Source organism: Bacillus sp. ISL-55 (genome assembly GCF_018613155.1).
GTDB lineage: Bacteria > Bacillota > Bacilli > Bacillales > Cytobacillaceae > Mesobacillus.
Window position 1 is genome coordinate 1 of the sequence record NZ_JAGGQU010000053.1, and the last position, 48536, is coordinate 48536.

Sequence of the window (48536 nt, forward strand, 5' to 3'; positions counted from 1 at the left end):
GGTCAGCCCCGACAAGCGCTGGAGGGCCTGACAGTGAAGTCGTTCTTTGACTTCATTGGGCGGACCGAAATCGAAAAGTATAGCCGACTGCCCAGAAACGCAGAAACTGGAGACTCCGACAAAGAAGCGCTTTTTGCTTCTGCCGGCGGAGTTGAAGTTTCGGAGTTTCTAGGAGGCGAAACTAGACAATTCGAAAAGCGGAGGCGACTGCCCAACTCCGACAAGCGCTGGAGGGCCTGACAGTGAAGTCGTTCTTTGACTTCATTGGCAGGACTGAAGCGTCTCGAGGAGTTAGGAGCCGCAGCTAGACAGGCGTCTCGAGGGGCCAGGTGCTGGAGCTAGATTACTTATCCACCGCTAAATAATTTTATAAACGTTTAAAAGGTTTTGCTTAAAAACTCTCGTGTACGTTCTTCGACAGGATTATCAAAGATTTCATCCGGGTGGCCAACTTCTACAATCCGGCCTCCGTGCATATAGACAACCCAATCAGCTACCTCGCGCGCAAAGCCCATTTCATGTGTCACGACTACCATGGTCATGCCCTCTTCTGCCAGCTCCTTCATTGTTGCCAGTACTTCTCCAACCAGCTCGGGGTCGAGTGCTGATGTCGGTTCATCGAACAGCATGATATCTGGCTTCATCGCCAGCGCTCTCGCAATTGCCACTCGCTGTTTCTGGCCGCCAGAAAGCTTGGATGGATAAACTTTTTCTTTATCCGCCAGGCCAACCTTATCTAGCAGTTCTCTTGCTTCCTTGATCGCCTGTGATTTGCTGATCCCTTTTACATGCATTGGCGCCTCGATAATATTCTCAATCACATTTTTATGAGGAAATAGGTTAAAGTGCTGAAAAACCATACCAATTTTCTGGCGCACTTCGTTCAGGTCATGCGAATCTGCATTTACTTCTTCACCTTCAATGATGATTTGGCCATTATCTTTAATTTCCAGGAAGTTCAGGCATCGCAGCAAAGTACTTTTACCTGAGCCACTTGCTCCTATCAGGCAGACAACGTCACTTTCTTTTACATTTATATCAACGTCCTTCAATACGTGAAGGTCGCCAAATGATTTATTCAGTTTCTTAACATTGATCATATCTCTTCCGTCCAAAACAAATTCCCCCTTAATCACTTACCGAAAGTTTCTTCTCAAGTAGTCCAACCAAAGCAGATATCAAGTAAACAAGGAATAGATAGTACACAGCAACGATGAGCAAGTAAGTCATATTGTCAAAATCGTTTGCCCCTTTTGTTGTCGCGACATTGAATAATTCATACATTCCAATGAATGCTGCTAGTGAAGAATCCTTGAGGCCAATGATGAATTGATTCCCAAGTGGAGGCAAGGCACGACGGAATGCTTGTGGGAGGATAATTCTCCGCATTGTAAGGACCCTGCTCATTCCAAGCGAACGACCAGCTTCCATTTGTCCCTTGTCAATTGATTGGATGGTTCCCCTGAAGATTTCTGCTATATAGGCACCGTTATGAAAGGCCAGCCCAAGGGCTACAGACCAGAAAGCAGAGATGTTTAAATTGGTCATTCCAAAGTAGAATATGAAGATTTGGACGATCAAAGGTGTACCTCTGACCAAATAGATATAGGCATTTGCAATCCATTCCAAAACTTTAATACCTGATATTTTGAGGAAGGCAAAAAATAACCCTATGAAAATAGCAATCAAAATCGAGACTGCTGTAACTTGCAATGTAAGCAGCATGCCTTTGAGGAATATATCATACGTGTCAAAAAAGACTTCTATAACATGCGATAGACTTGGCAAAATTCATTCAACTCCCTGTGGGCTCTTTTATCGTTTATCGTTTTTGGTAAATATCATTTTTAAGCAGAAACGAATGTGCAGTTATACCGCACATTCGCTCCAGATGACAACTTATTACTCCGGTTTAGCCGTTATGTCTTCACCGAAATATTTTTCACTGATTTCCTTCAACGTTCCATTTTCTCTTAAAGTTTCCAATGCCTCGTTGACTTTCTCCAGTAATTCGTCGTTGTCTTGGGCTATGGCAATTGCCTGCTCGCTTCGGCCAAGGAGCTCTTTGCCTTCAATTTCAAGGCCAGCACCAATTGCTTCTTTCCCTGTAATAAAGTCCGTTATAACAGCGTCGTGCCTTCCATTGGCCAACGCTTCTAAAGCAGTTACGTCACTGTCATAAAGCACAATATTATCTGTCACATCTTCAGCAGTCTTTGCATAAGTAGAACCTTTAGAAACTGCAATTTCCAATCCTTCTAAATCAGCAAGTTTCTCTAAATCGCTGTCAGGTCGTACAAAAATTTGCGGTCCTGAATAGTAGTATGGAGTAGAAAAATCTACATGTTTTTTACGATCATCATTAATTGTATGGCTGGCAACAGCTGCATCGAATCTGCCTGACTTGACACCTTCTACGATACTGGCAAACTTAAATTTTTTCTGGTTTGGTTCAAGACCCAATTCCTTTGCCACTGCTTCGGCAACATCGATGTCGAACCCGGTCATCTTGCCTGCTCCATCTGTTACGCTGAATGGTTTGAATTCTCCAGATGATGCAAAAGTGAACTTGCCATCCTCGGCCAATTTCATGCCGCCATCGCCGGATGCTTTTTCATCGCTGCCGCAAGCAGCCAGGAGACCTGTCATGGTCACCATAATAATGAATAATGATAAAATTTTCTTCACTGTTTAAAACTCCCCCTCATAATCTTACTTTCTTTAATATTTATTCTGTTAAACGGTCCTTATAACCCAGTTATAAAAAACCGTAACATTCTACCCAAAGTACTTATACCCGCTTTTCAAGAACGGTAAACTAGTATTGTTAGAATTCATTCAAATTTCCTATTTTACCGAATATTACGCCTAAAATATAAAAATGCGTTATAACAATAATTGTAACAATCTTGTAATATTCAATCAAAATCCAAATAATCTGATAATTTAACAAATCATGTGATATTCTTTGTTCTCGTCCACTGAGCCTGCCGAGCCTCCCTTTTCCCTCTGAATCCTCTAAGATACTCCTGATTCTTCCTTGTGTGACAATGTCCGTGAAAAAAAGACATTATACTAGAAAAAGCCAGAATCCATAAATGGCCCCTGGCTTTTAGTATGTTTGGTCTATTAAACAACTCATGAAATTAATACTAATTATCAAAAATGAAATTTGTTCAATTTATATAGCTTATAACAAAAGGTTTAATCAACAATTCTTTCTGGACAGGAATACACATTAAAAGATTTTCCACGGATAAAACCTACTGCAGTTATATTTAAGTCCTTTGCCAGTTTAATAGCAAGATCTGTAGGCGCTGATTTGGACAGGACGATTCCTACCCCAATTTTCGCCGCTTTCAATAATACTTCTGAAGAAATCCTGCCACTAAATACAATGATTTTATTTCTTACAGGCACCCTATTCAAAATGCTATATCCATATAACTTATCCAGTGCATTATGTCTTCCAATATCCGTGCGAACCGCAATCATTTCATCAGGGGAACAAAGAGCTGCATTATGTACTCCTCCAGTTTCAAGAAACACTTGAGAGCTGTTTTGCATCTGGTTCATCAGGGCAATGCTCTGAGTCGCTGAAATGGTTGTATTGGACATCGAGGTTTTCGCTGTCCGGGCATCATTATGAAAATAAAATTGACGGCTCTTTCCGCAGCAGGAACCAATAAAGCGTTTTGAATAATACTCCTGATTTGTTGTCATGCTCACTTTTAGCATAACGTATGCATAGCCTCTGCTTTCATCGATGCTAAGTGAATGGATGTCATTGTAGGAACGGATTACCCCTTCGGATGCCAGAAAACCGACAACCATTTCCTCAAAATGTGTAGGAGTGCAAACCATTGTGGCAAACTCCATGTCATTTACATAAATGGTCAATGGGAATTCATTTACGATGACATCCTCTACATCCAGGAATTGTCCGTCCTGATATTTCGTTATCGTATATTTATCACTCATGTTTTCTAACATAGTCTTCACCTGAATTTATAAGAATTTGAGAATACTTAAAATCTAAACACAATCTTTTCTTTTTCTCAAGAAAAATTTACAACACACCCATAGTGTAAAATTGATTTAGCAACCTAAAATGTATTGCATCTACAGTTCTAAGATGATAAAATTTTTTCGAAGTTCACTATTCTGTCACATTTTGATTCGAGATAGCGATCCTGTCGTCGGTTAAGGTGTAATAGGAATTGTAAGCGATTAACTGTTGGTCCGTAAGTAGCGAATCCTGCTTAGTACTAACCGTCAATTTTTCTATTAAAGCCCTGATTTTTTAGTTCGGGCTTGGAAAGATTGGCGGTTTTCTGTTTCTCGGGAAAGAACCAGGAACAACAACAGTATACATATCGAGCTTGGAATCAAGATCTTTGAAGTTTAAGAGATTCCATCTACTTCATTGTTGCGGTCATTGGTTATATGGAAAAACAAACAAAGTAAAGGGGTAAAAGCATGAAAAAAACGAAGAATCGATGGCTTATTGCAGCCTCAGCAGTGGGAATCCACATTTCCATTGGGTCTGTATATGCCTGGAGCAACTTTACAAACCCATTAATCGAGGAGTTCGGCTGGACTTCCAAGCAAGTACAGTTTACATTCAGCCTTGCCATTTTATTTTTAGGATTATCAGCAGCCTTCCTCGGGCATTTTGTTGAAAAACATGGTCCAAGAAAAGCAGGACTCCTGGCAGCAGCCTTTTTCGGAGCAGGTATTTTAGGATCAGGACTAGCTGTGAATCTCGGTTCATTGCCATTATTGTATATTACTTATGGTGTTTTAGGCGGAATAGGCCTGGGAGTCGGTTACATAGCCCCGGTTTCCACTTTGGTAAAATGGTTCCCAGACAGACGCGGACTTGCCACAGGACTTGCCATCATGGGGTTCGGTTTTGCGGCAGCGATCAGCAGCCCAATTATGGACACCCTGATTAAATCTGTAGGTACTGCCAATACATTTTACATTCTGGGCGCAGCTTATTTTATTATTATGACACTATCATCCCTGTACCTTGAAAAGCCACCAGTTGATTGGGCTCCAAAAGGATTCAAGGAAAAAACAGAGTCTGGAAAAGTGAAAGTCAAGAAAGATCTTTCCCAGCTGACAGCCAATGAAGCAATAAAGACTTCACGTTTTTACTATTTATGGATCATGCTCTTCATCAACGTTACTTGCGGTATCGCGATCCTCTCAGCTGCAAAACCGTTAGCTGAAGAAAGTATTGGCTTAACTACTGCAGAGGCAGCGGCATTGGTTGGAGTTTTAGGTTTATTCAACGGATTTGGCCGGATCGCCTGGGCTTCGATATCTGACTATATCGGCCGTCCTAACACATATACGATTTTCTTCGCGACACAGATTGTATTATTCATGCTGTTGCCGCATACGAAAGAAGCTTTTCTATTCCAGGTTATGCTTGCGGTAGTTTACACAATGTACGGCGGCGGTTTTGCGGCCATCCCAGCATTCATCGGTGACATATTTGGAACAAAACAGCTCGGTGCGATTCACGGATATATCCTGACTGCATGGGCAGCTGCAGGATTGGCTGGACCAATGTTCGCAGCCTGGATGAAAGACACTACAGGAAGCTACGCAACCAGCTTAACGTTCTTCAGCGGATTGTTCGTTGTTGCGCTGGCGGTGTCCATTTTAATCCGCCGTGACATCAATAAACTGCGAAAACAAAATGAAGCTAATGAAAGACTAGCTGGTTAATGCTTTGTAATTGCCTCTCAATATGGTAAAATACCTATCGTCTTAAAACCTGTATAGATGACAGGAGGATAATATGAATAAATACGAGGCAGAATTCAGCAACCTGGTCCGGTCTTTTCGGAAAAAGCATATGGGCAAAGGACCAAGCAAAATAACCACTACCTTCTGTAAGAAATGGGCCATCTGTGAAATGGAAGGAAACCTTTCACCTGTAGAGAAATTCATTGCTTCCGCCAATGAAGGGAAACAGGCACTTAGGGCAGCTAGAACGGAAATGGTTAAAGAAATGTACCGAAAGAATCCTCCAATGGAAATGGAAGAGTTTCTCGGCTGCAAGTTGGTAGAACTTTTTGTAGATATAGATATCGATCGTGATTTTGGAATGTCCATCTTTGTTTTTGAGGAGGACATTCAAGAAAAATTCTGTAACTTATAAGGTATGGCACTTGGCAGCGAACCTGCTAAAGACTAACCACCGTTAAAACCTGGACCATCGGCTTCAGGTTTACGGTGGTTTTTTTATAGACTTAAAGATTGTTATAAATGGGAGTGTTTAAAATTGGGTAAAACAAAACATCCAGGACCACAGAAAAAAGCGGCAATGCCTGCACCAGAGCACTGGGTAAGCCCGATTCCTTTCGGGCTTGGCAAGGTGAAGCCGAAACATATAAGAGATACGATGAAGACACTTTGGGACAATCGGGATAACTTTGGTTATGCGACCAACATCCTGACCAAAGGAGTATGTGATGGTTGTGCCTTAGGTGTCTCTGGTTTGAAAGACCAGACTTTGACAGGCCCGCATATTTGTACGACAAGATTGAATGTCCTCAGACTGAATACTGCCGGGGCAATAAAGCCTGAAATTCTCCATTCTGATATAGATGAACTACGAAAATATGACAGCACCCAGCTGCGCAAACTGGGACGTATCCCCTATCCAATGATCCGCCGAAAGGGTGAGCGGAAGTTCTCCCGCATTACCTGGGATGATGCAATGGATATGATTGCAGAGAAAGCGAAAAAGCTGGATCCGAAACAGTACGCTTTTTACCTGACTAGCCGCGGGATTACAAACGAATCTTACTATGTAGCCGGAAAAGTCTCCCGCTTTCTTGGTACGAACAATATTGACAATGCAAGCCGGATTTGCCATTCGCCTTCAAAAACAGCTTTAAAACGCTCGATTGGCGTTGGGGCTTCCACTTCAAATTACCAGGACTGGATAGGCACTGATGTCTTGTTGTTCTGGGGCAGCGTAGCATCAAACAGTTCACCGGTTTCGTCGAAATATATGCTGGAAGCAAAGAAAAAGGGAACAAAAATCATCGTCGTCAATCCATATAAGGAACCTGCAATGGATGAATACTGGATTCCTTCTAATCCAGAATCCGCTCTTTTTGGCACAAAAATCGCCGATGATTTTTACCAGGTCAATATTGGCGGTGACATTGCTTTCATGCATGGGATCATGAAGCATTGGTTTGAGATGGAGGAAATCAGGCACGGCTCAGCCATCAATCATGTATTTGTTCAAAAGCATGTGAATGGATTTGAGGAATTGAAAGCGAAGGTCCAGGAGCAAGAATGGGAAGATATTATCGCATCTTCTGGCATTTCTAAAGAACGCATTATCGAGTTGGCGGAACTGCTCGCTAACAGCAAGAATGCCGTTTATGCATGGGCACTTGGTTTGACGATGCATTCGTTCGCAACAGACAATATTTCACAAGTGGCGAACCTTGCCTTGCTTCGGGGACACCTTGGACGAAAGTACGCAGGCCTGATGCCTTTCCGCGGACACTCCTCTGTTCAAGGAAGCGGTGAAATGGGTGCAGATCCTTTCGTTCTTCCTGGCGGAGATTTTTACGGGGAAAATATTAAGCGAATTGAGAATCTTTGGGGGTTCGAACTTCCGGACTGGCAAGGTGACATCGTCGGAGTGACTCTCGAAAATATTCTTCTTCCTGAAGAGCATGAACGCAAAATCAAAATGTATTACTTATCTGGAGGCAATTTCCTTGAAACGATGCCAGACCCACATTTTGTGGAAAAAGCATTGTCTGAACTCGAGATTCGTGTTCATCAGGACATCATCCTGAATACTTCTACCCTTGTTGATGCAAAAGAAGCCGTCATTGTCCTTCCAGCGAAGACTCGTTATGAACAGGAAGGCGGCGGAACATCCACTTCAACTGAGCGTATGGTTTATTTTAGCCCTGAAATCGAAGGCAATAAGAATCAGGTTGAAGAAGCTCGTGCTGAATGGAAAATCTACATTGATTTAGCCAAGCGGATCAAGCCTGAAACTGCGCATTTGGTTGATTTTAAAGATGCACAGGAGATACGGAATGAAATCGCACTGGCGAATCCTAATTATGATGGAATACAACATCTAAAAAAAGCAGGAGATGTGTTCCAGTGGGGCGGAGCCTGGTTATGTGAAGATGGAATCTGCCCTACTTCAGATGGAAAAGGAAAGCTGATAACAGTTGATATCCCTGAACTCGGTAAAAAGGAAGGACAATTCATCGTTACCTCCCGCCGGGGAAAGCAATTCAACTCCATGGTCTACAATGAAGTCGATCCTCTTAACGGCGCTGGACGCTATGATGTGCTGATGAATGCAGAAGACGCACAGGACCTTAGCATTGCCGAAGGTGAAGGAATTGTTCTATACAACGGATTCGGTGTCTTCCAGGGCAGAGCTAAATTCGTAGACATTTCACGCGGCAACGTTCAGGTTCATTTTCCAGAAGGTAACTTCCTGCTTCCAAGGGGACGCTATGAAAAATTCGCAGGTATCCCGGACTACAACATCACAGTCACACTGGAAAAAGCTGATCGCTTCAACGCCAGAAAAGACGTCGAACACCATGAAAAACGAATTGAGGATGATCAACTTGACGCACCAGCATAAGATTGAACAAAAAGCGCAAGCGCCTCGTTCAGCCCCGACAAGCGCTGGAGGGCAACCCAATGAAGTCGTTCTTTGACTTCAATGGGTTGCTCGAAATCGAAATGCATAGCCGACTGTCCAGAAACGCAGAAACTGGAGACTCCGACAAAGAAGCGCTTTTTGCTTCTGCCGGCGGAGTTGAAGTTTCGGAGTTTCTAGGAGGCGACACTAGACAATTCGAAAAGCGGAGGCGACTGCCCAACCAACTCCGACAAGCGTTGGAGGACCTGACAGTGAAGTCGCTCTTTGACTTCATTGGCAGGACCGAAACGTCTCGAGGAGTTAGGAGCCGCAGCTAGACAAGCGACTCGAGGGGTTAGGCGCTGAAGCTGGATTAAGAAAAACACATGCAGTTATCCACACCTAAATAAACTTTATAAATTTCTTTACATATGAAAACAGCTTGCAGATTTTAACCTCTGCAAGCTGTTTGTATTTAATAATGAAGTTTCTGTTGGTAATTAGGTTCAATTTTTTCAAAACAAAGAAACAGGAAAGCCATTTTTAATAGCATTTCCTGAATGAAAGAATAATGAAATTAAACTCTAACGTTTTCTAAAGCCACCTTGGCCCTCTGTGTCTCTCATTCTTTCGCTCATCCGAACTGCTTTCTTCCTCAATGTGTTTGTCTTTCCCAAGTTCATCCCCTGCTCTTCTTCCATGACCAAAGAAATCAAATGGATGTCTTCTGCCCCTCCGGTGATCCCTGCGGCTTTCCTGGATGATCTCAACTTCTTTTGCATGAATTGTCAGCTTATCTACATGAATAACCTTGCCTTTTTCACGCGACATATTTTCCCCTCCTGCCTTTATCTATTCTGTATTATCCTATTCGTTCTTCCAGGAAGGGTATAGGCGGTTTTTCAATTTATTCTTTTGCATTAAGAACAAAAAGCGCAAGCGCCTCGTTCAGCCCCGACAAGCGCTGCCCGCCTGAAACGCCACATCGTGTGGCTGGCGGGTCTAGCACGTCCTGTGCCTCGGAGGGACGACCAATGAAGTCGTTCTTTGACTTCAATGGGCGGCTCGAAATCGAAATGCATAGCCGACTGTCCAGAAACGCAGAAACTGGAGACTCCGACAAAGAAGCGCTTTTTGCTTCTGCCGGCGGAGTTGAAGTTTCGGAGTTTCTAGGAGGCGACACTAGACAAGCGACTCGAGGGGCTAGGCGCTGGAGCTGGAATAAGAAAACCACAGGCAGTTATCCACACCTAAATAACTTTATAATTTCCTTAACATCAACAAAAACGCCGTAACGGCGTTTTTGTACGATTAATTGCTTTGTGACAACACCAGTCCTTTCCAGATTAAAATTTGGGTGACTTGTCTATTTGTGTAAAAAGTTGAAGATAATATGAAAATGTGTAATATATTTCAACTTTTATGTTCGTTTAGATTACTAGCCCATGGGTAAAATCTGTACATTGATTATAAAAAAACTTTTAAGAATAGGAGGTCTCTAATCATGTTCGGCTTTTCAGACTTTATCGGCTTTCTTCTAGCACTGTTATTTATTTATCCAATAGTTTCACTAATTCATGAATTGGGGCATTCCTTCTTCGCATGGATATTTGGAGGGGAATTCAGTTTCTCCCTGGGGCGCGGAAAAAGAATTTTCAAAAAGGGACCATTCAGTTTAAACAGTATGTATTTTCTGGACGCTTTTAGCGAGTATGAGCACCTTAAATGGAATAATCGATTAACTCATTTCCTTGTCCATGCAGGTGGAATCATTTTTAATCTTGGATCAGTGCTCGTGCTTAACATCCTCATCTCACAAGACATTTTAGAGCCCCATACGCTATTTGTACGCTATTCCTATTTTTCTGTCTGGCTGGCAACCTTTTCACTGATTCCAGTTGATTATGGCAACGGAAATTATAGCGACGGGCTGGCTATTTACCACGTTATTCGTTACAATGAATGGCCAAAACTTACCGGATAACTTCTTCATTGAATCGTACCTGTCCTACTGGAACAGGTACTTTTTTCTAATGTCGCTATATCCATAGAAAGAGGCATTCCTATCCAAAGGAATGCCTCTTGCCCTCCAGTTTAGGAAGTCACATACATATCAGTGTTCAATGAATTAGAATCTCTAAAAGTAGTATGGATTTCTTCTCTTCTTTCCTCATCCACTTCGACTAACACAAGGATATTGCCACCCTTTAAGTACCTCTCATATTCCTTAGCGTCATCTTCTGTTACTCCTGCACCTGTCAATGCACCCACAATGCCGCCTCCTGCAGCGCCAATTGCCGCACCGCTTAGTGTTGTTGCAAGCGGACCAGCAGCAGCAAGGACACCAATTCCAGGAATTGAAAGCAGGCCGATTTCGGCAATCAGACCAGCTATTCCTCCAAGAACGCCACCAGTCCCGGCGCCAATTCCGGCACCCTTGCCAGCATTTTTACCGCGATCCGAATCATTTTCAATTACATCGACATCCGTTTGGTCTTCGATGTTTTCCAGCTTATCGTTGTCTTTTGCAAAGATCGATAAGTCGTGCGATTCAAATCCCATTTCCTTAAGTCTTCTAATCGCCCCAACTGCTTCGTCTGTATTTCTGAATACTCCACCTACGATTGTCTTTTCCATAGACTATTACCTCCATTCAAGTTTTTATGCTCATTCAGGATTCAATGATTGAGCGTGATGCTTTTTTGATGCGGCATACAAAATCTCAAAGCTGAGATTCTTAAAATTAAGATTCTTTAAACTAAGACTTGTATACCAAAATGGCAATTTACCATTTAACAATGTGTGTGATTTTGCCTACATACAACCAATACCCGTCACATTTTGGCCTAAACATAGAGTCACGGAAATAGAAAAGATGGCCTGAAAGCCATCTTTTTGCCTATCTATTTACCTTTATTTCCGTTTTCTTCTCTGTACTTATTTTCCGCCTTGACTGCACGAGAAAATTCTCTTGCATAAAGCACTTCCTGAGTATCAGTCAAGCCATTGTTCTGTTCCGTATTCAACCCTTTGTTAGGAGCTTTATTCTTATTCATTTAATGATCCCTCCTGAGTTCGAATTAGATGATCTCCATCTACTATTTTTCTACCCTGAGGATACCGCAGTAAACAAAACCAATTGAAATGGTAACATTTCCGAAGAAAATCCACCCAAAAACGCAGTAATGGTTTGTCCTTGCTTTTCATATGATGGTGAAAAGGAGGCTTGCGATGATTATATTTAATGCTTATATTCTTTTTAGCCTCGCCGTTACAGTTATGCTTTCGATTATGCTTATCCTTCGTAACAGAGATCGATTGACAGGCATGAATGGAATGATTATTTCAATGTTTCTCGCCATGAATATTGGATTGACTAGTGGAGTCTTATTCGGAACTGTTTTTCGCGGTGATTTATTTCTTTCTACCATTATATCAATGCTATTAGGAGCAGCAGTTGGCACCATGACAGGTGCTTTATTCAGTTCTGCTGCAGCAATCGAAGGTCTTATGTCCGGTATTATGGGCGGAATGATGGGGGCAATGCTTGGAGAAATGCTGCTGCCTGAAAAATCCCTGATCTTGATTAACATCTTCTTAACGATTTCAGCAGCCAGCTTATTCCTTTTCAAAATACTCCCAATAACTCAAACATCCATGAAATCAAAAAAATATATCATAAAACCAGTCCTTATTTTTACATTGTTTATCATCTACCTGTATTCTGGAAGTCTTCTTGGGGATGACTGGTTAAATAACTTACATTTAAAGAAAGACCACGGACAGCACTTACATCATCCCTGATTCTGTCAACGGCAATTGCCCTGATATCAACGAAAGGATAGGAGCAGCCTATCCTTTCGTTGATATTATATTTGATAGAAGCTTTTCACCTGGTTGTACAAACTGTTGTACACATCTTCAACCCTGACTTTCTTAATGGCGGCAATTTGCCTGACCACATGGTGCACCATTGAAGGCTGAGTCAGCTTGTCCTGAAAAATCCCTTCAAATGGCCAGGGACCATCCGTTTCCGCCATGATCAAATGCAAAGGATAGAATTCTGCAGCCCCTCTGGTTTCTTCTTCATAAAGAATATCCGGTGTAAACGATATTAAATACCCATTCTGCGCCATTCTTTCCATTGTTTCTTGATTACCTTTAAACCAATGAAAATGCGCCTTACTTATATTGTGCTTTTCCAACAAGTCACAAACAAAAGATGCATCATCATATATTGCATGCAGGATGATTGGTTTATTAAGCCGCTTAGCCAGCAAAATAAACTGCTCCAAAACCTCCACATAACTCTGATAGGCAAACCTGCTGCCTCTTTCATTTTTGCGCAGATAATAGGGCAGCCCAACTTCTCCGACCGCAACCATTTTTTCCTGATTTGCTTCAATCCAATTCAACAGTTCTGCTATTTCATTATCGGTCGGCAAAGGCTGTTCGGGATGGTAGCCAAAGGCAGGATGAATATTTGGATTGTGATCAGCCAACCTCAGATTTTCTTTGCAAGATAAAAGATTCATCGAGACAGTTATTAACCCTTCTACTTGGTTTTCCATTAAACTATTAATAATTTGATTTTGATGACTTTCTTTATATTTATCGAAATGAATATGAGCATCAAACACTTTCATGCAGCCCACCCGCCTTCAAATCGCTGTATATTTCCCTCTTTAGCTCGAGAAACTCACTTTCCAATAGCAAAGTATCTGTTCGCGGCCTCTTAAAAGATACTTCGATCTCCCGAATGATTTTAGCTGGTCTATTAGATAAAAGATAGATCCGGTCAGATAAAAAGATCGCCTCTTCAATATTATGGGTAATAAACAGAACTGACTTCTGCTTCTCTTCCCAAATCGATAACAGCCATTTCTGCATATCAAATCGTGTGAACTCATCCAGTGCAGAAAATGGCTCATCGAGCAGCAAAACTGACTGTGGGCTAAGAAGCGCCCTTAAAAAAGCCACTCTTTGCTTCATCCCTCCAGAAAGCTGGTGTGGATAAACATCCTGATAGTCTGATAAGTTTATTTTCCTTAACCATTTTTGAGCTTCTTGTTTATCAGGCTTATTGAATAGTTCCTGGCCCAGCAAGACATTATCTGTTACCGTCCTCCAGGGCAGAAGCGAATTCTGCTGGGGCATATACGCAATATTTCCTGTTTCTCCGTTAATTTTCCGATGATCCAGGAACAATTCTCCTTTTTCAGGTTGAATCAAGCCGCCAATACATTGAAAAATGGTGCTTTTCCCACTGCCAGAAGGACCAATAATCGAAACAAATTCGCCATCATTCACATGCAATGTAATATCATCAAGCACTAACCCTGTGTCTTTAAAGAATTTGGTGACATTTTCAAGTCTGATTTTTGCTTCCATCATTCCTCACCTTTGACCTTCCATTTAATCACATTCTTTTCAATCATCACAATAATGCTGTAGAGCAGCATACTGAAAAAGATAATAATGAAAATGGCAATAAATACCCGATCTGTCCTGAAGGCTGACGATGCTAGTGTCATGAATACACCAATCCCTTTTTCGGCCCCCAGCCATTCGGAAATAACGGCCCCCATCACACTATACGTCGCTGCTATTTTCAATCCCGAAAACATAGGTGACAGAGCATTAGGGAGCTCCAGCTTCGCAAATGTCTGAAACCTGGTGGCACCTGACATCCTCATGTAATGCATAAGTTCGCGGGGAACATTGCTGAAGCCATCCAATGATGCAATCGTAACTGGGAAAAAACAGACTAAAATAATAATAATCAACTTCGGAAAAAAACCGAAACCAAACCAAATGACTAACAGAGGAGCCAAAACAATGATCGGTACATTTTGCGATAAGATCAGCAAAGGATAGAATGCGTTACGCAAAGAAGGTATTAAGTGAAGGATCATAGCGATCAAAAATCCTGTTGCTGACCCCAGCAATAGCCCCGTAATTGCCAGCTTCAAGGTTGCTCCTATATCTTGCAAAAATAATGGGTAACTGGAAATCGCTTCCTTAAAAATGACAGAAGGAGCAGGCAGCAGCCATGCAGGGATCTCCTGAAAATGAGTAATGCCTTCCCAAAATAAGAAGAAAAGGAGGAGAACCAGAAATGGTCTCCATCCTTTATTCCATAACGTTTTCATCAGCGATATTTCTCCGTCAGTCGGCCCATCGTGATCCCTTCTGGCTGATACAGGATTTTCACCTGAGAGATCACGTTTGGAGATCCGAGCTCAATTATTTTCTTATTCATCTCAGCAATCACAGCCAACAGGTGCTCCAGCTCGCCCTCCATTGTTGTCTCGAGCGGATGGACTTCATAATTTACACCAGACGAATCAATGATTTTGATTGCCTCATCAACCAATCCAATGACCTCCTCGGTAGAAGAAGCCTTAGGAATAATTTGTACACTTACTAACGCTGTTGCCATCATTAATTCCCCCTCTTCGGTAAAAACTCATTTGTAAAAGCTTTGTCAGCTTCTAATTCCTTCTCAAGCAGGCCATTATCGAACATCCATTCACTGTAATTCTCCCAAATCTCCAGCTTTTGCTCTCCCCATCGCTCAGCGTCATCCTGGTACTTAGGGGAAAGCCATTCCTGACTTCTCTTCACCAGCTCTTCATCCAAATCAGGTACCGCCTTAATCAAAATATCCGCACTGTCAGCTGGGTGCTCTATCGTAAATTCATATCCCTCAGTAAGCGCAGCCATGAATGCTTTGACTGTACCCGGGGCATCCTTGATCATTTTTTCATTTGTAGTAATGACTGGTGTGTAGTAGTCCAGTTTCTCTGAGTAATCTGTTAAATACACCATATTGATAGGTTCATTACGAATTTCCGCCTCGACTCCCGTCCACCCATAATAAATCCAGGCAAAATCAATATCACGATTCACGGCTGTGAAAAAGTCTGAGTCTCCCATATTAATTATTTTCACTTTCTCCACATCGGCATTTTCTTGTTTCATTAATGAATTGATTACAGCTTTTTCAATTGGCGACCCCCAGCCGCCATAGGTTTTGCCTTCAAAGTCTTTTGGTGAAACTATATTTTTGGCCTTAGGCGAGGCAAATCCTGAAGTATTATGCTGAATAACAGCCGCCAGTGAAACAAGCGGAATCCCCTGAATTCTCGCCTGCGTGATTCCTTCCTGGTAGCTTACTCCGAATTCCGACTTTCCTGACGCCACTAGCTGGTCAGCTCCTGCTTCTCCCGGAAGTATGATATTTACGTCCAAACCGTGCTTCTTGAAATAACCTTTTTCTTTAGCAACATAGATTCCCGTATGGTTTGTATTCGGCGTCCAATCAAGCACAATTGAAACCTTCTTCAATGCGCCTTCCTTTTCCACGGATGACTGGCTCGAAGCACAAGCAGCCAGACTCCAGACTAATAAAAATGCAGAAAACAAGATTAATAACTTCTTCATTTATTCCCCTCTTCTCTATTTTTTTGACAATGAAGGCGGAAAAGAAGGATAAGTAAGTTTGATAAAATAAAAAATGCGCTCAGGGAATCCCAAGCGCATGAATAAATCCATAATAAACGAAAAAACGTCTATCAGAAGATGTTCCCTACGCTGGTACTAACCAGATCAGGTTAAAGGGTCAGCATCTATGGACACTATCTCAGCCGGCAACACCGGCTCCCCTACATTTCCTATTCTCCAATTGTCATCTCTACTATAATACAATGTTTTATGATTCGTCTAGAAAAATAATCCATTACTTCCTATTGATAAACCTCTCTCTAATCTAAAATAGAAATAATCTTCTTGGCAAAAGCAGCAAGTTCCAGCTTTTCAAGTGTATGACAGTAATCATATTCAATATTGCCAACTGATGGTCCCTCTATGTCTCTAAGATACTCTAATACTATAAAATCACTAAACCACTCGCCCTTTTCAGCTTCCTGGTGTTTAACGTTTTTCCATACATTTTCAAGTGTCGGGCTATAGATTCTTCTTGCTCCAGATTTAAGCTTGCAGGAACTCAATTTCATTTGATATTTAAGCCCAGGCATTCCTTCGTGTACATCATTAAAAATATGCGGCCAGTAATCTTTTCGTGAACCAGTATGTGGGTGGGCCACGGCCCACTCCTCCACTTTTTTCAATACCTCTTTATCAAAAAGAATGGCATACAATCTTTTTCCTAATTGGATTCTTTCATGCATTGATTCAAACTGATTTACTGTCTGTCCGGCCAATTTAGTCAAACCGTAATCATTATAGGGGAAAAGAATTTGATTAAAGGATAATAGATCCTGTAATTCAAACTCCAGGGTACTGAAAACATCTTTGATATATATCTGATTCTGGATGACTCTATTTTCGATATAATTCTGTTCATTGATAATCAGCCCGAATGTGAGTAGAGATGAATTGGAAGAACTCCAGTAATAATCCCAGATCGTCTCGCTAAAGATTGATACATTTAAGTGGGGAAGCAGCCTGAATAGCGGTTCTTTCCTTTTGAGACTTTCTTCGTAAAGCAGCAGCTGTGGATAGGCATCCTGGAAAATCAGCCAATTCCCTCGTTCTAGGAAAGAAAAATAGGAACTTTTTTCCCTTTTAGATAACAGCCTTGCTAAAAGCTCAGCTTTCAAATCCGTCATGCTCCAACCGCCATTGCGCGAGACCATATGGGCCAGGAATGCCCAGTGGATTTCCGGATGTTTTTTATAATAATCCAGATACGCTTTCGTTCTAGTGATATTATTCAGGTTTAGTTCTTTAGTCTTCTGCTGTATCTCGCGAATGATTTTTATCTCTTCCTCTGAGGGGTTATTAGCCAAACTTACTTTTTGCCTTCTTTTCAATGTTTCTTGGATCACTTCAATTGGCGACTTTACTTTTCTATTAAAAAAGAATATCGGTCATCCCCCCTATTTCTTTTTGGATTAGGTATGAAGATTAATGCAAAAATGAAAAGAATGATAAACAGGTCCTTTTCCATTCTATTGCAGTTTTATTCAATAAATGAGCTATTCATTCAAGAATGACAGCCTCAGTGATTCACCATGTCTTTGGCAGGGGCAAGTTACCTAATATTGAATTACCCATATCATAAAAGTGGAGTGCAAAATTGTTTTGGGGAGGCATAAGATGTTTTACCACATAAAAAAATTACAATATCAAGCAAAACCAGAAAGACCAGACCCTGTTTATGCAAAAAAGCTTCAAGAAGTTCTAGGAGGACAATTCGGGGAAATTTCTGTTGCAATGCAATATCTATTCCAGGGATGGAATACTCGAGGTGATGGAAAGTATCGCGATCTCTTGATGGATACCGGGACAGAAGAACTGGCCCATATTGAAATGCTGTCCACCATGATAGCAAGGCTTTTAGATGGCGCACCTGTTGGCGCACAGGAAGAAGCCGCAAAGGATCCGGTAATGAATGCCATCTTAGGCGGAATGAATCCACAGCATGTCATCGTATCAGGATTGGGCGCCATGCCCGCCGATAGTGTAGGAAACCGTTGGACTGCAGATTACATCGCTGCAAGCGGCAATCTTCTGGCCGACTTCAGGGCTAACCTTAATGCTGAGTCCCAAGGAAGGCTCCAGGTAGCAAGACTATACTATGAAACGACGGACCGTGGAGTAAGAGATATGCTTTCCTGGCTGCTGGCAAGAGACACGATGCACCAAAATCAGTGGATCGCGGCTATAAAAGAGTTAGAAGCAAAAGAAAATGTAGTGGTTCCAAGCACCTTCCCGAAACATCTGGAAAAACAGGAAGTTTCCTACGTGCTGTTTAATCTTTCAGAGGGAGATGAAAGTGCGGCCGGGAGATGGGCAAGCGGACCTAGCATGGACGGTCTCGGCACATTCCAGTACGTTCAAAACCCAGCTCCATTTGGGCCAAAGCCAAAACTTAAACCAGCCCCTCCTTATATTTTTAATACACCACCTGCCGTCTTGCGCAGTGAGCAAATACCGCCGAATTTGATGTGAAAAGTGAAAGAACAAAAAAAGCTTCAATCCTTAAGAAAAGGATTGAAGCTTTTCAGTATGATTCCTACTGGGTTCGAACCAGCGACCTCTACCCTGTCAAGGTAGCGCTCTCCCAGCTGAGCTAAGGAATCGTTTTAGCATTGTCCAACGTAGTGAGGACATTTACTAATATATACTGGATTAATAGGAATGTCAATATAATTTTCAAGTAAAAATAACCTAATCTATAATTTTTTAATTGCCTTTATAACACTTTCAATATATGTATCTTCATGTGGGACAAAATCTTTTTTTGTCACAAGCATGCTATGTGATTTCTTTCCTTGACCATCGTTCACCAGGAAACCTTCAACTTTTATTTTCTTTTTCCTGCCAAACCAAAGATTTTCAAATTCAGTAAGGCTCGCCATCATGATACCCGATACCTCTTCTCTTTGCAGACTGTAATTTTCGAAAGGTTGAGGTTGTTCATACAAAAACACATGGCATAATTCGTTGTCGATAAATCCAGGACTGTTCAATGAATCTTTGATCATTCCTAACGAATGCAAATCCTCCAAGCCTAGGTCAATCCCAAGCTCCTCTTTCACTTCTCTTAAGCCATCCACTGGACTTTCATCAGCAAGAATATGTCCCGCTGCGGTAATATCCAACAAATTAGGATAGTCTTTTTTAGCTGAACTGCGGACTTGGAAGAAAAGAAATTCTTCATTGTCTTTCCTCTCGGTAAACCAGCAATGAAAGGTTTCATGCCAATGTCCTGATTTATGAACTTCCGACCTCGTAGCAGTACCAGTATAATTTCCCTGTTGATTAAACACCTTAAGCAATTCGTTTTCCATATTTACACCCCTCTAAATAATACCATATATCCCTTTAAATTTTTACGAACAAATGTTCTAAAAAGATTGAATAAAGAACTAGTGTTCGGGTATAATATAAATAGAAATCAAAGGAGTGAGAGCGCATGAATATCATTCTTGAAAAATCACTTAGAGAAAACCTTCCTGTGGAGATGATCTATCTGGCTGCAAATAACCAGATTACCCAGCGGAGGATTATTGTAAAAGAATTGCATGAACGTTATTTTAAAGCCTTCTGTTTTCTCAGAAACGCAGATCGCCTGTTCAAAAAGGAAAATATACTTTCTGTTATGCCTGAAAGACGCAAACTGCTTAGATCAAGCTAAAAAAAAGAAGCCCTGTAAAAGGACTCCTTTTCCCGTTCATTAATTTGCTGGCTTTGGTTTCACTGAATCTTTATCTTTAATAATCAATTGAAGTGCAACAAGCAGTACAAAAAGACCGAGACCGATTATATCCGACATTCCTTCTGGATAAATCAGCATAATACCGCCTACGATTCCCAGCACTCTTTCCCACCATTGCAATTTCCTTAACCAGTAACCAATGACCCCTGCTCCAATGGCCAGCATACCAGAAATGGCCGAGAATACCACCCAAATTAATTCTGTCCAGGTTGTATCGATCATAAGAAGTTCAGGAGATAACACGAACATATAAGGGATGATAAATGCCGCTATCGCCAGCTTGGCCGAATTCACTCCGGTACGCAGGGGTTCGCCACCGGAAACTCCTGCCGCCGCGAATGCTGCCAACGCAACTGGAGGCGTGATATCGGCAATAATACCAAAATAGAAAACAAATAAGTGAGCTGATAAATCCGGTACACCAAGCAGAATTATGGCCGGTGCAGCAATTGTTGAAGTGATAACATAGTTAGCCGTGGTTGGCGAACCCATACCTAAAACGATTGCGGCAACCATAGTAAGCATCAAAGTAGGAATTAGGTAACCACCAGAAAGATCAAGCAAGCCATTAGCAAGCTTTAGTCCAAGACCAGTCTTAGTAACTACACCAACAATGATACCTGCTGCAGCTGTAGCTGCCGCAACTCCCAGTGCAGTCCGCGCTCCATCGACAAGTGCATCGATCGCATCTTTGAAACCAATTCGTGTCTCTTTGCTGAAAGCACTGACGACAATTGTCGATAGAATCGACCATAAGGCCGCACGCATGATACTCATTCCGCTTACCATCAATAAAATAACAATCAGGATAGGCAATAGAAGATAAATCTTTTTAAGGACTTCTTTTCTGTCAGGCATTTCTTCATCAGATAATCCTCGCAGACCAATCCTTTTTGCTTCAAAATGAGTCATAATCCATATACCTGAGAAATATAACAACGCAGGGATTGTAGCTGCCTTGGCAATTTCCCAGTAAGTAATTCCGCCGCCGATGAATTCAACCATCAGGAACGCTGCCGCTCCCATGATTGGAGGCATAAGCTGTCCACCTGTTGATGCCGCTGCTTCTACGGCACCTGCGAATTCTTTGCGGTAGCCAAGCTTTTTCATCATCGGAATCGTAAATGACCCCGATGTCACAACGTTAGCCACTGAGCTTCCACTGATTGTTCCTTGGAGGGCACTCGAAAAAATCGCTACCTTCGCTGGTCCTCCAGTACTTTTTCCTGCAACAGCAACAGCGAGATCATTGAAATATTGACCAACACCCGTTTTTACCAGGAATGCACCGAACAAGAGGAACAGGAAAATGAATGTTGATGAAACACCCAGTGGAGTTCCCAGGATACCCTCAGTTGTAAAGAACATTGTCTGGACTAGAGATTCCAGATCAAGACCTCTGTGCGCCAAAAAGCCTGGCATATAAGGTCCAAAAAGAGCATAAGCCATGAATAAAGCTGCAATAACCGTGATTGGCAAGCCGACCGTTCTTCGTGTCGCTTCCAGTACCAGCAGGATAGCGGCAATACCAATGTAGAAATCTGTTGGTGTTAATCGCCCGACACGATTGACGAGTTCATCTATCATCACTGGCCAATAGGCCCCAACTGCAATAGCAAGCAGAGCCAATAGCAGGTCGTACCATGCAACCTTTTTTACTTTAAGATTCTTCTTCCTTGAAGGAAACAGCAAGAAAATAAGCGCTAGAGCGAATCCCAGGTGAATCGAACGCTGGAGTTGGGCAGTAAGGACACCAAATATGGATGTGTATAGCTGGAATACTGAGAAAGCCAGAAGTCCGAAGAAAACAATCCATCCCATCTTACCTGCCAATTTTCTAGTTGCAGCTTCAGGATCATATTTCTCCAGAAGCTCTTGTTGTTTTTCTTGAGATACCAATTCTTCATTTGTCGTCAAGGATATTCACTCCTTCCAATTGCTTCAATAAACTAATTTCCTCAATCTTTATCCGTACTCTTGTCCCTGGTTCAATCGCCTTGGACAACGGATACGTAATGTCTTCAAAAATCAGGGTATGGTTTGCCCGGACCTGGCCAAGCCTCATATCGAAATGCGAAAATTCCCTGTTCATATTCGTAATATAGTACTTGCCATCCTTCATTTCAAAGTTCTCTCCATCTCCGACTTCAGATGGCATACCGATAGCAAAATCTTCATACTCCAGTTCGTATTGCCTGATTTTATGGCTTTCGGTCACTTCGTAGCTTTCTATCACATCTGACAGATGGATTGAATGCTTATACTTTATCTTAAAGGCTTCCCCTGTATTAATCGGTACATAGCAGAGTATATCATTACTTTCTGGTGCTTGAAAAACTAGAGCTTGTTTGTAAGGGATATTGATTGAGATAATTGCTAAAAAAACGATGAGGGTTAACAGAACGAAGATTTTTGATTTAATCCAGTTTATTTTCATATCAGCAGCCTCGCCTGTCCAATGTCTCCGATGGAGTACTTTCTTCATTACAGTAAAAAATAGACCGGTTGGAAGTTCGGTCTATCCTGGCTGGGCTTTCACCCATGTGGCCTTCCTTGTGAAAAGCCATTTTTAGATAAATTGACCGGACGTGTCCTCGGGGACACTGCCCGGCCTATTTCTTACTTTTTACTCAGCTGCCTTAATACCTTTTTCATCATAGTACTTCTGGGCACCTGCGTGAACTTCAATGCCAACACCGTTCAGAGCATTTTCCAGCTTGATTTGCTTCGCTTTTGCGTGTGTTACCTGATCAAGATTTTCAAAGATTGACTTAGTGATGTCATAGACAAGATCCTCTGAAAGATCTGCCTTTACAACAAGCATCGCAAGAACTGCCACTGTCGGCACTTCTGAACCTAATTTGTATGTTCCAGAAGGTACTACTTCTTTAGCATAGTAAGGATACTTTTCGATAAGCTCCTCAGCTTTGTCAGCTTCAACAGGAACAATAACTACCTTTTCCGTTGCAGAAAGTTCTTCTACAGCCGCTGTAGGTGTTCCAGCTGTAACGAAAGCAGCATCGATGTTGCCATCTTTGATACCGTTTACTGATTCATCAAAGCTCAAGTCCTGCTTTTCGATATCATCCAGTGAAAGACCGTAGACTTCAAGGATTTGTTCAGCATTCGCTGCTGTACCAGAACCTGGTGCACCGATTGATACTTTCTTGCCTTTAAGGTCTTCTACTGATTTGATTCCTGATTTTTCTGTAGTAACGATTTGGATTGTTTCAGGATACAATGTTCCGATTGCCTTGATATTTTCGATTTTGTTTCCATCGAACATTAGCTTTCCTTCAGTTGCGTAGGAAGCGATGTCAGTTTGTGTGAAGGCGATTTCACCTTTATTGTCTTTAATGCTCTGCATATTTTCTGCAGAAGCTCCTGTTGTTTCAGCGTTTGTGCTAACCCCAGTTGCATCAGAGACAATTTTGGCAAATGATCCGCCCAACGGGAAGTATGTACCACCTGTCCCACCAGTAAGGATGCTCATGTATTTTGGCTTTTCATCTGATTTTCCTTCTCCGCCGCCCTCTTCTTTAGAGTCGCCGCCGCCACATGCAGCCAGTACCATTGAAAGAACCAGCATCAAAGCAGTGAACAAAAGAAACTTTCTTTTTTTCATCAGAATTCCCCCTTATAGAAATAGAATTGTTCAACATAATCTTAACATAAGACTTCACACAATTGTCAAACATGTTACTTACTAACTATCTTTCTTGGACGATACACTTAGATTTTCATAAAAGATTTTTCAAAATACATATGCTAAAATCATGTTGTTGATATAGACAATTGCAAAAGAATTGATTTGGAGGTAAATGAATGGATTTTCCAATGGGCAAAATAGAAGAAATCACACTTCAAAGCAGGGAACTTGGAGAAGCAGTGACTATGCTGGTATACTTGCCTGCCAACTATTCTCCCTTATATAAATATTCATTACTTATCGCACAGGACGGCCGGGATTATTTCCAGCTCGGACGGATTGGAAGGATTGCAGACGAGCTCCTTGGCAAAAAGGAAATTGAAAACGTCATCATCGTAGGAATACCATATGAATCTGTCGAGGATAGACGGCGCAAGTATCATCCAAAAGGTGAGCAGCATCAAGCTTATATCCGTTTTCTCGCTCACGAGCTTGTTCCTTATTTAGATGAACAATATCCTACCTACCAAATGGGCATGGGCCGTGCATTGATTGGTGATTCACTCGCAGCTACTGTTTCCTTGCTTGCAGCGCTCCAGTATCCGCACACATTTGGAAAGGTACTTCTGCAGTCACCTTATGTAAACGAGGATGTATTCACAGCCGTAAAGGATTTCCGCCAGCCTGAGTTGCTCCAGATTTACCATACTGTTGGAGATCAAGAAACAGTCGTAAAAACCACATCTTCCCAAAACAAAGACTTTTTAACGCCAAACAGGGAGCTGTCGAGTATTTTTAAGGAAAGAGGCTTTGGCTATTTTTACGATGAGTTCAGCGGGAATCATACATGGACTTATTGGCAGCCAGACCTCAAGCGGGCAATAAGACAAGTGTTTTCCTAATATACGCTTCTTTATATTATATATTTAGAAAATTTGTTATAATGAATGGTAAATCATAATATAGGTTTTCAGTAAATCGATATGCACCACACTAATGAAACGGGGGTACATGAGATGAAGTTCGGTATTGTCATTTTTCCATCGAAAAAAATCCAGGATTTTGCTAATTCAATGAGAAGGCGTTATGATCCGCACTATGCGTTAATCCCGCCTCACCTAACTTTAAAGTCATCCTTTGAAGCGACGGAGGAAGAAATCAAGGAAATTGCGAATAAACTCGATTCAATCGCCAGGAATTTCAGACCAGTCAACATCAAGATCACTAAGATTGGTTCCTTTAAGCCCGTTAACAATGTAATCTACTTGAAGGTTGAATCACCTGAAGAATTAGAACAGCTTCATAATGAGCTTAACGCAACATTTGACGGAAATCAGGAGTATAACTTTGTACCGCATATCACGATCGGACAGAAGATGTCTGACGATGAACATTCCGATGTATATGGTTCATTGAGGATGACAAAAGTACAATTTGAGGATACCGCCGACAGAATCCACCTATTGTACCAGTTGGATAATGGATCGTGGACAGTATATGAAACATTCAGGCTCGGAAAGGAATAATCTAACGTGGAAGTAAAAATTGTTACTAACGAACAAGAATTAGCAGATGCACTCGAAGTACGCAAGACCGTATTCATTCATGAACAAAATGTTCCTGAAGAAGAAGAAATTGATCAATTCGAATCCGATTCTGTTCATTTTGTATTATATGATGATAACAAAAAAGCAGCTGGTGCTGGAAGATTCCGTGTATTGGACGGAATCGGCAAGGTAGAACGGATTTGTGTATTAAGAGAAAACCGCAGTACCGGTGCCGGAGTCGCGGTCATGAATAAAATCGAGGATTACGCCAAATTACAAGGTATATCAACCTTGAAATTGAACGCGCAGACACATGCGATCCCGTTTTACAGCAAGCTAGGATATGAAACGGTATCAGAAGAATTCATGGATGCGGGAATCCCACATAAAACGATGAAAAAATCTATATGATTTTGAAACTCCATTCTCTTAAGAATGGAGTTTTCTTTTTGCCTTTTCACAAATCAACACCAACAAATACATAATAAGAAATACATAAAAAGACACCACAGCTGAGTTTAAATTGACTCGCTGTAGTGCCTTCCTTTTCCTGTTATTTCCGCATATGTCTTGCTGACAACTGAAGGATTTACCCTCTTTTTATATACCCGATCACTATTAGAGAAGCTTATTTCAGAGGCAGCCAGCTGCATTCGTGCCACAGGTTGCTGGTCCTTGCGCTTTTTCATGGGTTCTACTGCTTGCTCCCGCTGTTCCTGTCCCTGTTCTACAGGATCTTCTTTGCGTACCCTTGCAATTTTATTAATCTGGAACGGATCATAATCTGTCCCTATTTCACGCTCAGCATATTGTATATATTGATAATTTGTCACTGGAAGAATGTATCCCATTTTGGTATCCCCCAAGAATAATTATTTTTCTCACTATATTCTTCTCTTCCTTTTCCCTGTTTATGACCGTATTAAACTGCTAATAAAAAAATTCCGTCCTCCTCCTTATAATGTATTCACTAAGTGGTGCTGGATGCCGAAAACACCTTTTGTTAAGAATCTTATTCTGCTATGATAGAGATTGTGCTATTTTTGGTGGGAGATGAGGGAAAACATGAAAACAGCCAAGTATAATCAACAGATAATAAGCCTTGATCGATATAACCGTGAGGATTTTCAAAAGCTTTTTGATGACGGAAAAAAAGGGATGCTTACTTGTTCTGTATGCGGAGGTCCTGTCCGTCTTTACCTCGGCATAAAAGACAAGCCCCATTTCTACCATCACCTTTCCGCGAAAGAAGATTGCAGTGAACAAAATGAATTCTCCCCATCCGTTCAACCTTCCGAGGAAACGGAATATATCGAACGAAATGGCTTCCGGATCCCTAAGGCCCGTTCCATTACGGCTGAAGCTGAAAGAGAGGAAAAATTCATCTTCCCACGAGAAGTAAAGATTCCTTCACCTTTTAATCCGTTCCCTCCAGCAAAGCCAGGAGTTAAGTTAAATTATTTAAAACAACTTAAAGAAGCTGGGATCCTTTTCGATGGTAATCAGGAAAAAGCTGTTGTTTCTATAGATGGGCCATTATTAATTTTAGCTGGTGCTGGAAGTGGAAAAACGAGAGTACTGACGGCAAGAACCGCCTTTATGATTGAAGAGAAAAAAGTTGATCCCGGTTCTATCATGCTTGTTACCTTTACAGCAAAGGCGGCCGCTGAAATGAAGAAACGGATTGCCCTTTACCCGGGAATGTCCCCCGCTAAGGTTAACCAGCTGATTGCTGGCACCTTCCATAGCATTTTCTACCGAATCCTTTGTTTTCATGACCGTGAAAATTGGTCATCTGACAAGCTGATGAAAAAAGAATGGCATCGGGAACAAATATTAAAGGAGGCTGGCCGAAAGCTCCAGCTGGATGAAAAAGAGTTTGCCTATGACCTCGCACTACAGCAAATTGGTTTATGGAAAAACACGATGATAATGCCACACGAAGTTAAGCCTGAATCTCCTTGGGAAGAAAAGGTGGCTTTGCTGTATAAAGACTATGAAGCTGCTAAAGACAGGCAGAAATTATTCGACTTTGATGACATGCTTCTGGGCTGTTATAAGCTTTTTAAGGAAAAGCCTGACATACTTGAAAACTATCAAAATCGTTTTCACTATTTTTTAATAGACGAATTCCAGGATATTAATAAAGTTCAATACGAACTTATGAAAATGCTCTCTAGCAAGCATGGAAATGTTTGCGCTGTCGGCGATGACGACCAGTCAATCTATTCATTCCGAGGCAGTGACCCTGCCTATCTTTTTAACTTTAAGACCGATTTCAAAAATACCAAATTAATCATCTTAAACCAGAATTACCGCTCGCCGCATGAAATTGTCGAGACAGCAAACACTTTAATTTCGGCAAATCTCACCCGTCATGAAAAAGAAATGCGGGCCCAATTTTCCGCTGAGCGTCCGCCAGTAATCTTCCATCCTTATGATGAAGAAGAAGAAGCAACGATGATCCTGACAGATATAAAAGAACGGGTCGAACAAGGCGAACGCCCCGGTGATTTCGCTATCCTGTTCAGGACGAATGCAGCCAGCCGTGCCGTATTCGAGAGGCTGGCGAATTCAAGCTTGCCTTTCCGTCTTGATCAGGATATTGAATCCTTTTACGAGCGTTTCATGGTAAAAGGAATGCTGTCATTTCTGCGGCTAAGCATGAATCCCGATGACTCGGAGGCAATCAAAAATATTCTTCCTTCACTATTTTTAAAACAGTCGATTTTCCGTGATTTACAGGCTAATAGCATCCTGAACGATTGTTCCATGCTTGAAGCTCTTACCCATGTAAAAACCGGATTTGCTTTCCAGGAACAAAAGCTGAAAAGGCTTATACCGATTGTACGCTCTCTGTCTTCCCTGCCGCCAGTAGCGGCAATAGATATAGTCGAAAAGGACCTGGGATATCAGGACTTTATCAAAAAGCGCGGAAATGAAGGAAACCAGCTTGAAAAGGGATCGGACGACATCAGGGATTTAAAAGTGGCGGCACGAAACTTTAAAACCGTCGGAGAATTCATCGAGCATGCTGACCATATGACAGCCATGAACGCTGAAATTAAACGGAGCAGCAGGAACCTAACTGACGCCATCACATTAAGCACCATTCATCGATCCAAGGGGCTTGAATATGGAAATGTCTATATAATTGGTACCGTTGACGGAAGCATCCCCCATGATTATGCTTTGGATGCCTATCGTAATGGAGACCTTCAACCACTTGAAGAAGAACGCCGTCTGCTTTATGTAGCAGTGACAAGGGCAGAAAAGAACTTATTCATTTCTGTTCCACAAAAAAGACGTGGAAGAAAAGCTAATCCTTCCCGTTTTTTATCTAATATAAAGAGAAAAATGCCAAATCAGGACCTGGGGATATAAACTCAGGTCCTGATTTGGCATTCAAGAATTACTTCTTGTTGATCATTTTGGAAATTTGGCCAAAGTCAAGCTGCTTTCCATCCTTAACGATGGATTCTACAATCTTGTCTTCCATTTCTTTACTGACAGGCTTGTTAGCCATTTTTGAAACACGGCGGATTACGCCTCGTACAGTTTGCTCATCTTTAAAGTTCGCATTTTGTAATGAATTCGCTAACTCAAATACATCATTCATATTTACGCCAGTTTTTTTCTCTATATTCTTGAAGAAATTATTATCCATATAAATCACGCCTCCTTCTTTAACTACTCTATTGTATGAAGGAAGCAAAAAATGGTGAAAGAGAGACTGTAAAAATCATCAATAGTCCAGGCAGAAAAAGCTGTTCCGAATTGGAACAGCTCCTTCTTCTTTGCTCTTAGTTGTAGAAGCTTGCTCCTACAATAATCAACAAAATGAACAATACGACGATCAATACGAAAGTGGAACCGCCATAGCCGCCGCCTCCGTAGCCGTAGCCGCCGCCACACCAACCGTAGCCCATTCTTCTTCACCTCACTTTTTATTACTCAATAGCAATATATGTGAGGCTTAACGAATTTGTATGGGCGAGCCCCCATCCATTTAGAATTCATGGATTATACTTGATCAAAGTCTGGGAACTGGCAGGATATAAATTCATCATATAAATCAATACTAAGGAGTCCTCTAGAATCCATTTCTGCATAGAAGACTTGATTTGGCTGATATCCTTTAGCCCTGATTTTTGAAATCAATTCACCTTTATCCAGACCAGCTTTCCTTAAATTTTCCTCGATAAGTTCACCGTCCATCATGACAGGCACCGAAGCAGACTCTGCTTCAACCTTAATTCCAATATCTTCATACTTTAATGGCTGTTTGGCTTTTTTCAATAAAACACTTAATTCTCCATTGGAATCAAGCGAAGCAAACTCAACATCTGCCACCTTAAATACACTTTTCTTGCGAAGTTGTTCCAAGAGTTCATCTATACTGTATTTCTCTTTTCGCATGTTTTTTTCGAGAATATTACCATGTTCAATGAAGGTAGTTGATTTTCCCTCAATAATATTGCGAAATGTTCTGCTTCTTAACGATACCGTTGAAATCGCCAAAGGGACGAAAGACCAGACGATTAGGCTGGCAATACCATCCCTCAAGCTCAAATCAGGATCCATCGCTAATGTACCAGCAATATCTCCTACAGTGATGCCTACGATATATTCAAAAAATGACAGGCTTGATAACTGTTTTTTTCCAAGAAGCTTTGTAATGATAAATAAGCCCAAAATCAATAAAATAGAGCGTATGATCGTATTAAGTATATCCGGCATTAAACCACCCTTGAAACACAGAATCAACCTTTGGGCTTAAAGATAAGTGCGCCAATAAAGCCAAAGATTACAGCAGCAGATATACCGGAACTGGTGATTTCGAACATGCCTGTCAGGACACCGACCAGCCCGTGCTGCTCAGCTTCCTGAAGCGCTCCGTGAACAAGCGAATTACCAAAGCTCGTGATTGGAATCGTAGCACCAGCTCCTGCAAAATCAATTAATGGTTCATAAAGTCCGAAACCATCAAGGACAGCACCAATGACAACAAGCAAACTCATCGTGTGCCCTGGTGTCAATTTCGCGATATCAAACATCAATTGGCCGAAAACACAAATCAGACCCCCGACAACAAAAGCCCAAAAAAACATTGGCAGCAATGCGATTCCTCCTTCCTAGTTCATTTCAATTGAGACAGCATGGGCGATACATGGAATGGTTTCTTTTTGCTGGAAAGATAGCGGTGATAAGAGAGCTCCGGTGGCAACAACCAGTATTTTCTTATAGATTCCCTTTTGCATTTGGTTTAATAAATGGCCATATAACACGGAAGCCGAACATCCTGCTCCGCTGCCACCAGATTGGACCGGCTGGTCATCGTTATAAATCATCAAACCGCAATCCTGAAATTGCTCCTTCGATATTTCCAGTCCGGACTGCTGTAAAAGCTCGAATGTAGTAGCCTGCCCAATCCTTCCAAGATCACCTGTAACAACTAAATCATAAAAAGCCGGATTACGATTCAGATCTTTAAAGTGAGCAATGATCGTATCCGCTGCAGCCGGCGCCATTGCTCCTCCCATATTAAAGGGATCTGAAATCCCCATATCCACCACTTTCCCAATAGTGGCAGAGGTAGTGACGATTTTTCCCTGTTTATCTGAGTTATCCGTTACAACGGCAGCTCCTGCGCCAGTTACAGTCCACTGTGCTGTCGGCGGTTTTTGTCCGCCATATTCTGTCGGATAGCGGAATTGTTTTTCCGCCGCTGAATTGTGGCTTGATGCGCCGGTTACCGTCTTCTTTGCTCCCTGGTAGTTCACAATAAATGATGCTAACGCAAGACCTTCCATAGAAGTAGAGCAAGCACCGAAGAGACCAAAATAGGGTATTTCCATCGTCCTTGCCGCAAAACTCGTCGGTGTGATCTGATTGATTAAATCGCCTGCCAGCATGAACTGCATGTCCTCTTTATTGAATTCCCCTTTTTGCAAGGCCGAATTAATTGCCTCTTCAAGCAACACTCGATGTGCTTTCTCATATGATTCTTCCCCCATCCATAAATCGTCATGAAGGACATCAAAGTCAGCTGCCAACTTCCCCTCGGCTTCAAAGGGACCGCCTGATGAGCCCCACGATTCAATGACAGGTTTATTCGCAAATTGCCATGACTGCTTTCCAATCAACATTTACAGCACCCCCATCATCGTCAACAGTGTTTTTACCAATGCAACGACAAAAGCTGCAAAGACACCAAACAAGATTACTGAACCTGCCAGTTTAAACATGTTCCCGCCTACACCTAGAACGAATCCTTCAGTTCGGTGTTCAATTGCCGCAGAGATCACTGAGTTTCCAAATCCAGTCACCGGTACCGCGCTGCCCGCTCCTGCGAATTGTCCAATATGGTCATAAACACCAAATCCTGTCAACAGCATGGAAAGGAATATCATCGTAGCAACTGTCGGATTTCCAGCTGTTTGTTCGGTGAAATTAAAAAAGTATATATAAAAATAGGTTATTGCCTGGCCGATCGTGCAAATCAAGCCGCCAACCAAAAATGCTTTAATGCAATTTTTAACCACTGGTCGTTTAAGTTCATGCTTTTGTTCCAGCTGTTGATATTGTTGCTGCTCAGGTGTCATCTTTTGCTTTTTTTTATCCCCCATTTCACCCATCCTTTCTAAGTCAATTCTTTTTTCAACGAAATAATCCGCTGTAATTGTTCCTCTGCTTTTTTATCCGGAAAGGACGGATCTTTCATTCTCTCCCGAAGCTCGACCGCCTCAATAAAAATTTTATAATCACTAGAAACAATGAAGTCGTCATCAGGATAATTCTTTTCCAATTTCTTATTGATTTCTTTCTCGATTCGCTTCATGCCGAACCGCTTCAAATGCTTGACCTTATAAGCCACCAATATGTCTTCTTTACCTACGATGACTGCAACATCATAAATTTCATCAAGTGCAGCGATATCTTTCTTGACCTTCTTAGCCAGTTTGATATTCTTCTCATCAAGATCATTTGTCGCTCCTGGATCAGGATTGACTGACTGGATCATTGACTTCCTGCTATCAGGTGATGTTTTGCCAAATGAAGTACAGCCAGCAGCACCAGATCCAAGCAAAATTAAGATTCCCAAAATCTTTACAACATGTTTCATATTCATCATTAATCCCTTTCTATGGTTCATCTGATAAAATTATTTTCCACGGCTGAAACCCAATTTATGAATTTTTTAAAGCAGGTTACACTTCCAGTTAATGTAAAATAGATAATTACGCCTGTTTTGCAGTAAAAGTACTTCGGTGAGCTTAATAAGCCCTGTGACTACTTTTCAATAAAATAAAGCTCTCTCTTATTGCTTTTTATAGCCTTCCCTATTTGACGTAATATACGAACAAAAAGCGCAAGCGCCTTGTTCAACCCCGACAAGCGCTGGAGGGACGCACAATGAAGTCGTTCTTTGACTTCAATGGGCGGCTCGAAGCGACTCGAGGGGCTAGGCGCTGGAGCTGGATTAAGAACACCACAGGCAGTTATCCACACCTAAGTAATTTTATAATTTCCTTAACAAAAAAAACGCCTGCCAGAAAGTTTGGCAGACGCTGTTTTATGCTTGTTTTTTCTTTTTCCCGCAGCCACAGCCACGTTTCTTACGCACTCGGCGGGTTGAAGCATTGCTTTTGGATACTGTAGAACCCTTGGTGCTTTTCGTATTTTGCTTTTCTTCCTCCATGAATACAACCCCTTCATTAAAGAGTCCATACGATAGTTTATGAACAAATCTTCAATGGAGTTCTGGACGGACTCACTAATTTAATATGTCAGTCTTTTATGAAATAATGCTGGATCACCGAAGCAATTCCCGCTATTGCCAGCACTGTGATGACTGGCATTGAAAAATGCGGTATCATTACATAGCCAGCATACAGGAAAGAAGTTGCCCAAATACCAGTGCACCAATGGCAGCTTAATAGCTCGCCTATCCAATATTTGAGTCCCTCCCCTTTTATTTCTATATAAGTTTCCGTACTCCCATCCTCCAATGTCTCCTCCACTATATCGTGGAATGGTGCTCGAAGGAATTCAGTGATTGTATCGTAAACAATCAGCCTGGTCAAACGAAAGCTCGCAAATACAAGAAGGCATAAATCCAACCAATTCCCCATCCGCTACACCACCTGTGTTGAATCAAGTCAATACAGCTTATGCAGGGCAAATCCCTATGTATGGGCCCTTAGCCAGTCCGCTCCTGTCATCATTTTTTATAGGAAACCTGTTGAAAATTAGACAAACACCCACACCATTAGGAGGGCGATTCATATTCTATTAAGGACAATAGGTCATATCAACTAAAAGGAGATGAACTTGTTATGGGTTGCAAAGGTAAAAAACATGATGGCGACAACTGTGTATGCGAGGTCCTTCGTGCAGTAGCAGATGCTCAAGATGAAGTGGATGTAGACAATGATTGCGATGTCAGCTGCCACAAGTCTATCCAAGAATTACTTGCAGGCGCACAAACTCCAACGACGGATTTAGATACAATCCCACTAATTCTCTATTGCGGTGACTGCGCACCGTTCGAAGGGTTTGGAACTCGCCTCTTCACAAATCCAGGAGGTCAACAACGACTTGATTGCTTCAAATCATTTTTCTTCCGTGTCACTTCTGTAGATGACAACTGCTGCGCAAAAGTTGAGTTGTTAGCAACACGTGGTGGTATGGGAGAAGGTATCGACACTCTATGTGAGCAAATCACAACTGGAGGATCCAGAAATGAATTCTACAGAACTGGCATCTGCATCACTATCGACTTGGACTGCTTCTGCGCTGTCACTTGCTTAGATCCTGTAGCTGCATTACCACTTTCTAGCCTTCCTGGAAATAACTGATCACTGCAGTCAGAAAAATCAGGCTTACCGTAATTGGTAAGCCTATTTTTATAAACCTACCCTTTTTATATCGACCAAATCTTCTTTAAAGATGCTTACACTTTTCTTTCTTGGGCTGATCGAATGTATAAACAAAACTTCTCCTTTCATTTCCATAAAGTACCCCGTATATGACCTTTCTATGGTAATGAATTCATATTTAACCTTAGCAACAGATGCCGGGACAAGCTTTAAATGTTTGACCTTTTCCTCGAGTGTATATTCATTGAAATTCCTCTTCCTTGGTGGGTCTGGGCTTTCTGTTTCATGAATTACTTCTTCTTCAGAATTTCCGTTTGCTTCGTAATCAACTTCATTTGTCTTTGAATTCTGTACTTGTAGATTCTCAGACATCTCTTCCCTATTATTAAAAGAAAAATTCTTTTGCATATCTGGTTGCGGTAGATCTATGTTTGGTTGATTAATGTAAAACAAAGGAGATTGCTTACGACTTCGTTTCCTCCCCATATTCGGCACCTCCAATAATTCGCTCACCCTATATGTATGCGGTAGCCTAGGATGGGTGCCAGGCTCACTTTTTGAATTGTTTGTACAAACCCTTAAATCATTTTAAAAAAAAAGCCCGCACAATGGCGGACGTGATTGATTACAAGATATGAAACCCTGAGTCAACATGGATATTTTCACCAGTAATTCCTCGTGACATGTCGCTGAACAGGAATACTGCTGTGTCTCCAACTTCTTCAGGAGTTGTGTTGCGGCGGAGCGGAGCTCTTTCTTCGATTTCCTTTAAGATTGAATTAAAGTCACTTACACCTTTGGCAGATAGTGTACGGATCGGTCCGGCTGAAATTGAGTTCACGCGGATGTTATCCTTCCCAAGGTCTGCTGCAAGGTAGCGGACACTTGCATCCAGGGAAGCTTTTGCTACTCCCATAACATTATAATTCGGAATCGCTCGTTCTCCTCCAAGGTAAGTCAAAGTAACGATACTTCCTCCTTCAGACATTAGTTCCTTCGCTTCCTTGGAAACTGCTGTCAGTGAGTAAGCACTGATATTATGGGCTAACAGGAAGCCTTCGCGTGATACATTCATATAGTCCCCCTGGAGTTCCTCTTTGTTCGCAAATGCGATACAGTGGGCAACACCAGAAATCGTGCCAACCGCTTCCTTGACCTCACGGAAGCATTTTGCAACATCTTCATCGCTCGTAACATCACATGGCAACACTAAATAACTCTGATCCAACGATTCAGCGAGCTCGCGTACACTTTTCTCCAGACGCTCTCCCGCATACGTGAAGATCAAATTCGCTCCCGCATTGTGAAGTGACTGGGCAATCCCCCAGGCAATGCTTCGTTTATTGGCAACACCCATTACTACATATGTTTTTCCGTTCAATGAAAGAGTCATTTCTACCGTTCCCCCAATGTTAATACAAGTTATTAGTACCTAGTGCTAATTCTACACTATATTTGTTCATTTGAAAAGAAAAACCCGCCGAGAAGGCGGGTTAATGTTTCAATTAGCACCAAAAACAGAATTCAAGCTCACGCTTTAGCTCATCAACATACTCTTTTGAACCAGAGACAATCAGGCGGTCCTTCAGCCTCAACTCGGTATCACCATGAGGCACAATCGATTCATTTTCACGGAGGATACGGACAAAAATAACATCTCCGGTAAACGGGAATCGCCTTAGGGTCATTCCATCGAAGTGATCATTAAGCATTCTTATTTCATGCAGGGAGTTTTCCTTGTTAGTCAGTATGTCCATGACTCCAGGCGATTCAATCATCACTTGAAGCAGTGATTCAGTTGAACGCAGCACCGAGAAGACTTCAATTCCCTCTCCTTGTACTTTGTCGGCAAGATCTGGACTTTCGATCCTGGCGATTACACGGTCAACACCATGCTCCTTCGCACTGACAGCAATCTTAGCATTCAAATCAGGGTCCCCGGTAGTGATGACAATGATATCCGCATCATACACTTCATGTTTTTCTATTGTTTCAATTTCATAATTCTCCATCTCGATGATATTAAAAACTGATTCTGCAATTCGGTTATCCGCTTTTTCCTGTTTCGTATGAAATAGTACCGGATCGTACAATGAAGACTGCAAGTCTCGTGTAACAGGAAGGGTCATCTGGTTGGCGCCAATGAAGACCACTTTCACTTTCTTATCTTCGGCTTTTTCCTGCGGAAACAGCTTCTTGAATAAAATTGGTGTCAGAACGCTGGATATGACCGCAACGAGAATCAGCGTACCGCTCATTTCTGGAGTGATCATTTCCATTCTTTCACCGATTGTTGCCGCTGCAATGACTAGCGATAGTGTTGACGTCAGCAAAAATCCAGCTGCTAATACTGTTTTCGTATCATACCATTTTCTCAAAATATAGACCGGAATTACTTTAGATAAAAATAACGCCAGCAACAATAGCGGAATCAGCATCAGGAGTTTTTTATCGCTGAATAAGGCCCAAATATCCAAATCAACCCCAACCATAACGAAAAAGATCGGGATTAAAAATCCATAGCCAAATGAATCAAGTTTGTGAACCATATCTTGGTCTGGTGCCAGAAGTGAAACAAGTACCCCGGCAAGGAAAGCTCCCAGGATGTTTTCAGCACCAACCGTTTCAGAAATCGCCACTAACAAGATAATCAATGCAAAGACCGCACGTGTACCTATTTGAGTTGTACCAGTGGAGAGAGCATTGATAAATGTACGGTTTTTGAATATTTTACCAACGAAATACAAAGCAACTCCAGCTGCGAACAAAAGGAGGAGCAGCCATGTGTTTCCATCTCCGCCATCATAAAGGGAGACAAAGACAGCTAGGAGAATCATCGTAGCAAGATCTGCGATGACTGCCACCAATAAAATGATTTGACCTATATTTGTTTTCATTAAATGGGCGTCTTTAAGTGTTGGCACTACGACCCCAAGTGAAATTGTCGAAATAATCAGCGTCATTAGAAATACATTTTCGATAAAACCGGCAAGTACAAATAAATAAGACAATCCTAGCGAAGCAATAAAAATGCCCAAAAAGATGATAGATGCAACGACAAATGTATTAGGTTCCTTTTTCGGTGTTGCCTTATTCTTTTTGCCACTTGTAAATGCAGAAAAATCTATTTCCAAACCGCTCAGGAACATCAAGAACAGAAAACCTAATGTAGATAGGGTGCCAAGCCAGGCATCCTCATGAACGATATTGAAGCCACTTTTACCAATGATAAGGCCCATAATGATTTCTGCGACTACCACTGGTATAATGCTCAATTTTAAACGGTGAAGCAAAATTGGTGTCAGAAATGCAACGATAATGACGATTACAAGTGAAGTAATCGATGCATGTTGTTCCATCCTCATCCCTCCTTATTCGTTTATTAAGTTAGATAACTCATAAAAGCAGTAGCAATCCCAAAATAAACCAAGATACTAATAATGTCATTTATAGTAGTGATGAACGGTCCGGATGCTACAGCCGGGTCAATTTTCAGCCTATGCATGAGCATGGGTATCAATGCACCAGCCAGTGTTGCTATGATCAATGTAATAAAAATAGATATACCAACTAATATCCCCAGAAATAATTCACCTTGCCAAAAATAGACGACGAACGTGACCAGTATTCCGCAGATTGCTCCTGTTATAAGGCCAGTTCCTGCTTCCCTGAGGATAATGTTCCACTTGCTCTCTTTTTCAAGGTCACCAGTTGCAATTCCCCTGACAGCAACAGCCAGAGCCTGAGTCCCCGTATTCCCTGCCATTCCGGCGATCAAAGGAATGAAAACAGCTAATATTGCAACTTTATTCAAGGTTTCCTCGAACCTTCCGATCAAGCTTGCTGTGAACATGCCCAAAAAGAGAAGGATGATTAGCCATGGCAGCCTCTTTTTGGCAGCCGATAGCGGGTTTCGGTCTACCGTATCAAGATCAGCGATACCAGCTAGTTTTGAATAGTCATCTGACGCCTCTTCTTCCATGACGTCCATGATGTCATCAACAGTGATAATCCCGAGAAGATGATTTTGAAAATCAACGACAGGAAGAGCGAGGAAATTATAATCTCGCATCATTCGTGCGACTTCCTCCTGATCCTCTCCAACAGAAACGGAAACAACTCGGTCATTCATAATCTCAGCAATCATCGTTTCATCATCGGCAACTATAAGATCACGCAATGAAATTACACCAGCCAGCCTTTTATCTTCATCGACAACAAAGATATAATAAATAGTCTCAGCCTGGGGTGCTTCTTTTTTTAGAATATACATCGCCGACCGGACAGTTTGGTTGGCAGAAATCGCAATGAATTCTGTCGTCATGATACTACCAGCTGTGTATTCCTCATAATGCAGCAAGCCCTTGATTTCCTGTGCTGCTTCAACATCCATGATCGTCAAATAACTGACGACCTGGTCTTTATCAAGCTCATTCAGGACATCGACTGCGTCATCAGCATACATATTTGACAGCATATCTGCCGCATAATTAGGATTCATCTGGGCGAGTACATCTTTAAAGTCCTCTTCATCTGCTTCTAGATTTTCAAATAAATCGGCCATTTCTTCGGGAGATAGAAAGTTATACACTTTCGCGCGCTCTTTATCATTAAGTTCCCCGAAAAAAGCTGCCTGATCATAAGGATGCAACTCTAAAAATTCATCACGAAAATCATCGATCTTCTCAGAGTAAAGTGCTTCCATCAGCAGCTCTGTATTAATCTGCTGCTTAGATGCCGTTTCTTGGCGTTCTTCAGACATCCACCTTACCCCCTTTCCTTTATGTACATTTCATTATACTAGCATTTATTAATTTCTTTGTCTTTTATCTACTCTTTTTCAGGCTCTTTTCTCAAACTTTGCTGCTATTGAATACAAAATTGGTTTTAAGTGCCTTGTTCCTTCGTAAAGTTTACGCTTCTTATGAGAAAAGAGCATACAAACTTAATACCGACCTGCAAATTAGGTATATATTACGTTAAAATCGGCTTTAGGATTTTAACATCAGTGATTAAGAAAACAACTTCTTCAATTAAAATTAATTGGGCAATATATGTTAAGATGCCAGCTTGTTTGACTACGGCCTTTTCTATTAACATTCCCTTTTTTGTTGTAAACTTGTCTTTTTTCCGACTTTCGTGAGGACTGAATTAAATAAAGGAGGAATACCAATTGAACCTTGATATTATTGGCGATATCCATGGCTGTTACGGTGAATTTGAAGAGCTCACCAAAAAACTTGGATACGAGTGGAGCACCGGCCTTCCAGTTCATCCTGATGGGCGGCACCTTGCTTTTGTCGGTGACCTGACTGACCGTGGACCAGATTCATTAAAAACCGCAAATCTGGTTTGGGAATTAGTGGTGAATAAAAAATCCGCTTTCTATGTTCCCGGAAACCATTGCAATAAACTTTACCGCTATCTTTTAGGGAATAAAGTCCAGACGACCCATGGACTTGAGACAACTGTTGCGGAGTTTATGTCATTGAGTTTAGAGCAGAAAAATGAGTTCCGTGAAAAATTCCTTCACTTATACGATTCTGCACCTTTATACCATGTCCTCGACCAGGGCCGACTTGTGATTGCCCACGCAGGGATCCGTGAAGACTACATCGGGAAAAATAACTCTAAGGTAAAAACCTTTGTCCTTTATGGTGATATCACGGGGCAAAACAATCCGGACGGAACTCCTGTACGTCGTGATTGGGCAAGGAACTATCAAGGAAAAGCAACCATAGTTTATGGGCATACACCGGTCAAAAAACCGAGAGTACTCAATAATACGTACAATATTGATACAGGAGCTGTTTTTGGCGGCAATTTGACAGCATTGCGTTATCCTGAGATGGGACTTGTATCCGTTCCCTCCTCCATGCCTTTTGTGCCGGAAAAATTCAGGGAGATAAATTGATACTCGTATTAAGAAAAGCGCAAGCGCCTTGATCAGCCCCGACAAGCGTTGGAGGGCCTGACAGTGAAGTCGCTCTTTGACTTCATTGGCAGGGCCGAAACGTCTCGAGGGGCTAGGCGCTGAGCTAGACACTAATCTAAGTGAAAAATTTATCCTTTCTTATACAGTGAAAAAGCTAACCATAGCAATGATGGTTAGCTTTCTCTGCTTTATTTTCCGATAAACATCTGAGTCCAGTAGTTCCCTTGTGTTGTGTGCCCAACTCCAATATGTGTGTAGTTAGGACTTAAAATATTCTTCCTGTGCCCTTCGCTGTTCATCCAGGCGTTTACAACTTCTTCCGCACTCCGCTGACCCATCGCAATGTTCTCGCCAGCAGTGTTATACGATACCCCAAAGTCCCTCATCATATCGAACGGAGAACCATAAGTAGGACTCGTATGCGAAAAATAATTCTTCGCCTGCATATCATTAGATTTTTCTTGTGCTACATTGCTTAACGCTGTATCTGGCTGCAGGTTCTGTAATCCATTTTTCCTGCGCTGTTCGTTGGTCAGGTCAATAACTTTCGCTTCAAACGCACTTAGCTCGGTCCCAGAAGGTGTCGCTTTTTGTTCTGGAGCGGGAGCAGCTTCTTCTTGCGGAGCTGGTGCTGTTCTTTCTTGTGGTGCTGGCGCTGCTTCTTGTTCAGGTGCTGGAGTTGCTCTTTCCTGCGGTGACGGTGCTGCTCCTTGTTCAGGTGCTGGAGTTGCTCTTTCCTGCGGTGCCGGTGCTGCTCCTTGTTCAGGTGCTGGAGTTGCCCTCTCCTGCGGTGCCGGGGCTGCTCCTTGTTCAGGTGCTGGAGTTGCCCTTTCCTGCGGTGCCGGTGCTGCTCCTTGTCGTGGCGCAGGAATTCCTCCCCTGTTCAATTGCGGTAGTTCGACACCTGTACGGCGCTGCAATTCGGCCAGCATTTTATCAAGGTCAGCTCGTTGTCCTTCTGTTAATGTCAGCCTGCCTTGCCCATTCATTTGTGTGTGTGGAAATTTAGCACTAGGAATATCAGTACTATAAGAATTCGGGTCTATGGTAATATACCCATCAGGCGTCTGCATGATTTCACTCGTTGCATTTCCGCCTTTTTGATTACGCCCTGACTCATTTGTATTTCTTTTCGCAGAACTGATTTCCGCTCTGCGCCTCTGTTGCTTGATTCTATTTGCGTCATTATCCCAATAACCTTCTTGGCCATTTCCAAGGGTGGTCATTCTATTGTCGCGTAAATCCAATGCTTCTTCATTATTGTTGTTGCAGGCTGCGAGACCTAATAACATAACAGCGGATACGGCAATTAATTTACCGTGCTTATATACATTCAACGGATGTTACCCCCTTCAAATTTTTCATTTATTACTCCCTTATGATTTGATGTATTGCACGGAATTATAAAATGAAAAATTTGAGAGAAATGTAAAAAGGCAAATCGTCTCTAAAACGATCTGCCTTTTTCAAGCACTGCATCGATATCAGGTGGAAGGCTTGCATTGAAACGCAATTCTTTGTGAGAAAATGGATGGACAAACCTTAGTTCACAGCAATGCAAAGCTTGTCTTGATATCTTATTTTTATTTCCGCCATATAAAGTATCCCCCAGCAGAGGGTGTCCTGAATAATTCATATGCACTCTGATCTGATGTGTTCTGCCTGTCAATAGCCTTAGGTTGATATGGGTAAAACCTTCATATCTCTTAACAACTTCAAATAATGTGCAAGCATACTGACCATCGGGATGGACTTCACGTTCAATGATGCTGTCCTGTTTCCTGGCAATCGGTTGTTCGATACTGCCTTCATCCACATCTAAACTACCTTCGACAAGTGCCATGTACTTTCGCTTAACACCGCCACTACGCTGCTGCTTGCTGAATAAATGATGGACATGGCTGTGCTTCGCAATCAATACCAGCCCGGAAGTATCCCTATCAAGTCTGGTGACAATATGGGTTGTTGCGGATAGGCCACTACGTTGATAATAACCGATAAGAGCGCTGGCCAGACTGCCGTTTGGATGCTCCCTTGAAGGAATTGTATTCATTCCGGCAGGCTTATTGACTACCAGTAAATACTCATCCTCATAGATGATTTCAAGCGGGATTTCCTCCCCTTTCATCCCCTCAGAAGGAAGTTCAGATGGAAACTCCACGCTGATAAAATCGCCGCTCTTCAGTATATATCTGACATTTACCTCCAGGCCGTTTACTGAAATGAAACCACCCTTGAACTTAATATCGGTAAGAGCCGACTTGGAGATCTCTTTATCCTTTAGGTATTCCCTAAGCATTTTACCTTGGTCAGCAGCCCCGGCCGTATATTCCAGTGTAAAGTTCTTCCACATATCAGCGGCTCCTGTCTCCAATGTTTCTAATACTAATATTTTTTACTTTTTTTCAAAGAAGGATGCCCAACGATAACTGTTTATTGGACAAATTGTTCGCAACCCGCCTGCGAAATGTCCATTAAACCTTGTTTATTAGACATTTTGAACACGACTCGGCCGCGAAATATACATTAAACCTCGTTTATTAGACATTTTGACTGCGACTTGGCCACGAAATGTCCATTAAACCTTGTTTATTAGACATTTTGAACGCGACCCAACCACGAAATGTCTATTAAACCTTGTTTATTAGACATTTTGACTGCGATTCAGCCGCGAAATGTACATTAAACCTTGTTTATTAGACATTTTGACTGCGATTCAGCCGCGAAATGTACATTAAACCTTGTTTATTAGACATTTTGACTGCGACCCAACCACGAAATGTCCATTAAACCTCGTTTATTAGACATTTTGATCCCGACTCCGCCGCGAAATGTACATTAAACCTCGTTTATTAGACATTTTGATCCCGACTCCGCCGCGAAATGTACATTAAACCTCGTTTATTAGACATTTTGATCCCGACTCCGCCGCGAAATGTACATTAAACCTCGTTTATTAGACATTTTGACTGCGACTTGGCCACGAAATGTACATTAAACCCTATTTATTAGACATTTTGAACCTGACACGGCCACGAAATGTCCTTCAATCATCTCTCCCTGGACAGTCTGTCAGCGGTCTTTCCATAAAATCAATCTTTCTTCTTAATCGCTGTCTGAAATAAAGGAATCGTGCACCCTTTTCCAGAACGGGAACGGCCTGAAGCGGGCAAAGCGGATTTTTTCATCCGCAACCCTGAATTGGATTGATTTAACGTCCTTATGCAGCAGTGTCAAATGATCAACTGTTACCTGGAAGTCACGTCGATTAACCGGCTTCAGTGTACATGTATGATGGTCAGGAAGAATCAACGGTGATCCCACTGTCCTGAAGACACGATTGTTGATGGATGCCATTTCCGCAACCTGGATCGCCCTTAGTGAAGGGTGAAGGATGGCGCCGCCCAATGCTTTATTGTAGGCTGTACTTCCTGATGGCGTTGAAACGCACAAACCATCTCCACGGAAGCGTTCAAAATGCTGGCCTCTGATTTCAACATCCATGACCAGGGTGCCCTCAACTGACTTTACGGTCGATTCATTCAGGGCCAGATATCTTGTTTCTCTGCCGCCATGCTGGTATCTGATGATTACCTCCAGAAGTGGATATTCAACCACCTGGTAGGGTGTTTTGGCTACAGCAATGACCAGCTTTTCAATTTCTTCAGGAACCCAGTCGGCATAAAAGCCTAGGTGTCCGGTATGTACTCCAATGAATGCTGTTTTGTCCAGCCTGCTCGCGTATCGATGGAAGGCATACAGAAGCGTGCCATCTCCACCCACGGAAATACAAATATCGGGCTGGTCTTCATCATATTGTAAATCAAAGTCCAAAAGATATGTCTTCATTTTATGCATCAACGTGTTGGACCTGGAATCCCCTTTTGAAGTGATCGCAAATTTCATGTAATCAAACACCCCTGCATTTCGGATTTAAATTACTTCTTCCCATCCTGCTGCATTTCTTTTTTCCTTGTAAAAAAAGCCTGTGCATCCTGGATTTCCCCTCTGATTGTCGACATTTCTTCATCAAGCCGGAATGCGGCCTCCGCTGCTCTCTGCAACCTGATCTTTATGTCCTCAGGAAAAAGTCCTTTATACTTATAATTTAGCGAATGCTCCACTGTTGCCCAGAAATTCATCGCCAATGTTCTGATCTGGATTTCTGCCAGTATATTTCTTTCACCGCGAATTGTCTGCACTGGATAACGGATCACGACATGATAGGAGCGGTAGCCGCTCGCTTTCTTATGGGAGATATAATCCCTCTCCTCGACAATCTCAAAATCATTACGGCTTCTCAATTGTTCAACAACTGTCTTGATATCATCCACGAATTGGCACATGATCCTTAAGCCCGCAATATCCTGCATTTCTGTCTCAAGCTTATCAAGTGAAATTCCCTTTTGATGCGCCTTATCAAGAATGCTGGCAATAGGCTTTACCCTTCCAGTGACGAATTCAATCGGGGAATGGTCGGAATGGAGTTCATATTGGCTCCTGATTCCTTTTAACTTTACCTTCAATTCTTCAACAGCGTGCTTATAAGGTTCTAAAAATTGATCCCAGTGTTTCACATCAGTCACCTCATCCGGTTCTATTCACGAAAGCCTAAGCGGAGGGTGCGGCAAAAACCTGTTCCACTTTCGTGACCATTTCCTCTCCATAGTTGCTATTGCCATTTATATTTTCAATCAAATATTTCATTTCGCTATGGAAGCCTTCTAGTTTAAGTTTGCCTCCATTATTGGTTAAATAAGTTTCTAATCCAGACTGCAAACCTTCTTGAATGACACTCCAAGTACCTGCAGGAATGGTGACATAATGATATCCATCTTCTTTATCAAGAATATAAATAAATGATAATTGATCGGAATCAACAAGCATTTGCCCTGTTGGAGCAAAATCCTCCAGACCTGTCTCTATGTCTGTAGAGAGTAGTAACTCATTATTTTCTATTTTTGCATCGATAATTAAAATTCTTTGACTCATTTCCTCAACCTCCATAATCTTTTTTATTTTATCATATCGAACCATTTTCTACTAAGGATTGAAGCAAACCAGATTTAACGAGATAATAAAGAGAGAGCTTGTTGGAAAGGGCGGATAGATATGAGCCAGAATATCGAAATTGAATTCAAGAATATGCTGACAGAGGAAGAATTCCACTTCCTTGAACAATTCTTCAAAATTGAGCCGGAACAATTCAAAAAACAGATTAATCATTACTTTGATACAAATTCCTTCACCTTGAAAGACCATGGTTCTGCATTAAGGATCAGGGAAAAAGGATCCAGGTTTGAAATGACTTTAAAGCAGCCTGCACAACAAGGGTTGCTAGAAACGAATCAAATACTGACGGCTGGCCAGGCTGAGGAAGCCTTGTCATCAGGAAAGCTGCCAAAAGGTGAAGTAAAAGACGCTGTTGTGAAATTAATCCAAGATACAGAGCCATTGCAATACTTCGGGTCGCTCACAACCGTTCGTGCTGAGGTTGAGTACAAAGAAGGATTGCTTGTCCTGGACCATAGTTACTATTTAAATACAGAAGATTATGAGCTAGAATATGAAGTAACGGATGAGGCAGAAGGAAATAAAGTTTTTACTGAATTATTGGGAGAATTAAAAATCCCTCGCAGACCGACCGATAATAAAATTAAAAGGTTTTACACTAAAAAATATAATCTTTTACAAGAATAGACCAGGCAGGAGAATCATGATGAATGTTGACCAGTTAAAAGTCATGCTTGAATTGCAGGCGCTCCAAAACTTCAACCAGCCGGCAGCCAGCCAATCAGGTAATAATGTTTTTCAGGAAATGCTTTCCGGCATCCTCAGTGACCAAAGCAATGCTCTTGGTGCCACTGCAACAAGACTTGAAGAGTTATTTAACAACGCTCAAACTGCAGTTAGCTCTTTTGATATAGCCAAACCGAACTTTGGACAAGTTCTGCCGCCTATTCAGCTGACAAAAGTAGCGGCGAAAAGCGATGCTGATTTTGATGGGATTATTGACAAGGCTGCTTCTATGTTCAATATTCCAGCCAAGCTCATTAAATCTGTCATTCAAAAGGAATCGAACTTTAATCCAAATGCCGTGAGCCATGCCGGTGCTTCAGGACTTATGCAATTGATGCCGGCGACAGCTAGAGGCCTGGGCGTTAAAAATGTATTTGATCCAGCGGAGAATATTCTCGCAGGAAGTAAATACCTTCGTCAAATGCTGGACAAGTACGACAATAATATAGAACTTGCACTTGCAGCATATAATGCCGGACCAGGAAATGTTGACAAATATGGGGGAATCCCTCCATTTAAAGAAACGCAAAACTATGTACGTAAAGTCACAGATGTCTTTTACGGATAAAAGGCACCTCAAAAAGGAGAATATTCCCATTAGTTTTGACCGCCTGTCAGTGGTAACAGGCGGCTTTTTTGTGTACATTAGTAAAGCAATCATAAAAAGAAAAGCGCAAGCGCCTTGATCAGCCCCGACAAGCGTTGCCCGCCTAAAAGCGCCACGTCCGTGGCTGGCGGGTCTAGCACATCGTGTGCCACGGAGGGCGGACCGATGAAGTCGCTCTTTGACTTCATTGGGCGGACCGAAACGACTCGAGGGGCTAGGCGCTGGAGCTGGACATCAATCTTCGTTCAAAAATCTATATATTCTACAAAATCAAGTCCGTTTTTATAGAACTCAAGACGATTTGTTTGAGATATAAATTTAGCATTGCTACAATAAAAAGCATAACTATCAAAGCAGAATGGAATTTTAAAAATCTATTTTAAAGGAGTTATCAATATGGTTGAGAATAAGACCTTACCATTCGAAGCCATTGGCGAAGGGACACTTCACCGGCTGGTCGATGCTTTTTACCACCGCGTTGGAATGCATCCTGATCTTGCTCCTATATTCCCGGATGATTTAACAGAAACTGCCCGAAAACAGAAGCAGTTTTTGACTCAATATTTAGGAGGGCCACCCTTATATACCAATGAACATGGCCACCCAATGCTCCGCGCAAGACATTTGCCATTCGAAATCACACCGGTGAGGGCATCAGCATGGCTTGCATGTATGGCTGAGGCCATGGATGAAGTTGGACTTGAAGGGCCTTTAAGGGAGGACTTTTACGCAAGACTTTACCTGACCGCCCAGCATATGATCAATACACCAGATGACGAAACTGGTGATATCACATGAAACTGAGTCGGGAAAACCTTTTGAGCTATGACCCATCAGAATTTTGCCATAGCTTGGATAAAAAGCCTATTGAAATTTATATTTTTGTAGACCCGCTCTGTCCCGAATGCTGGGCACTCGAACCCATCATCAAAAAGCTCCAAATCGAATATGGAAAGTATTTTTCCATTCGCCATGTCTTGAGTGGCAAACTGGCCACACTGAACATGAGCAGAAAAAAACGTTACGAAACGATTGCAGAGCTATGGGAAAAAACGGCAAGCAGAACAGGAATGTCTTGTGACGGATCACTGTGGTTCGAAAACCCTGTATCGTCCCCATACCTTGCATCGATTGCGATAAAATCCGCTGAGCTTCAGGGGAGAAAGAAAGGCATTAGATTCTTGCGCAAGCTTCAAGAAGTTCTATTTCTTGAAAAACAGAATGTCTCGAACTTCGAAGTGCTAAAAAACTGCGCGAGGAGCGTCGGTTTGGATGTTGAGGAATTCGTAACCGATATTCATTCTGAAACAGCAGCAAAAGCATTCCAGTGCGATTTGAAAATTACGAATGAAATGGATGTCCAGGAAATACCGACTTTCGTCTTTTTCAACGCAAATGTTGAAGAGGAAGGTATTAAGATAACCGGTCTTTACCCATATGAGGTATACGTCCAGATTCTCGAAGAAATGCTGCAGGAAAAACCAGAAGCGGCCCATCCGCCGCTCCTCGAACAGTTCCTGAAGCAATACAAAATGGTAGCCTCCAAGGAAGTAGCCGTTGTATATAACATAACTGTTCACCAGGCAGAGAAGGAATTAAAGAAATTAATGTTAAAACAACAAGTCGAACAGATTCCTGCTAAATATGGAGTATTCTGGCGATATGTTGAAGGATGACCGTGCATTTGCACGGTTTTTTTATTTGGAGTCTGTAACGATGCTCCACTAGTTCGTGATAACGAAAAACACATTGGTAGGATACCTGGGCGATAAAACCAAGTTGGTCGAAATAATTGGCAAAGTGGTCGAAAAAATTAAAAATCCGCCAAAATAATTCGAAAAGTGGTCGGATAAATTTAAAAATCTTTGAATTGTGGTCAATCTACTTTTCTTTCATCACTTCTTCGAGTGGTTTTCAACAGCACTGCACGAACAAAAAGCGCAAGCGCCTCGTTCAGCCCCGACAAGCGCTGGAGAGCCGCCCAATGAAGTCGTTCTTTGACTTCAATGGGCGGATCGAAGCGACTCGAGGGGCTAGGCACTGGAGCTGGATTAAGAAAACTACATGCAGTTATCCACACCTAAATATAATTTCCTTAACAAAGAAAAAGGCCTTGCAGCTCTCCAACTGCAAGGCCTTTTCTCTATTTTATACGAACAAAGGGGATGGGAGAAATTTTTCACGGTCAAACAAAGGGGTAAATGTTT

57 protein-coding genes, 1 tRNA gene, 1 pseudogene and 1 riboswitch are annotated in these 48536 nt (G+C 41.9%); of the genes and pseudogenes, 23 read left to right on the forward strand and 36 right to left on the reverse strand.

The genetic code is table 11. The annotated features are described in order from the left end of the window. Positions 1 to 240, forward strand: a 240-nt coding sequence (locus J7E32_RS21150) for a hypothetical protein (protein WP_214911488.1), incomplete at its 5' end; no start/stop codon positions are given. Positions 241 to 377: 137 nt separating this feature from the next. On the opposite strand, the gene J7E32_RS21155 is transcribed toward J7E32_RS21150, so the two are convergent. The 4 genes from J7E32_RS21155 to fdhD form a co-directional block, all read right to left on the reverse strand. Then, positions 378 to 1100, reverse strand: coding sequence for an amino acid ABC transporter ATP-binding protein (locus J7E32_RS21155; protein ID WP_214911575.1), 723 nt, complete (start codon positions 1098 to 1100; stop codon positions 378 to 380). Positions 1101 to 1128: 28 nt separating this feature from the next. After that, positions 1129 to 1788: an amino acid ABC transporter permease gene (locus J7E32_RS21160; RefSeq protein WP_041968211.1), complete on the reverse strand. Its 660-nt coding sequence runs from the start codon at positions 1786 to 1788 to the stop codon at positions 1129 to 1131. A 114-nt stretch (positions 1789 to 1902) separates the two neighbouring features. Further along, positions 1903 to 2688, reverse strand: a complete 786-nt coding sequence (locus J7E32_RS21165; protein WP_353654091.1) for a transporter substrate-binding domain-containing protein — start codon at positions 2686 to 2688, stop codon at positions 1903 to 1905. A gap of 516 nt (positions 2689 to 3204) precedes the next feature. Further along, on the reverse strand, positions 3205 to 3981 hold the full coding sequence (gene fdhD / locus J7E32_RS21170) for a formate dehydrogenase accessory sulfurtransferase FdhD (protein ID WP_483297626.1): 777 nt from the start codon (positions 3979 to 3981) through the stop codon (positions 3205 to 3207). Between the two features lie 498 nt (positions 3982 to 4479). On the opposite strand from fdhD, the gene J7E32_RS21175 reads away from it, so the two are divergent. The 4 genes from J7E32_RS21175 to J7E32_RS21190 all read left to right on the forward strand — a co-directional run bounded on the left by J7E32_RS21175 (position 4480) and on the right by J7E32_RS21190 (position 9000). Then, on the forward strand, positions 4480 to 5742 hold the full coding sequence (locus tag J7E32_RS21175; protein WP_214911492.1) for an L-lactate MFS transporter: 1263 nt from the start codon (positions 4480 to 4482) through the stop codon (positions 5740 to 5742). 73 nt (positions 5743 to 5815) lie between these two features. Next, complete coding sequence (locus J7E32_RS21180) at positions 5816 to 6178, forward strand: Na-translocating system protein MpsC family protein (RefSeq protein ID WP_214911494.1); 363 nt, start codon at positions 5816 to 5818, stop codon at positions 6176 to 6178. 123 nt (positions 6179 to 6301) lie between these two features. After that, positions 6302 to 8662 carry an FdhF/YdeP family oxidoreductase gene (locus J7E32_RS21185; RefSeq protein ID WP_214911497.1) on the forward strand — a complete coding sequence of 787 codons (2361 nt, stop codon included), beginning with the start codon at positions 6302 to 6304 and terminating at the stop codon, positions 8660 to 8662. A gap of 59 nt (positions 8663 to 8721) precedes the next feature. After that, a complete protein-coding gene (locus J7E32_RS21190; protein ID WP_214911498.1) occupies positions 8722 to 9000 on the forward strand; it encodes a hypothetical protein in 279 nt (92 codons plus the stop codon). A gap of 256 nt (positions 9001 to 9256) precedes the next feature. Here the strand turns inward: J7E32_RS21190 and J7E32_RS21195 are convergent, their stop codons facing one another. Then, positions 9257 to 9493 (reverse strand): hypothetical protein, encoded by a 237-nt coding sequence (locus J7E32_RS21195; RefSeq protein ID WP_214911500.1) that lies wholly within the window; start codon positions 9491 to 9493, stop codon positions 9257 to 9259. 203 nt (positions 9494 to 9696) lie between these two features. On the opposite strand from J7E32_RS21195, the gene J7E32_RS21200 reads away from it, so the two are divergent. Together J7E32_RS21200 and J7E32_RS21205 are read left to right on the forward strand one after the other, a co-directional pair. After that, positions 9697 to 9957 carry a hypothetical protein gene (locus tag J7E32_RS21200; RefSeq protein WP_214911502.1) on the forward strand — a complete coding sequence of 87 codons (261 nt, stop codon included), beginning with the start codon at positions 9697 to 9699 and terminating at the stop codon, positions 9955 to 9957. Positions 9958 to 10166: 209 nt separating this feature from the next. Beyond that, the gene (locus J7E32_RS21205; RefSeq protein WP_214911504.1) at positions 10167 to 10646 is read left to right on the forward strand and encodes a hypothetical protein; all 480 of its coding nucleotides are present in this window, start codon (positions 10167 to 10169) and stop codon (positions 10644 to 10646) included. A gap of 110 nt (positions 10647 to 10756) precedes the next feature. Here J7E32_RS21205 and J7E32_RS21210 read toward each other — a convergent pair whose 3' ends face one another. Continuing rightward, positions 10757 to 11299, reverse strand: a complete 543-nt coding sequence (locus J7E32_RS21210) for a general stress protein (RefSeq protein ID WP_214911506.1) — start codon at positions 11297 to 11299, stop codon at positions 10757 to 10759. 266 nt (positions 11300 to 11565) lie between these two features. Beyond that, on the reverse strand, positions 11566 to 11718 hold the full coding sequence (locus tag J7E32_RS21215; RefSeq protein ID WP_214911508.1) for a YfhE family protein: 153 nt from the start codon (positions 11716 to 11718) through the stop codon (positions 11566 to 11568). 175 nt (positions 11719 to 11893) lie between these two features. On the opposite strand from J7E32_RS21215, the gene J7E32_RS21220 reads away from it, so the two are divergent. Then, positions 11894 to 12466 (forward strand): hypothetical protein, encoded by a 573-nt coding sequence (locus J7E32_RS21220; protein ID WP_214911510.1) that lies wholly within the window; start codon positions 11894 to 11896, stop codon positions 12464 to 12466. A 65-nt stretch (positions 12467 to 12531) separates the two neighbouring features. On the opposite strand, the gene J7E32_RS21225 is transcribed toward J7E32_RS21220, so the two are convergent. From J7E32_RS21225 to J7E32_RS21250, 6 genes are all read right to left on the reverse strand, one after another. After that, the gene (locus J7E32_RS21225) at positions 12532 to 13308 is read right to left on the reverse strand and encodes a TatD family hydrolase (protein WP_214911512.1); all 777 of its coding nucleotides are present in this window, start codon (positions 13306 to 13308) and stop codon (positions 12532 to 12534) included. Further along, positions 13295 to 14056: an ABC transporter ATP-binding protein gene (locus tag J7E32_RS21230; RefSeq protein WP_353654092.1), complete on the reverse strand. Its 762-nt coding sequence runs from the start codon at positions 14054 to 14056 to the stop codon at positions 13295 to 13297. Before J7E32_RS21230 ends, J7E32_RS21225 begins: the two co-directional genes overlap by 14 nt. Continuing rightward, positions 14053 to 14814 (reverse strand): ABC transporter permease, encoded by a 762-nt coding sequence (locus tag J7E32_RS21235; protein ID WP_214911514.1) that lies wholly within the window; start codon positions 14812 to 14814, stop codon positions 14053 to 14055. The genes J7E32_RS21230 and J7E32_RS21235 overlap by 4 nt, the downstream gene beginning before the upstream one ends. Next, positions 14814 to 15104, reverse strand: coding sequence for a thiamine-binding protein (locus J7E32_RS21240; protein WP_214911581.1), 291 nt, complete (start codon positions 15102 to 15104; stop codon positions 14814 to 14816). The genes J7E32_RS21235 and J7E32_RS21240 overlap by 1 nt, the downstream gene beginning before the upstream one ends. A 2-nt stretch (positions 15105 to 15106) precedes the next feature. Further along, positions 15107 to 16108 (reverse strand): ABC transporter substrate-binding protein, encoded by a 1002-nt coding sequence (locus tag J7E32_RS21245; RefSeq protein WP_214911516.1) that lies wholly within the window; start codon positions 16106 to 16108, stop codon positions 15107 to 15109. Positions 16109 to 16233: 125 nt separating this feature from the next. Beyond that, positions 16234 to 16341: riboswitch (TPP riboswitch) on the reverse strand. 87 nt (positions 16342 to 16428) lie between these two features. After that, positions 16429 to 17514, reverse strand: a complete 1086-nt coding sequence (locus tag J7E32_RS21250; protein WP_353654093.1) for a DUF2515 domain-containing protein — start codon at positions 17512 to 17514, stop codon at positions 16429 to 16431. A 271-nt stretch (positions 17515 to 17785) separates the two neighbouring features. Here J7E32_RS21250 and J7E32_RS21255 point away from each other — a divergent pair, with 271 nt between their 5' ends. Next, a complete protein-coding gene (locus tag J7E32_RS21255) occupies positions 17786 to 18640 on the forward strand; it encodes a manganese catalase (RefSeq protein ID WP_214911518.1) in 855 nt (284 codons plus the stop codon). A 58-nt stretch (positions 18641 to 18698) separates the two neighbouring features. On the opposite strand, the gene J7E32_RS21260 is transcribed toward J7E32_RS21255, so the two are convergent. Further along, a tRNA-Val gene (locus J7E32_RS21260) sits at positions 18699 to 18771 on the reverse strand. 93 nt (positions 18772 to 18864) lie between these two features. Beyond that, positions 18865 to 19482, reverse strand: coding sequence for an NUDIX hydrolase (locus J7E32_RS21265; RefSeq protein WP_214911520.1), 618 nt, complete (start codon positions 19480 to 19482; stop codon positions 18865 to 18867). 125 nt (positions 19483 to 19607) lie between these two features. On the opposite strand from J7E32_RS21265, the gene J7E32_RS21270 reads away from it, so the two are divergent. Next, positions 19608 to 19829, forward strand: a complete 222-nt coding sequence (locus tag J7E32_RS21270) for a hypothetical protein (RefSeq protein ID WP_214911522.1) — start codon at positions 19608 to 19610, stop codon at positions 19827 to 19829. A 39-nt stretch (positions 19830 to 19868) separates the two neighbouring features. Here J7E32_RS21270 and J7E32_RS21275 read toward each other — a convergent pair whose 3' ends face one another. The 3 genes from J7E32_RS21275 to J7E32_RS21285 form a co-directional block, all read right to left on the reverse strand. Next, a complete protein-coding gene (locus tag J7E32_RS21275; protein WP_214911524.1) occupies positions 19869 to 21827 on the reverse strand; it encodes a TRAP transporter permease in 1959 nt (652 codons plus the stop codon). Continuing rightward, positions 21814 to 22395: a DUF1850 domain-containing protein gene (locus J7E32_RS21280; protein ID WP_286183676.1), complete on the reverse strand. Its 582-nt coding sequence runs from the start codon at positions 22393 to 22395 to the stop codon at positions 21814 to 21816. The genes J7E32_RS21275 and J7E32_RS21280 overlap by 14 nt, the downstream gene beginning before the upstream one ends. Before the next feature lie 141 nt (positions 22396 to 22536). After that, the gene (locus J7E32_RS21285) at positions 22537 to 23535 is read right to left on the reverse strand and encodes a TAXI family TRAP transporter solute-binding subunit (protein ID WP_214911526.1); all 999 of its coding nucleotides are present in this window, start codon (positions 23533 to 23535) and stop codon (positions 22537 to 22539) included. Between the two features lie 200 nt (positions 23536 to 23735). Between J7E32_RS21285 and J7E32_RS21290 the strand changes: the two genes are divergently transcribed. The 3 genes from J7E32_RS21290 to J7E32_RS21300 all read left to right on the forward strand — a co-directional run bounded on the left by J7E32_RS21290 (position 23736) and on the right by J7E32_RS21300 (position 25517). Continuing rightward, positions 23736 to 24461, forward strand: coding sequence for an alpha/beta hydrolase (locus tag J7E32_RS21290; protein ID WP_214911528.1), 726 nt, complete (start codon positions 23736 to 23738; stop codon positions 24459 to 24461). A 114-nt stretch (positions 24462 to 24575) separates the two neighbouring features. Next, the gene (locus J7E32_RS21295; protein WP_214911529.1) at positions 24576 to 25085 is read left to right on the forward strand and encodes a YjcG family protein; all 510 of its coding nucleotides are present in this window, start codon (positions 24576 to 24578) and stop codon (positions 25083 to 25085) included. Between the two features lie 6 nt (positions 25086 to 25091). Then, entirely contained in the window at positions 25092 to 25517 is a 426-nt protein-coding gene (locus J7E32_RS21300; RefSeq protein WP_214911531.1) for a GNAT family N-acetyltransferase, read from the forward strand. Between the two features lie 107 nt (positions 25518 to 25624). Here J7E32_RS21300 and J7E32_RS21305 read toward each other — a convergent pair whose 3' ends face one another. Then, positions 25625 to 25957 (reverse strand): hypothetical protein, encoded by a 333-nt coding sequence (locus J7E32_RS21305; protein ID WP_214911533.1) that lies wholly within the window; start codon positions 25955 to 25957, stop codon positions 25625 to 25627. Positions 25958 to 26171: 214 nt separating this feature from the next. Between J7E32_RS21305 and J7E32_RS21310 the strand changes: the two genes are divergently transcribed. Next, positions 26172 to 28490, forward strand: a complete 2319-nt coding sequence (locus tag J7E32_RS21310; protein WP_214911535.1) for an ATP-dependent helicase — start codon at positions 26172 to 26174, stop codon at positions 28488 to 28490. Between the two features lie 28 nt (positions 28491 to 28518). Here J7E32_RS21310 and spoVIF read toward each other — a convergent pair whose 3' ends face one another. The 7 genes from spoVIF to J7E32_RS21345 all read right to left on the reverse strand — a co-directional run bounded on the left by spoVIF (position 28519) and on the right by J7E32_RS21345 (position 32262). After that, positions 28519 to 28773, reverse strand: a complete 255-nt coding sequence (spoVIF, locus tag J7E32_RS21315; RefSeq protein ID WP_023615234.1) for a sporulation-specific transcription regulator SpoVIF — start codon at positions 28771 to 28773, stop codon at positions 28519 to 28521. Positions 28774 to 28909: 136 nt separating this feature from the next. Next, positions 28910 to 29035 carry a YjcZ family sporulation protein gene (locus J7E32_RS21320; protein WP_214911537.1) on the reverse strand — a complete coding sequence of 42 codons (126 nt, stop codon included), beginning with the start codon at positions 29033 to 29035 and terminating at the stop codon, positions 28910 to 28912. A 94-nt stretch (positions 29036 to 29129) separates the two neighbouring features. Further along, positions 29130 to 29846, reverse strand: coding sequence for a DUF421 domain-containing protein (locus tag J7E32_RS21325; protein ID WP_214911539.1), 717 nt, complete (start codon positions 29844 to 29846; stop codon positions 29130 to 29132). A 23-nt stretch (positions 29847 to 29869) separates the two neighbouring features. Further along, positions 29870 to 30226: a stage V sporulation protein AE gene (gene spoVAE / locus J7E32_RS21330; RefSeq protein ID WP_214911541.1), complete on the reverse strand. Its 357-nt coding sequence runs from the start codon at positions 30224 to 30226 to the stop codon at positions 29870 to 29872. A 15-nt stretch (positions 30227 to 30241) separates the two neighbouring features. After that, positions 30242 to 31255 (reverse strand): stage V sporulation protein AD, encoded by a 1014-nt coding sequence (gene spoVAD / locus J7E32_RS21335; RefSeq protein WP_214911543.1) that lies wholly within the window; start codon positions 31253 to 31255, stop codon positions 30242 to 30244. After that, positions 31256 to 31735 carry a stage V sporulation protein AC gene (gene spoVAC, locus J7E32_RS21340; RefSeq protein WP_192472301.1) on the reverse strand — a complete coding sequence of 160 codons (480 nt, stop codon included), beginning with the start codon at positions 31733 to 31735 and terminating at the stop codon, positions 31256 to 31258. Between the two features lie 14 nt (positions 31736 to 31749). Further along, the gene (locus tag J7E32_RS21345; protein WP_286183677.1) at positions 31750 to 32262 is read right to left on the reverse strand and encodes a YhcN/YlaJ family sporulation lipoprotein; all 513 of its coding nucleotides are present in this window, start codon (positions 32260 to 32262) and stop codon (positions 31750 to 31752) included. A 260-nt stretch (positions 32263 to 32522) separates the two neighbouring features. Here J7E32_RS21345 and J7E32_RS21350 point away from each other — a divergent pair, with 260 nt between their 5' ends. Next, entirely contained in the window at positions 32523 to 32768 is a 246-nt protein-coding gene (locus tag J7E32_RS21350; RefSeq protein WP_214911545.1) for a hypothetical protein, read from the forward strand. A gap of 128 nt (positions 32769 to 32896) precedes the next feature. On the opposite strand, the gene J7E32_RS21355 is transcribed toward J7E32_RS21350, so the two are convergent. Continuing rightward, on the reverse strand, positions 32897 to 33241 hold the full coding sequence (locus J7E32_RS21355) for a DUF1360 domain-containing protein (protein ID WP_214911547.1): 345 nt from the start codon (positions 33239 to 33241) through the stop codon (positions 32897 to 32899). Positions 33242 to 33445: 204 nt separating this feature from the next. On the opposite strand from J7E32_RS21355, the gene J7E32_RS21360 reads away from it, so the two are divergent. Beyond that, complete coding sequence (locus J7E32_RS21360) at positions 33446 to 33967, forward strand: CotY/CotZ family spore coat protein (RefSeq protein WP_214911549.1); 522 nt, start codon at positions 33446 to 33448, stop codon at positions 33965 to 33967. Between the two features lie 48 nt (positions 33968 to 34015). Here J7E32_RS21360 and J7E32_RS21365 read toward each other — a convergent pair whose 3' ends face one another. The 4 genes from J7E32_RS21365 to mgtE form a co-directional block, all read right to left on the reverse strand. Then, on the reverse strand, positions 34016 to 34474 hold the full coding sequence (locus tag J7E32_RS21365) for a CotO family spore coat protein (protein ID WP_214911551.1): 459 nt from the start codon (positions 34472 to 34474) through the stop codon (positions 34016 to 34018). 139 nt (positions 34475 to 34613) lie between these two features. After that, complete coding sequence (fabI, locus tag J7E32_RS21370) at positions 34614 to 35381, reverse strand: enoyl-ACP reductase FabI (RefSeq protein WP_214911553.1); 768 nt, start codon at positions 35379 to 35381, stop codon at positions 34614 to 34616. 112 nt (positions 35382 to 35493) lie between these two features. After that, complete coding sequence (locus J7E32_RS21375; protein WP_214911555.1) at positions 35494 to 37347, reverse strand: monovalent cation:proton antiporter family protein; 1854 nt, start codon at positions 37345 to 37347, stop codon at positions 35494 to 35496. A gap of 23 nt (positions 37348 to 37370) precedes the next feature. Continuing rightward, complete coding sequence (gene mgtE, locus J7E32_RS21380; RefSeq protein WP_483297627.1) at positions 37371 to 38693, reverse strand: magnesium transporter; 1323 nt, start codon at positions 38691 to 38693, stop codon at positions 37371 to 37373. A gap of 468 nt (positions 38694 to 39161) precedes the next feature. Between mgtE and prpE the strand changes: the two genes are divergently transcribed. Next, positions 39162 to 39902, forward strand: coding sequence for a bis(5'-nucleosyl)-tetraphosphatase PrpE (gene prpE, locus J7E32_RS21385; protein WP_214911560.1), 741 nt, complete (start codon positions 39162 to 39164; stop codon positions 39900 to 39902). Positions 39903 to 40111: 209 nt separating this feature from the next. Here prpE and J7E32_RS23230 read toward each other — a convergent pair whose 3' ends face one another. The 5 genes from J7E32_RS23230 to J7E32_RS21410 all read right to left on the reverse strand — a co-directional run bounded on the left by J7E32_RS23230 (position 40112) and on the right by J7E32_RS21410 (position 44915). Further along, on the reverse strand, positions 40112 to 41260 hold the full coding sequence (locus J7E32_RS23230) for a CAP domain-containing protein (RefSeq protein WP_353654094.1): 1149 nt from the start codon (positions 41258 to 41260) through the stop codon (positions 40112 to 40114). Between the two features lie 110 nt (positions 41261 to 41370). Then, the gene (locus J7E32_RS21395; RefSeq protein WP_214911562.1) at positions 41371 to 42276 is read right to left on the reverse strand and encodes an RluA family pseudouridine synthase; all 906 of its coding nucleotides are present in this window, start codon (positions 42274 to 42276) and stop codon (positions 41371 to 41373) included. Positions 42277 to 43028: 752 nt separating this feature from the next. Continuing rightward, a complete protein-coding gene (locus J7E32_RS21400) occupies positions 43029 to 43829 on the reverse strand; it encodes an NAD kinase (protein WP_214911563.1) in 801 nt (266 codons plus the stop codon). Positions 43830 to 43861: 32 nt separating this feature from the next. Beyond that, positions 43862 to 44500, reverse strand: a complete 639-nt coding sequence (gene yjbM, locus J7E32_RS21405) for a GTP diphosphokinase (RefSeq protein ID WP_214911565.1) — start codon at positions 44498 to 44500, stop codon at positions 43862 to 43864. 34 nt (positions 44501 to 44534) lie between these two features. Then, on the reverse strand, positions 44535 to 44915 hold the full coding sequence (locus J7E32_RS21410) for a UPF0738 family protein (protein ID WP_214911567.1): 381 nt from the start codon (positions 44913 to 44915) through the stop codon (positions 44535 to 44537). Between the two features lie 120 nt (positions 44916 to 45035). Here J7E32_RS21410 and J7E32_RS21415 point away from each other — a divergent pair, with 120 nt between their 5' ends. The 6 genes and pseudogenes from J7E32_RS21415 to J7E32_RS21435 form a co-directional block, all read left to right on the forward strand. Continuing rightward, positions 45036 to 45623: a CYTH domain-containing protein gene (locus tag J7E32_RS21415; RefSeq protein WP_214911569.1), complete on the forward strand. Its 588-nt coding sequence runs from the start codon at positions 45036 to 45038 to the stop codon at positions 45621 to 45623. A 19-nt stretch (positions 45624 to 45642) separates the two neighbouring features. Further along, the gene (locus J7E32_RS21420) at positions 45643 to 46290 is read left to right on the forward strand and encodes a lytic transglycosylase domain-containing protein (protein WP_214911593.1); all 648 of its coding nucleotides are present in this window, start codon (positions 45643 to 45645) and stop codon (positions 46288 to 46290) included. Positions 46291 to 46494: 204 nt separating this feature from the next. Further along, the gene (locus tag J7E32_RS23080; protein ID WP_286183678.1) at positions 46495 to 46617 is read left to right on the forward strand and encodes a hypothetical protein; all 123 of its coding nucleotides are present in this window, start codon (positions 46495 to 46497) and stop codon (positions 46615 to 46617) included. Positions 46618 to 46725: 108 nt separating this feature from the next. After that, on the forward strand, positions 46726 to 47127 hold the full coding sequence (locus J7E32_RS21425; RefSeq protein WP_214911571.1) for a globin domain-containing protein: 402 nt from the start codon (positions 46726 to 46728) through the stop codon (positions 47125 to 47127). After that, positions 47124 to 48005, forward strand: coding sequence for a ClpXP adapter SpxH family protein (locus J7E32_RS21430; RefSeq protein WP_214911573.1), 882 nt, complete (start codon positions 47124 to 47126; stop codon positions 48003 to 48005). The genes J7E32_RS21425 and J7E32_RS21430 overlap by 4 nt, the downstream gene beginning before the upstream one ends. Before the next feature lie 308 nt (positions 48006 to 48313). Next, a pseudogene (locus tag J7E32_RS21435) lies at positions 48314 to 48536 on the forward strand (hypothetical protein); the annotation flags it as partial.

Excerpts from the sequence above, each read along its gene's own strand:
- J7E32_RS21350 (WP_214911545.1), top strand. The coding sequence starts at position 32,523 with ATGAAGTCGTTCTTTGACTTCAATGGGCGGCTCGAAGCGACTCGAGGG.
- J7E32_RS21345 (WP_286183677.1), bottom strand. The coding sequence starts at position 32,262 with ATGAACCATAGAAAGGGATTAATGATGAATATGAAACATGTTGTAAAG.
- J7E32_RS21295 (WP_214911529.1), top strand. The coding sequence starts at position 24,576 with ATGAAGTTCGGTATTGTCATTTTTCCATCGAAAAAAATCCAGGATTTT.
- spoVAC (WP_192472301.1), bottom strand. The coding sequence starts at position 31,735 with ATGGGGGATAAAAAAAAGCAAAAGATGACACCTGAGCAGCAACAATAT.
- J7E32_RS21285 (WP_214911526.1), bottom strand. The coding sequence starts at position 23,535 with ATGAAAAAAAGAAAGTTTCTTTTGTTCACTGCTTTGATGCTGGTTCTT.
- J7E32_RS21240 (WP_214911581.1), bottom strand. The coding sequence starts at position 15,104 with ATGGCAACAGCGTTAGTAAGTGTACAAATTATTCCTAAGGCTTCTTCT.
- J7E32_RS21355 (WP_214911547.1), bottom strand. The coding sequence starts at position 33,241 with ATGGGGAATTGGTTGGATTTATGCCTTCTTGTATTTGCGAGCTTTCGT.
- J7E32_RS21205 (WP_214911504.1), top strand. The coding sequence starts at position 10,167 with ATGTTCGGCTTTTCAGACTTTATCGGCTTTCTTCTAGCACTGTTATTT.
- J7E32_RS21360 (WP_214911549.1), top strand. The coding sequence starts at position 33,446 with ATGGGTTGCAAAGGTAAAAAACATGATGGCGACAACTGTGTATGCGAG.
- J7E32_RS21230 (WP_353654092.1), bottom strand. The coding sequence starts at position 14,056 with ATGATGGAAGCAAAAATCAGACTTGAAAATGTCACCAAATTCTTTAAA.
- J7E32_RS21430 (WP_214911573.1), top strand. The coding sequence starts at position 47,124 with ATGAAACTGAGTCGGGAAAACCTTTTGAGCTATGACCCATCAGAATTT.
- J7E32_RS21425 (WP_214911571.1), top strand. The coding sequence starts at position 46,726 with ATGGTTGAGAATAAGACCTTACCATTCGAAGCCATTGGCGAAGGGACA.
- J7E32_RS21420 (WP_214911593.1), top strand. The coding sequence starts at position 45,643 with ATGAATGTTGACCAGTTAAAAGTCATGCTTGAATTGCAGGCGCTCCAA.
- J7E32_RS21400 (WP_214911563.1), bottom strand. The coding sequence starts at position 43,829 with ATGAAATTTGCGATCACTTCAAAAGGGGATTCCAGGTCCAACACGTTG.
- J7E32_RS21415 (WP_214911569.1), top strand. The coding sequence starts at position 45,036 with ATGAGCCAGAATATCGAAATTGAATTCAAGAATATGCTGACAGAGGAA.
- J7E32_RS21210 (WP_214911506.1), bottom strand. The coding sequence starts at position 11,299 with ATGGAAAAGACAATCGTAGGTGGAGTATTCAGAAATACAGACGAAGCA.
- J7E32_RS21200 (WP_214911502.1), top strand. The coding sequence starts at position 9,697 with ATGAAGTCGTTCTTTGACTTCAATGGGCGGCTCGAAATCGAAATGCAT.
- fdhD (WP_483297626.1), bottom strand. The coding sequence starts at position 3,981 with ATGAGTGATAAATATACGATAACGAAATATCAGGACGGACAATTCCTG.
- J7E32_RS21255 (WP_214911518.1), top strand. The coding sequence starts at position 17,786 with ATGTTTTACCACATAAAAAAATTACAATATCAAGCAAAACCAGAAAGA.
- J7E32_RS21320 (WP_214911537.1), bottom strand. The coding sequence starts at position 29,035 with ATGGGCTACGGTTGGTGTGGCGGCGGCTACGGCTACGGAGGCGGCGGC.
- fabI (WP_214911553.1), bottom strand. The coding sequence starts at position 35,381 with ATGACTCTTTCATTGAACGGAAAAACATATGTAGTAATGGGTGTTGCC.
- J7E32_RS21190 (WP_214911498.1), top strand. The coding sequence starts at position 8,722 with ATGAAGTCGTTCTTTGACTTCAATGGGTTGCTCGAAATCGAAATGCAT.
- J7E32_RS21180 (WP_214911494.1), top strand. The coding sequence starts at position 5,816 with ATGAATAAATACGAGGCAGAATTCAGCAACCTGGTCCGGTCTTTTCGG.
- J7E32_RS21290 (WP_214911528.1), top strand. The coding sequence starts at position 23,736 with ATGGATTTTCCAATGGGCAAAATAGAAGAAATCACACTTCAAAGCAGG.
- J7E32_RS21310 (WP_214911535.1), top strand. The coding sequence starts at position 26,172 with ATGAAAACAGCCAAGTATAATCAACAGATAATAAGCCTTGATCGATAT.
- J7E32_RS21305 (WP_214911533.1), bottom strand. The coding sequence starts at position 25,957 with ATGGGATACATTCTTCCAGTGACAAATTATCAATATATACAATATGCT.
- spoVAD (WP_214911543.1), bottom strand. The coding sequence starts at position 31,255 with ATGTTGATTGGAAAGCAGTCATGGCAATTTGCGAATAAACCTGTCATT.
- J7E32_RS21325 (WP_214911539.1), bottom strand. The coding sequence starts at position 29,846 with ATGCCGGATATACTTAATACGATCATACGCTCTATTTTATTGATTTTG.
- mgtE (WP_483297627.1), bottom strand. The coding sequence starts at position 38,693 with ATGGAAGCACTTTACTCTGAGAAGATCGATGATTTTCGTGATGAATTT.
- J7E32_RS21375 (WP_214911555.1), bottom strand. The coding sequence starts at position 37,347 with ATGGAACAACATGCATCGATTACTTCACTTGTAATCGTCATTATCGTT.
- J7E32_RS21395 (WP_214911562.1), bottom strand. The coding sequence starts at position 42,276 with ATGTGGAAGAACTTTACACTGGAATATACGGCCGGGGCTGCTGACCAA.
- J7E32_RS21245 (WP_214911516.1), bottom strand. The coding sequence starts at position 16,108 with ATGAAGAAGTTATTAATCTTGTTTTCTGCATTTTTATTAGTCTGGAGT.
- J7E32_RS21270 (WP_214911522.1), top strand. The coding sequence starts at position 19,608 with ATGAATATCATTCTTGAAAAATCACTTAGAGAAAACCTTCCTGTGGAG.
- J7E32_RS21175 (WP_214911492.1), top strand. The coding sequence starts at position 4,480 with ATGAAAAAAACGAAGAATCGATGGCTTATTGCAGCCTCAGCAGTGGGA.
- J7E32_RS21215 (WP_214911508.1), bottom strand. The coding sequence starts at position 11,718 with ATGAATAAGAATAAAGCTCCTAACAAAGGGTTGAATACGGAACAGAAC.
- J7E32_RS21155 (WP_214911575.1), bottom strand. The coding sequence starts at position 1,100 with ATGATCAATGTTAAGAAACTGAATAAATCATTTGGCGACCTTCACGTA.
- J7E32_RS21280 (WP_286183676.1), bottom strand. The coding sequence starts at position 22,395 with ATGAAGAAAGTACTCCATCGGAGACATTGGACAGGCGAGGCTGCTGAT.
- J7E32_RS21195 (WP_214911500.1), bottom strand. The coding sequence starts at position 9,493 with ATGTCGCGTGAAAAAGGCAAGGTTATTCATGTAGATAAGCTGACAATT.
- J7E32_RS21220 (WP_214911510.1), top strand. The coding sequence starts at position 11,894 with ATGATTATATTTAATGCTTATATTCTTTTTAGCCTCGCCGTTACAGTT.
- J7E32_RS21225 (WP_214911512.1), bottom strand. The coding sequence starts at position 13,308 with ATGAAAGTGTTTGATGCTCATATTCATTTCGATAAATATAAAGAAAGT.
- J7E32_RS21265 (WP_214911520.1), bottom strand. The coding sequence starts at position 19,482 with ATGGAAAACGAATTGCTTAAGGTGTTTAATCAACAGGGAAATTATACT.
- J7E32_RS21365 (WP_214911551.1), bottom strand. The coding sequence starts at position 34,474 with ATGGGGAGGAAACGAAGTCGTAAGCAATCTCCTTTGTTTTACATTAAT.
- J7E32_RS21235 (WP_214911514.1), bottom strand. The coding sequence starts at position 14,814 with ATGAAAACGTTATGGAATAAAGGATGGAGACCATTTCTGGTTCTCCTC.
- J7E32_RS23080 (WP_286183678.1), top strand. The coding sequence starts at position 46,495 with ATGAAGTCGCTCTTTGACTTCATTGGGCGGACCGAAACGACTCGAGGG.
- J7E32_RS21410 (WP_214911567.1), bottom strand. The coding sequence starts at position 44,915 with ATGAGTCAAAGAATTTTAATTATCGATGCAAAAATAGAAAATAATGAG.
- spoVIF (WP_023615234.1), bottom strand. The coding sequence starts at position 28,773 with ATGGATAATAATTTCTTCAAGAATATAGAGAAAAAAACTGGCGTAAAT.